53 protein-coding genes and 1 pseudogene (2 of these 54 only partly in view) are annotated in these 57,671 nt (G+C 37.7%); 31 read left to right on the top strand and 23 right to left on the bottom strand.

Going from position 1 to position 57,671, the window contains the following annotated elements; genetic code table 11:
* On the top strand, window positions 1-211 hold the final stretch of the coding sequence (gene aroC / locus B806_RS0115510; protein ID WP_002113712.1) for a chorismate synthase. Its footprint begins 881 nt before the window's first position; the window shows 211 of its 1,092 coding nt (coding positions 882-1,092); its start codon lies off the left edge, out of view; it ends in the stop codon at window positions 209-211.
* Between the two features lie 330 nt (window positions 212-541).
* Complete coding sequence (locus B806_RS0115515) at window positions 542-1,258, top strand: hypothetical protein (RefSeq protein WP_017401713.1); 717 nt, start codon at window positions 542-544, stop codon at window positions 1,256-1,258.
* Between the two features lie 242 nt (window positions 1,259-1,500).
* Here B806_RS0115515 and B806_RS0115520 read toward each other — a convergent pair whose 3' ends face one another.
* Window positions 1,501-2,730 (bottom strand): GGDEF domain-containing protein, encoded by a 1,230-nt coding sequence (locus tag B806_RS0115520; protein ID WP_017386898.1) that lies wholly within the window; start codon window positions 2,728-2,730, stop codon window positions 1,501-1,503.
* A gap of 320 nt (window positions 2,731-3,050) precedes the next feature.
* Between B806_RS0115520 and B806_RS0115525 the strand changes: the two genes are divergently transcribed.
* Entirely contained in the window at window positions 3,051-3,803 is a 753-nt protein-coding gene (locus B806_RS0115525; RefSeq protein ID WP_017403208.1) for an iron-containing redox enzyme family protein, read from the top strand.
* A gap of 48 nt (window positions 3,804-3,851) precedes the next feature.
* On the opposite strand, the gene B806_RS0115530 is transcribed toward B806_RS0115525, so the two are convergent.
* Both B806_RS0115530 and lipA read right to left on the bottom strand, forming a co-directional pair.
* Complete coding sequence (locus B806_RS0115530; protein WP_017386900.1) at window positions 3,852-4,991, bottom strand: hypothetical protein; 1,140 nt, start codon at window positions 4,989-4,991, stop codon at window positions 3,852-3,854.
* A gap of 156 nt (window positions 4,992-5,147) precedes the next feature.
* On the bottom strand, window positions 5,148-6,134 hold the full coding sequence (gene lipA, locus B806_RS0115535) for a lipoyl synthase (RefSeq protein ID WP_017386901.1): 987 nt from the start codon (window positions 6,132-6,134) through the stop codon (window positions 5,148-5,150).
* A 362-nt stretch (window positions 6,135-6,496) separates the two neighbouring features.
* On the opposite strand from lipA, the gene B806_RS0115540 reads away from it, so the two are divergent.
* From B806_RS0115540 to B806_RS0115565, 6 genes are read left to right on the top strand one after another with little or no spacing between them, the layout of a single operon-like run.
* Entirely contained in the window at window positions 6,497-7,459 is a 963-nt protein-coding gene (locus B806_RS0115540; protein WP_001177517.1) for a thiamine pyrophosphate-dependent dehydrogenase E1 component subunit alpha, read from the top strand.
* Between the two features lie 13 nt (window positions 7,460-7,472).
* Window positions 7,473-8,492, top strand: a complete 1,020-nt coding sequence (locus B806_RS0115545; protein WP_001133053.1) for an alpha-ketoacid dehydrogenase subunit beta — start codon at window positions 7,473-7,475, stop codon at window positions 8,490-8,492.
* A 1-nt stretch (window position 8,493) separates the two neighbouring features.
* On the top strand, window positions 8,494-10,032 hold the full coding sequence (locus B806_RS0115550; protein ID WP_025466032.1) for a 2-oxo acid dehydrogenase subunit E2: 1,539 nt from the start codon (window positions 8,494-8,496) through the stop codon (window positions 10,030-10,032).
* A gap of 10 nt (window positions 10,033-10,042) precedes the next feature.
* Window positions 10,043-11,446, top strand: a complete 1,404-nt coding sequence (lpdA, locus tag B806_RS0115555; protein ID WP_017386903.1) for a dihydrolipoyl dehydrogenase — start codon at window positions 10,043-10,045, stop codon at window positions 11,444-11,446.
* 26 nt (window positions 11,447-11,472) lie between these two features.
* Window positions 11,473-12,258, top strand: coding sequence for an acetoin reductase (locus B806_RS0115560; protein WP_017386904.1), 786 nt, complete (start codon window positions 11,473-11,475; stop codon window positions 12,256-12,258).
* 29 nt (window positions 12,259-12,287) lie between these two features.
* Window positions 12,288-13,346, top strand: a complete 1,059-nt coding sequence (locus tag B806_RS0115565; RefSeq protein ID WP_017403209.1) for a 2,3-butanediol dehydrogenase — start codon at window positions 12,288-12,290, stop codon at window positions 13,344-13,346.
* Window positions 13,347-13,393: 47 nt separating this feature from the next.
* On the opposite strand, the gene B806_RS0115570 is transcribed toward B806_RS0115565, so the two are convergent.
* Together B806_RS0115570 and B806_RS0115575 are read right to left on the bottom strand one after the other, a co-directional pair.
* On the bottom strand, window positions 13,394-14,305 hold the full coding sequence (locus tag B806_RS0115570; RefSeq protein ID WP_017386906.1) for a bestrophin family protein: 912 nt from the start codon (window positions 14,303-14,305) through the stop codon (window positions 13,394-13,396).
* Window positions 14,306-14,374: 69 nt separating this feature from the next.
* Window positions 14,375-15,646, bottom strand: coding sequence for a sigma-54 dependent transcriptional regulator (locus B806_RS0115575; protein WP_017386907.1), 1,272 nt, complete (start codon window positions 15,644-15,646; stop codon window positions 14,375-14,377).
* Between the two features lie 191 nt (window positions 15,647-15,837).
* Between B806_RS0115575 and B806_RS0115580 the strand changes: the two genes are divergently transcribed.
* The 4 genes from B806_RS0115580 to B806_RS0115595 all read left to right on the top strand — a co-directional run bounded on the left by B806_RS0115580 (window position 15,838) and on the right by B806_RS0115595 (window position 20,282).
* Window positions 15,838-16,533, top strand: a complete 696-nt coding sequence (locus tag B806_RS0115580) for an MBL fold metallo-hydrolase (protein ID WP_017386908.1) — start codon at window positions 15,838-15,840, stop codon at window positions 16,531-16,533.
* 9 nt (window positions 16,534-16,542) lie between these two features.
* Complete coding sequence (locus B806_RS0115585) at window positions 16,543-18,198, top strand: bifunctional protein tyrosine phosphatase family protein/NAD(P)/FAD-dependent oxidoreductase (RefSeq protein WP_017403210.1); 1,656 nt, start codon at window positions 16,543-16,545, stop codon at window positions 18,196-18,198.
* 178 nt (window positions 18,199-18,376) lie between these two features.
* Window positions 18,377-19,168, top strand: a complete 792-nt coding sequence (locus B806_RS0115590) for a sulfite exporter TauE/SafE family protein (protein ID WP_017386910.1) — start codon at window positions 18,377-18,379, stop codon at window positions 19,166-19,168.
* Between the two features lie 109 nt (window positions 19,169-19,277).
* Window positions 19,278-20,282, top strand: a complete 1,005-nt coding sequence (locus tag B806_RS0115595) for a homoserine dehydrogenase (protein WP_017386911.1) — start codon at window positions 19,278-19,280, stop codon at window positions 20,280-20,282.
* A 32-nt stretch (window positions 20,283-20,314) separates the two neighbouring features.
* Here the strand turns inward: B806_RS0115595 and B806_RS0115600 are convergent, their stop codons facing one another.
* On the bottom strand, window positions 20,315-21,232 hold the full coding sequence (locus B806_RS0115600; RefSeq protein WP_017386912.1) for an EamA family transporter: 918 nt from the start codon (window positions 21,230-21,232) through the stop codon (window positions 20,315-20,317).
* 166 nt (window positions 21,233-21,398) lie between these two features.
* Here B806_RS0115600 and B806_RS0115605 point away from each other — a divergent pair, with 166 nt between their 5' ends.
* Window positions 21,399-22,253: a helix-turn-helix domain-containing protein gene (locus B806_RS0115605; protein WP_017386913.1), complete on the top strand. Its 855-nt coding sequence runs from the start codon at window positions 21,399-21,401 to the stop codon at window positions 22,251-22,253.
* Here the strand turns inward: B806_RS0115605 and B806_RS19590 are convergent.
* Window positions 22,250-22,645, bottom strand: coding sequence for a helix-turn-helix domain-containing protein (locus B806_RS19590; protein WP_079380996.1), 396 nt, complete (start codon window positions 22,643-22,645; stop codon window positions 22,250-22,252). The genes B806_RS0115605 and B806_RS19590 overlap by 4 nt on opposite strands.
* A gap of 95 nt (window positions 22,646-22,740) precedes the next feature.
* Here B806_RS19590 and B806_RS0115615 point away from each other — a divergent pair, with 95 nt between their 5' ends.
* Window positions 22,741-23,349 (top strand): NAD(P)H-dependent oxidoreductase, encoded by a 609-nt coding sequence (locus B806_RS0115615; protein ID WP_017386915.1) that lies wholly within the window; start codon window positions 22,741-22,743, stop codon window positions 23,347-23,349.
* A gap of 83 nt (window positions 23,350-23,432) precedes the next feature.
* Here the strand turns inward: B806_RS0115615 and chrA are convergent, their stop codons facing one another.
* Both chrA and B806_RS0115625 read right to left on the bottom strand, forming a co-directional pair.
* Window positions 23,433-24,782 carry a chromate efflux transporter gene (gene chrA / locus B806_RS0115620; RefSeq protein ID WP_017386916.1) on the bottom strand — a complete coding sequence of 450 codons (1,350 nt, stop codon included), beginning with the start codon at window positions 24,780-24,782 and terminating at the stop codon, window positions 23,433-23,435.
* 183 nt (window positions 24,783-24,965) lie between these two features.
* A complete protein-coding gene (locus B806_RS0115625; RefSeq protein ID WP_017386917.1) occupies window positions 24,966-26,252 on the bottom strand; it encodes an MFS transporter in 1,287 nt (428 codons plus the stop codon).
* 516 nt (window positions 26,253-26,768) lie between these two features.
* Between B806_RS0115625 and B806_RS0115630 the strand changes: the two genes are divergently transcribed.
* Complete coding sequence (locus tag B806_RS0115630) at window positions 26,769-28,973, top strand: TonB-dependent siderophore receptor (RefSeq protein ID WP_025466034.1); 2,205 nt, start codon at window positions 26,769-26,771, stop codon at window positions 28,971-28,973.
* Window positions 28,974-29,031: 58 nt separating this feature from the next.
* Here B806_RS0115630 and B806_RS0115635 read toward each other — a convergent pair whose 3' ends face one another.
* Entirely contained in the window at window positions 29,032-30,450 is a 1,419-nt protein-coding gene (locus B806_RS0115635; RefSeq protein ID WP_017386919.1) for an aspartate ammonia-lyase, read from the bottom strand.
* 404 nt (window positions 30,451-30,854) lie between these two features.
* Here B806_RS0115635 and B806_RS0115640 point away from each other — a divergent pair, with 404 nt between their 5' ends.
* From B806_RS0115640 to B806_RS0115655, 4 genes are all read left to right on the top strand, one after another.
* On the top strand, window positions 30,855-31,037 hold the full coding sequence (locus tag B806_RS0115640; protein WP_002113649.1) for a hypothetical protein: 183 nt from the start codon (window positions 30,855-30,857) through the stop codon (window positions 31,035-31,037).
* Window positions 31,038-31,145: 108 nt separating this feature from the next.
* The gene (locus tag B806_RS0115645) at window positions 31,146-31,367 is read left to right on the top strand and encodes a hypothetical protein (protein WP_014206692.1); all 222 of its coding nucleotides are present in this window, start codon (window positions 31,146-31,148) and stop codon (window positions 31,365-31,367) included.
* 554 nt (window positions 31,368-31,921) lie between these two features.
* Window positions 31,922-32,815 (top strand): LysR substrate-binding domain-containing protein, encoded by an 894-nt coding sequence (locus B806_RS0115650; RefSeq protein WP_017386920.1) that lies wholly within the window; start codon window positions 31,922-31,924, stop codon window positions 32,813-32,815.
* 233 nt (window positions 32,816-33,048) lie between these two features.
* Entirely contained in the window at window positions 33,049-33,942 is an 894-nt protein-coding gene (locus B806_RS0115655; protein WP_003651675.1) for a LysR family transcriptional regulator, read from the top strand.
* Between the two features lie 49 nt (window positions 33,943-33,991).
* On the opposite strand, the gene B806_RS0115660 is transcribed toward B806_RS0115655, so the two are convergent.
* The 6 genes from B806_RS0115660 to B806_RS19960 form a co-directional block, all read right to left on the bottom strand.
* Window positions 33,992-35,164, bottom strand: a complete 1,173-nt coding sequence (locus B806_RS0115660) for a thiolase family protein (protein WP_017386921.1) — start codon at window positions 35,162-35,164, stop codon at window positions 33,992-33,994.
* A 65-nt stretch (window positions 35,165-35,229) separates the two neighbouring features.
* The gene (locus B806_RS0115665) at window positions 35,230-36,639 is read right to left on the bottom strand and encodes a TIGR00366 family protein (protein WP_017403211.1); all 1,410 of its coding nucleotides are present in this window, start codon (window positions 36,637-36,639) and stop codon (window positions 35,230-35,232) included.
* Window positions 36,640-36,755: 116 nt separating this feature from the next.
* Window positions 36,756-37,397: a 3-oxoacid CoA-transferase subunit B gene (locus B806_RS0115670; protein WP_014206696.1), complete on the bottom strand. Its 642-nt coding sequence runs from the start codon at window positions 37,395-37,397 to the stop codon at window positions 36,756-36,758.
* Between the two features lies 1 nt (window position 37,398).
* Window positions 37,399-38,103 carry a CoA transferase subunit A gene (locus B806_RS0115675; RefSeq protein ID WP_002113873.1) on the bottom strand — a complete coding sequence of 235 codons (705 nt, stop codon included), beginning with the start codon at window positions 38,101-38,103 and terminating at the stop codon, window positions 37,399-37,401.
* 245 nt (window positions 38,104-38,348) lie between these two features.
* The gene (locus B806_RS0115680; RefSeq protein ID WP_017386923.1) at window positions 38,349-39,230 is read right to left on the bottom strand and encodes a LysR family transcriptional regulator; all 882 of its coding nucleotides are present in this window, start codon (window positions 39,228-39,230) and stop codon (window positions 38,349-38,351) included.
* 113 nt (window positions 39,231-39,343) lie between these two features.
* The gene (locus B806_RS19960; protein ID WP_031944606.1) at window positions 39,344-39,733 is read right to left on the bottom strand and encodes a hypothetical protein; all 390 of its coding nucleotides are present in this window, start codon (window positions 39,731-39,733) and stop codon (window positions 39,344-39,346) included.
* Window positions 39,734-40,221: 488 nt separating this feature from the next.
* On the opposite strand from B806_RS19960, the gene B806_RS0115690 reads away from it, so the two are divergent.
* The 3 genes from B806_RS0115690 (at window position 40,222) to B806_RS20230 (ending at window position 41,244) form a co-directional block, all read left to right on the top strand.
* Window positions 40,222-40,575 carry a hypothetical protein gene (locus B806_RS0115690; protein WP_078225433.1) on the top strand — a complete coding sequence of 118 codons (354 nt, stop codon included), beginning with the start codon at window positions 40,222-40,224 and terminating at the stop codon, window positions 40,573-40,575.
* A 97-nt stretch (window positions 40,576-40,672) separates the two neighbouring features.
* Complete coding sequence (locus tag B806_RS19785) at window positions 40,673-40,786, top strand: hypothetical protein (RefSeq protein ID WP_014206701.1); 114 nt, start codon at window positions 40,673-40,675, stop codon at window positions 40,784-40,786.
* Window positions 40,787-40,842: 56 nt separating this feature from the next.
* On the top strand, window positions 40,843-41,244 hold the full coding sequence (locus tag B806_RS20230; RefSeq protein ID WP_017403212.1) for a J517_1871 family lipoprotein: 402 nt from the start codon (window positions 40,843-40,845) through the stop codon (window positions 41,242-41,244).
* 268 nt (window positions 41,245-41,512) lie between these two features.
* Here B806_RS20230 and B806_RS0115705 read toward each other — a convergent pair.
* A pseudogene (locus B806_RS0115705) lies at window positions 41,513-41,939 on the bottom strand (hypothetical protein).
* Between the two features lie 610 nt (window positions 41,940-42,549).
* On the opposite strand from B806_RS0115705, the gene B806_RS0115710 reads away from it, so the two are divergent.
* The 3 genes from B806_RS0115710 to B806_RS0115720 all read left to right on the top strand — a co-directional run bounded on the left by B806_RS0115710 (window position 42,550) and on the right by B806_RS0115720 (window position 46,104).
* On the top strand, window positions 42,550-43,974 hold the full coding sequence (locus tag B806_RS0115710; protein ID WP_017386928.1) for a GntP family permease: 1,425 nt from the start codon (window positions 42,550-42,552) through the stop codon (window positions 43,972-43,974).
* A gap of 33 nt (window positions 43,975-44,007) precedes the next feature.
* Complete coding sequence (locus B806_RS0115715) at window positions 44,008-44,793, top strand: 3-hydroxybutyrate dehydrogenase (RefSeq protein WP_017386929.1); 786 nt, start codon at window positions 44,008-44,010, stop codon at window positions 44,791-44,793.
* A gap of 324 nt (window positions 44,794-45,117) precedes the next feature.
* Entirely contained in the window at window positions 45,118-46,104 is a 987-nt protein-coding gene (locus tag B806_RS0115720) for an AraC family transcriptional regulator (protein ID WP_005076090.1), read from the top strand.
* 69 nt (window positions 46,105-46,173) lie between these two features.
* Here the strand turns inward: B806_RS0115720 and B806_RS0115725 are convergent, their stop codons facing one another.
* Together B806_RS0115725 and B806_RS0115730 are read right to left on the bottom strand one after the other, a co-directional pair.
* Entirely contained in the window at window positions 46,174-47,517 is a 1,344-nt protein-coding gene (locus tag B806_RS0115725; RefSeq protein WP_017386930.1) for an MFS transporter, read from the bottom strand.
* A gap of 16 nt (window positions 47,518-47,533) precedes the next feature.
* On the bottom strand, window positions 47,534-48,745 hold the full coding sequence (locus B806_RS0115730) for an OprD family outer membrane porin (RefSeq protein ID WP_227504976.1): 1,212 nt from the start codon (window positions 48,743-48,745) through the stop codon (window positions 47,534-47,536).
* A gap of 369 nt (window positions 48,746-49,114) precedes the next feature.
* On the opposite strand from B806_RS0115730, the gene B806_RS0115735 reads away from it, so the two are divergent.
* Genes B806_RS0115735 through B806_RS0115755 form a run of 5 tightly spaced genes read left to right on the top strand, consistent with a single transcriptional unit; the run spans window position 49,115 to window position 54,003 of the window.
* Window positions 49,115-50,365, top strand: coding sequence for a dienelactone hydrolase family protein (locus B806_RS0115735; RefSeq protein WP_017403213.1), 1,251 nt, complete (start codon window positions 49,115-49,117; stop codon window positions 50,363-50,365).
* 11 nt (window positions 50,366-50,376) lie between these two features.
* On the top strand, window positions 50,377-51,162 hold the full coding sequence (locus B806_RS0115740) for an SDR family oxidoreductase (protein WP_017386933.1): 786 nt from the start codon (window positions 50,377-50,379) through the stop codon (window positions 51,160-51,162).
* A gap of 43 nt (window positions 51,163-51,205) precedes the next feature.
* The gene (locus B806_RS0115745) at window positions 51,206-52,444 is read left to right on the top strand and encodes a styrene monooxygenase/indole monooxygenase family protein (protein ID WP_005069273.1); all 1,239 of its coding nucleotides are present in this window, start codon (window positions 51,206-51,208) and stop codon (window positions 52,442-52,444) included.
* A gap of 28 nt (window positions 52,445-52,472) precedes the next feature.
* Window positions 52,473-53,003, top strand: coding sequence for a flavin reductase family protein (locus B806_RS0115750; RefSeq protein WP_017386934.1), 531 nt, complete (start codon window positions 52,473-52,475; stop codon window positions 53,001-53,003).
* Window positions 53,004-53,055: 52 nt separating this feature from the next.
* The gene (locus tag B806_RS0115755) at window positions 53,056-54,003 is read left to right on the top strand and encodes a transporter (RefSeq protein ID WP_017386935.1); all 948 of its coding nucleotides are present in this window, start codon (window positions 53,056-53,058) and stop codon (window positions 54,001-54,003) included.
* A 54-nt stretch (window positions 54,004-54,057) separates the two neighbouring features.
* Here the strand turns inward: B806_RS0115755 and B806_RS0115760 are convergent, their stop codons facing one another.
* The 4 genes from B806_RS0115760 to antA form a co-directional block, all read right to left on the bottom strand.
* A complete protein-coding gene (locus B806_RS0115760) occupies window positions 54,058-55,116 on the bottom strand; it encodes an AraC family transcriptional regulator (RefSeq protein WP_017386936.1) in 1,059 nt (352 codons plus the stop codon).
* A 448-nt stretch (window positions 55,117-55,564) separates the two neighbouring features.
* On the bottom strand, window positions 55,565-56,599 hold the full coding sequence (gene antC, locus B806_RS0115765; RefSeq protein ID WP_080752674.1) for an anthranilate 1,2-dioxygenase electron transfer component AntC: 1,035 nt from the start codon (window positions 56,597-56,599) through the stop codon (window positions 55,565-55,567).
* Window positions 56,600-56,604: 5 nt separating this feature from the next.
* Window positions 56,605-57,096 carry an anthranilate 1,2-dioxygenase small subunit gene (antB, locus tag B806_RS0115770; protein WP_002113729.1) on the bottom strand — a complete coding sequence of 164 codons (492 nt, stop codon included), beginning with the start codon at window positions 57,094-57,096 and terminating at the stop codon, window positions 56,605-56,607.
* Window positions 57,097-57,098: 2 nt separating this feature from the next.
* A protein-coding gene (antA, locus tag B806_RS0115775) for an anthranilate 1,2-dioxygenase large subunit (RefSeq protein ID WP_017403214.1) crosses the window boundary here: on the bottom strand, window positions 57,099-57,671 show its 3' portion. Its footprint extends 843 nt past the window's final position; only the last 573 of its 1,416 coding nucleotides appear in the window; the start codon falls outside the window, past its right edge — the gene reads right to left on this strand; the stop codon is at window positions 57,099-57,101.

The following is a 57,671-nucleotide window of genomic DNA, read 5'->3' on the forward strand; positions in this document are numbered from 1 at the left end:
TACTGCAAGTATTACAACACCAGGTAAAACGATTAATTTAAGCCGTGAAGATACTGATGTGTTAACTAAAGGTCGTCATGACCCATGTGTAGGTGTACGAGCAACTCCAATTGCAGAAGCAATGTTGGCTATTGTCCTAATGGATCACTTCCTACGCCATCGTGCACAAAATGCAGATGTTGTTCCACCGTTTGCACCAATTGAACCATAGTCATAATTTTGACTATAGTAAATTAAGCCCCCATATTTAACTTAAACTTGGGGGCTTTAATTTTTTTATCATATTCGGCTCTATTAAATTTTAAATTATTTCCTTGTCTTATAATCTCTATATAAATATAATACCCGCGATTTATTTCTGAATATATTTATCTGCTTAAGTAAGAAATTAAAGTCTTATTAATTTTATACTTACTCAAGATATTTATATCTTAAAACTAATTTTATTCAAATTAGTTTTATATAAGTTTATTAAATATTTAAATTTTATTACTTTAAACAAATAATTTTCAAAGTCATCATTGAAATTGGGGAAATATCAATGAATCAATGTACATATAGAATTGGCTGTATGTCAAAGGATAAACTATTGCCTAAAAACTTAGAGGCAATGATAAAAGTTATTCATGACTTATCTTTATCCTCTCAGCTATCTGAAAACTGGATATATAGTGATGATAATCCAGATATATATATTATTGATTTAGACAGTGGCTATACAAATATTCTTATTCCTAAAAAAATTAAAATTGTATTAAGTAATAACCCTGAGCTTTTAAAAGGTTATCAATATGGATTAAAGAGGCCCTTAAGGTATCAGGAGCTTTTAAAAATTTTATTAGAAATTGAAAATAATGAATATTTTAAAAAATCTTATCGAGAACGAATAGAAAATATAACTGCTACAGATCCGTTTGAGACAAAAATTCTATACAAACTTGTTTGTTATCCAAACTTTAAAAATATTCATGCAGAGCAGATTGTTAATGTCACTAGAGTTTGTGCTTTATTATCTATTGAATCAAAGACAGTCCAAGAAATTAAAAAATTCTTGAACTTATCTGTAGATGAAATACAAAAAATTATAGAGATTATTAAAAAAGAGGCTTATCCGAACTATGAAACGATACATGAGAATATTGTCTCGATATTGCCGTTTTCAAATGAAGTTGTTCAGACAACACCTCCAAGGATGGAGCAAAACTTATTGCTCTATTTTATAAATAAACTTTGGAAGAAGTTAAAAGGAGAATTCTGATGAACTGGAATTTTTTAGCTTAGAGTAGGTATGTTTTAATCTTAACTAAACCATTCTTAATTTAATATTAAGAACTAAACAACAATATCTAGTACATATTAAATCTAGATTACATTTTAGCTTTACCACGGATGGAAAAGCTAAATAGAGAATTCTTTCATTATTTTAATTCAAAAGATTAATATCAAAAGCAAATAATGTAATCACTAGCCAAAAGTTATCCTCAATAGTTATTTTCCATTTTAAGTCAAATCTACAATTTGTTCTTCATTTACAGCAATCTTATATTGATTACGTCCATTGGTTTTTGCTTTATATAATGCATGATCAGCTCGTGCCACAAAAGCAGAAATAGAATCGTTTAGACGTGGAATTGTGGTTGCGACTCCTACACTAATAGTGACATGTGGTGAAACATCACTACATGGGTGTTTAATCGCAATTTTATTAATCGCATTCATTAAACGTTCTACTTGTATCAAAGCTTGCTGAGAATTTGTCATTGGAAATAGTAGTAAAAACTCTTCACCACCATAACGAGCAACTAAATCTCCACTACGAGCAGCAATAGAAGAAATAGCAATAGCGATTTCCTTTAAACATTCATCACCTTTGAGATGTCCTAGCGTATCATTGTAGGCTTTAAAATAATCGATGTCGACCATCATAATAGTGAGTGGGGTTTCGTGTCGTAATGCACGGCGCCACTCATTATCCAAGGTTTCATCTAGATAACGTCGATTGGCTAAACCAGTAAGTGCATCTTGCTGCGAAAGTAAGGATAACTGCTGCGCTTGTTGCATGAGCTCAATGCGGTTCAGCTCAATCATACAGTTCTGTAAATAGTTTTCTCGATGTTGACGGTCCGTTGCATAGGCGAGGGTCATTCCCAAAAAACTACTAAAAGTGTAAGTTCGGTTTAAGAACGTCCAGTCGATCACACCATTTAAGTAGTTACTTACTAAAATTCCAACTAGTCCTCCCATCCATCCAGCAAATATGGCGGTATAAAAGCGCATACCAACAGCACCATAAATAATAACGATTGCATACATCATGGCAGCATGAAAAAGAACATTATCTTGTCCATTCTCAATAACGTTAATTAAAATAAAAGTAATTGCTACCGCTAAAGCCGAGCCAACTCCTACATAATAATCAAAATATTGATTTAATTTTTTAATAAATGATAAAATCCAAGCGATAAGAACAATTACACCAACCCAAGAATAATAGCTAAACCAGGATAAAACTTGTTCACTTGGTAAAACTTGATATATACCAAAGCTTAAAAATATATATAATATTAAAATAATAGGCGCTCTATAGCGGAACTCATAGGCAGCACCGTTTTGGTATTGAAAACGGTAAATCGTTTCAAGCTGCTTTGGAAACCATACAAAGTTTAATCCTCGTGTGGTTAATAAATCTATTTGTTCCTGTCCCAATATATTGGAACCCTGCAACTTCATAATTAATGCTCTCTATATTGGAAGTTGTCATAAAATGAGACTTATTTTAAGTAAAGTTCCATCTAAAAATATTGATTATATAATGTGTGGTTTATTCAAAATAATAATACAGATTTTTTAAAAAAGTAATGATTTTTATCTATGTTAAATGTGATAAAAATCACGACATTTCAATGATTAGCCTAATAATTATCTAAAGTTCCCCAATCCATCGAAAAAAGTTACAAATGGTCGATTAACGATTGTATCTTTATCATTTTCGGATAGACTTATAGCGTGAAATACAGATGATTGCTGTCATATAAATAGGAAAATTAGCAATGACTGCTCTAAATCAATATGGAATGAATTTAGAAATTACGCCGCATAATGGATGGTCACAACGGTTCTGGGACGACCTGTTACCAGCTAAAGAACGGGTGAGTAAACATCCGTTTTTTACGGAAATGGCCAATGGGGGATTGAGCCTAGATAGTTTCCGTTATGCTCTACTTAATTTCTATCCATTAGTCGCCCATTTCCCGTCATATATGGCTGGAGCATTGGGGAAAGCGACTGGATTTTCTGAACCGGGAGTTACTGAAGCGCGAGATTGGTTAATTCAAAATATTAAGGTAGAAGAGCGACACTTAAAATGGTATCGCGATTGGGCTGGAGGTTTTGGCTTAACAGTTGAAGAACTTGATTGCGTACGACCACCCGCTGCTATGAATGCTGTAAACCATTTTCTATGGAATATGAGTCATCGAGGCAATTTGGCAGAATGTCTGGCTGCAACAAATTTGGCGATTGAATGGGCAACTGGAGATTGGTCTATTCAGGTGTATAAAGGGATTCATACTTATACTAATCATCCTGAAGTCACGATTGATAAACGTTCTTTAGCTTGGTTACGCGCGCATGCACATTATGATGATCTTCATCCTTATGAAGCTATGGAGCTGATTAAGCGCTTATGTAATGACCGTCCTGACTGGCAGCAAAAAGCATTTCATGCTGCTGAAGAAGGGCTGCGATATTATGAATTAGCTTTGGACGACTGTTATAGGGTACAGCTTCAAGTCTCTGCTTGATCTAGCCTTAAAAAGGGAGAATATTGTATGGATATTCTCCCTTTTATTTTATTCGAGCAACTTTAAGAGTTTAGTTCGATAAGGTGTTTCTTCGGGTAATAATTCAAGTAAACGTTCAACAGCATCTACACGGTCTGGTACACGACTGACTACTCGCAATAATTGATCAATATCTTCAATTTGATAAATCACATGACTCAAACGAGCATCAAAACAATCTCTCCATGCGCATAAAAAAGGACTTTCTGATTTAGCTAAGAAACTCCCTCTATAGAGTGTAAGCGTAGTTGATGTAAAACCAAGGTTTAAGGCTTGTTCGGCCATTAAAAAATCACATTGAATTTCGCAGTTAAGTCTATATGGTCGCGACTCGATAACGTCAGGTATTAAGTTTCTGAGTTGAGAAAGTTCTGCTTTTAAAGTGGTAGTACTTACAGGCCGATCACCATATAAAGCATAGTGAAGTTCTTCAAGATTAATCCCTTCGGGACAAAGAGTTAAAATACACAGAATCTCAATTTGACGTTGAGTCAATGTAAGGCTGTGTTGGTTATATTGAACTTTAGGAGTGCCGAAAGCTTTAATATATAAGATATTTTTCTGATGAAGTTGAATTGCTTGTTTAACAATGTCAGCACAACGCTCTACTGCTAAAACTCCAAGTGAATTATGTTTTTGATATTTGGTCGATAAATTCATAATTCCATAAAACTGACCTGTATTTGTATCTGTAATCGGTGCTGCATAACAGACCCAGTCTCTGACACTATTCATCTGGTTTTCGTGTGAGTAAACACAGCTTGCAGAATGTGTATTTAATGCTAGACCAATCGCATTTTGACCTACAGCCTGAGTAGACCATTGTCCACCTTCAACAAAGTGTACTTGCTCAGCCGATGAGCGCATAGGGTGACTACTCCATGTCCAAAGTAGAGTACCATGAGAATCAGTCACACCAATGGCCATATCGGCATCTTCGGCAATATGCATTAAGTTGCGATGGCACTCGTGAATCGAACGACCAAATAATGAGTGTTCCCATTCCTCACCCAGATCAAACAAAGGTGCTGCTTCAAGGTCAAGTGATGGTTTTTTTCCTAATTGTTTAGAATGAGATGAGGATTCCGACCGAAATAAGGACGGACTAGTGTCTATTAAAGGCGATGATAATTGTTCTGACATATCCATATCGAAATTCCTTTATCATTGAAATGGCGTATCCGTAGCCGCTCAACAGTTATAACTTTCTTATTGTGACTATTTCCTAGTTATCTCCTTACCTTAAATAATTTTATAAGTCTTGACCATTATCCTATTGGATAAGTTTTGTTAATTGCCTAATCATTAAGATAAGACATCTTGTCGGCTGAAAGTCTTTGGCACTTCTTCTCCGAAATATTGTCGATCAGCAAAATAGCTAGAACGAACCATAGGTGCACTCCAAATATTTTTAAAACCTAATCGCTTACCGTGTCGGGTATATCGTTCAAATTCTTGTAAATTTACAAACCGATGAATAGGCGCATGTGATTTTGAAGGTTGAAGATATTGACCAATCGTGACAAGATCGACTTGATAGTCTTTTAAATCGTTGAGTAGGGCAAGCACTTCAGCCTCTATTTCTCCTAATCCAACCATCAGGCCAGACTTGGTTTTGATATCGGGACAATATGCTTTAAAGCGTTTAAGTAACTCAAGCGAATGTTGATAATCTGAACCGGGGCGCATCGCTTTATATAAACGAGGAACCGTCTCAATATTATGATTAAACACATCTGGAGGAGATAAGCTCAAAGTTGAAAGCGCTGTCTCTAAACGACCGCGAAAATCTGGTACTAAAATCTCAATCAATGTTTCTGGACAACGTTTTCTAATTTCTTCAATACACTTTACAAAATGTGCAGCACCGCCATCATGTAGATCGTCGCGGTCTACAGAGGTAATCACGACATACTTTAAGTTTAGATTTGCGACTGTTTCTGCCAAATGCTTAGGTTCATCTTCATCTAGCGGTTTTGGACGACCATGAGCGACATCACAAAATGGGCAGCGACGAGTGCAGATATCACCCATAATCATAAATGTTGCCGTACCTCCACCAAAACATTCCGGTAAATTGGGACACGCCGCTTCTTCGCAAACACTGTGTAACTTCTGTTGGCGCAGTAAATTTTTTATGCGTTTAATTTCTTCAAAATCGGTTATTTTGGCTCTAATCCAATCCGGTTTAGTGGGTAACTCTTCTGTAGGTAAAATTTTAATCGGAATGCGAGCAACTTTATCCGCTCCTCTTAATTTAATACCAGTTTCTATTTGCCTTTTTAAGTCCATATATAAAATTCCATTTTATATTAAATAATTTTCAACTAGACTCTATATAATAAAAATCCTTATAATTTAAATAAAGAATATGGAGTTTATTAATGAGCGTAGTACACAGCTAATATTATAAATTAATAAAGGTTGGCTAAAGGTTTGTTTTACAAGCCAATGAAATGTATTAAAATTTTTTAATTTTATTTTTGTTGTGCAAGTTTTTGAAAAATAAAAAATAATAACCATAAAAGCCATTTAAAACTTTTTAGTCTAATAGCATATTAAATTAAATTGAGCTTTATTATTTATAGCGAAATATATAACTCTCGCTGAAACTTGGTTGATTTTTAATAATCAAGATAATAAAGGAAAAGGATATGCAATTAACGGAAGAGCAATTACTCGCAGCATATAAACGCATGCGTGATATTCGTGAATTTGAGGATCGACTTCACGAAGAAAATACCAATGGTGATATTCCTGGCTTTATTCACTTATACAGTGGTGAAGAAGCTGTAGCAGTCGGGATTTGCGAAAATTTAACCGACAAAGACTATATCACTTCAACACACCGTGGACATGGACACTGTATTGCAAAAGGCTGTGACATTCACGCCATGATGCTGGAAATTTTCGGTAAAGATGACGGGCTATGCCGTGGAAAAGGCGGTTCTATGCATATTGCCGATTTAGACAAAGGTATGCTCGGTGCCAACGGGATTGTGGGTGGTGGACCTCCTTTGGCCATTGGTGCGGCGTTGACAGCGAAAACCTTAAAGACTGGTGGTGTCGGACTGTCTTTTACAGGTGACGGTGGCTCAAACCAAGGCCTTACTTTTGAAGCGATGAATATGGCTGTTGTGCTTAAACTTCCAGTAATTTTCGTTTTCGAAAATAACGGTTTTGGTGAAGGTACTGGTCATGATTACGCTGTAGGAAGTAAGGACATTGCTGGTCGTGCAGCAGGTTTTGGTTTACCTGCAGTTAAAGTTGATGGTACAGACTTCTTTGCCGTCTATGAAGCCGCTCAAACTGCCATTGAACGCGCACGTCGTGGTGAAGGTCCAAGTGTGATTGAAACCATTACAAACCGTTTTTATGGCCACTTCGAAGGTGACCCTGGCTTGATTCGTTCTAAAGAAGAAGTCGAGTTCATCAAAGAAAATAAAGATCCTTTGAAAATTTTCCGCGAAAAAGTTAAAGGCAAAATTGATGAAGCCAAACTAGACGAGATTGATGCAGCTTCAAAGGCAAATGTTGATGACGCCGTTGCTAAAGCTCGTGCTGCGGCATACCCAAAACCAGAACAACTCCTTACTGACGTCTATGTCTCTTACTAAAGGAATAGTAAAGATGCCAAATAAAAGTTTTCGTAATGCAATTAAAGAAGCCATTGAATCAGAAATGCGCCGTGATCCAACCGTATTTGTTGTTGGTGAAGATGTTCGTGGTGGGCACGGCGGTAAAAACACTGAAGAAAACCAGTTAGAAGGTTTCGGTGGTGTATTGGGCGTAACCAAAGGTTTATGGACAGAGTTTGGTTCGGAACGTGTTATTGATACCCCAATTACTGAGTCTGCAATTATCGGTATGGCCGCTGGTGCTGCTGCAACAGGTTTACGTCCTGTTGCTGATTTAATGTTTATGGATTTCTATGGCGTGTGTCATGACATGCTCTATAACCAAGCCGCTAAATTCCGTTATATGTTTGGCGGAAAAGCAAAAGCGCCAATGGTTGTACGTGGCATGATTGGCGCAGGTTTTTCTGCGGCAGCCCAGCATTCTCAGTCACCATATAACGTATTTGCCGCGGTTCCGGGCTTAAAAGTTGTGGTTCCATCTAGCCCATATGATGTGAAAGGGCTATTAATTCAGGCCATTCGTGATGACGACCCTGTGGTGTTCTGTGAGCATAAAATGCTTTATGACATTAAAGGTGAAGTTCCAGATGATGCCTATACTATTCCTTTTGGTGTAGCAAATTACACCCGTGAAGGGACAGACGTGACCATTATTGCTTTAGGCCTGATGGTACACCGTGCCAATGAAGTAGCAGACAAACTAGCAAAAGATGGCATTTCGGTTGAAGTGGTCGACCCTCGCACAATTTCACCTCTGGATGAAGAAGGAATTTTAGAGTCTGTTGCGTCGACTGGACGTGTGGTTATTGTCGATGAATCAGCTGCACGTTGTGGCTTTGGTCATGATGTGGCTGCACTGATCGCGCAAAAAGGTTTCCACTATTTAAAAGCACCTGTTGAACTCGTAACGCCACCACATACGCCTGTTCCATTCTCTCCGGTTTTAGAAAAAGAATGGATTCCAAGTGTAGAGCGTATTGAGCAAGCTGTGCGAAAAACATTGGAGGCTTAGGATGAGCGAAATTAAAACGCTGGAGATCCCGAAATGGGGATTATCCATGGAAGAAGGCACGATCGCCCAATGGTTGATTAAAGAGGGTGATAGCTTTAATAAGGGCGATGAAATTTGTGAAATTGAAACCACAAAAATCGTCAATGTATTAGAAGCGCCTTTTGCTGGAACGCTCCGTAAAATTTTAGCGAAAGATGGTGATACTTTACCCGTCGGTGGTCTTATTGCCGTATGTGCTGATAGTGAAGTTTCTAATGCAGAAATTGAGCAGTTTATTGCCTCACTAGGTGGTTCAGCAGCTAAAGCCTCGGAAGCATCTTCGGAGCAAAGTAAGGCGGAAACATCTGCACCTGTTGCTGAAAAAGCAGAACAGCCACAGACTTCAACAGCTAGCGCTCCAGTTCCTGTAAAGGTAGCTAAAGGTGATTACGCTGTACCAGAGTCATTACAAGGCTATCAAACATCTGATGATTTTTTTGCAACACCACATGCGTTAAAGCTTGCAGAAAAGCACAATGTAAACTTGGCAAAAATCACGGGTTCTGGTCGTGAAGGACGTATTAGTGTTCAAGACATCCAGAAAGCTGTACAGGCTGCTGGTGGTCAATGGCCTGATATTAAACAGCAAACTCAAGCTAAAGTGTTTAAATCTACAGCCGATGATAGCCAAGTTTTAGCGACACCTGTAGCACGTCGTTTAGCAAAGCAGTGGGACATTAACCTAAATGACTGCCGTGTTTCAGGTACTCGTGGCCGTGTTTGTAAAGAAGATGTTGAAGCAGTTTACTATCGTAATAACCCAACGTTGGTAAATGAACAATCGACTCAATGTACTGTTGCTCAACCACAATCGACAATTACGACTGTGGCGATGAGTGGGATGCGTAAAGCGATTGCTTCACGCTTACAAGCTGCAAAACGTAATGCACCGCATTTCCGCTTAGTGGTCGATCTCAACGTAGAGGCTTTGCAAAAATTACGTAAGCAGATTAATGAAACGGTTCCACAAGTGAAACTTTCAATTAATGACATGCTAATTAAAGCTGCTGCTGCGGCACTAATTAAAGTACCTGAGGTGAATGTTCAATTTGATGAAGCGACTCAATCAATTTTACAGTTCTCTCAAGCGGATATTTCGGTGGCCGTAGCGATTCCAAACGGTTTAATTACACCCATTGTGAAAGCTGCAAATCAGAAGTCTTTAGCACAAATTTCTGATGACATGCGTGATTTGGCAACCCGTGCTAAGACTGGCAAGTTACAACCTGAAGAGTTTCAGGGCGGCAGCTTTAGCATTTCAAATTTAGGAATGTTAGGCATTAAGCAGTTCGACGCCATTATTAATCCACCGCAAGGTGCAATTATGGCATTAGGTGCTTCTGAATCACGTGCTGTTGTTGAAAATGGCAATGTAGTGGTTCGTGAGATTGTCACAGCGACGTTGTCATGTGATCACCGTGTCATTGATGGCGCAGTTGGGGCGAAATTCTTGGCCAGCTTTAAGCAGTTTGTTGAAAACCCTGCTTTAATTTTGGTGTAGGAGAACCCGCATGTCAGAAGCTCAATTTGATTTAATTGTGATTGGCGCGGGACCGGGTGGGTATGTGGCTGCAATTCGTGCAGCCCAGCTCGGGTTAAAAACCGCAATTGTAGAAGAGCAACATTTAGGTGGAATTTGTCTAAATTGGGGCTGTATTCCAACTAAAGCTTTGCTTGCAGGTGCAGAGCTCGCAACCCAGTTTAAACATGCAGGACAGTTTGGTTTTCAGGTATCGCAACTCGATTTTGATATTCAAAAGCTTGTGCAACATAGCCGCCAAGTGTCAGCTCAGTTAGTACAAGGCATCGATTATTTACTTAAAAAGAATCAGGTGACGGTTTTTAATGGTCGTGCTCAGCTTACCGCGAAAGAAAAAATTGAAGTGACAGATGCTCAAGGTAACAGTCAGGCTTTGAGCGCACCCCATATTATTTTGGCAACTGGAGCTAAAGCTCGACATGTTCCTCAGCTTCCTGTCGATGGAATATATGTCTGGAGCTATAAAGAAGCACTGGTTCCCGAGCAGTTACCAAAAAGCTTATTGGTTGTAGGCTCGGGAGCGATTGGCAGTGAGTTTGCTAGTCTTTATCAAGACTTGGGTTGTCAGGTGACATTAATTGATTTAGCCAAGCAGATTTTACCTACTGAAGATGCAGAGGTTGCCCAATTTGTCAGAAAACAATTTGAACAAAAAGGTATGAAAGTCTTAACCGATGCTGTCGTTCAAAGTATTCAGATTGAAAATGAGCAAGTCCACTGTGTGGTTGAAACGGCAAATGATATTCAAATGCTTGTTTTTGATCGCGTGCTTTCGGCAATTGGTGTACAGCCTAATACCACGGGGCTAGGACTAGAACGTTTAGGTGTAGAACTCAACCCACAAGGTTTTGTGGCAATTGATGACTATTGTAAAACCAATGTAGCAGGGCTTTATGCCATCGGTGATGTGGCTGGTGCACCGTGTCTTGCCCATAAAGCAAGCCATGAAGCCATGATATGTGTCGAGAAAATCGCTGGTGTAGCAAACGTCCATTCACTCGACCGTAGCCAGATACCTGGTTGTATTTTTACGCATCCACAAGTGGCGAGTATTGGTTTAACGGAAAATGCAGCAAAAGCTAAGAATCTACCTATACGAATCGGCAAGTTTTCTTTAACTGCAAATGGTAAAGCTTTAGCAATTGGAGATGCGTCAGGTTTTGTGAAAACTATTATTCATGCAGAAACGGGTGAATTACTTGGTGCACATATGGTAGGCCATGAAGTGACTGAACATATCCAAGGCTTTGCGATTGCCAAATATCTAGAAGCAACTGATGAAAGTTTAGCTCAAGTGATTTTCCCACATCCAACCTTATCAGAAGCCATGCATGAGTCCATTTTGGCCTCAATGCAACGAGCGATTCATATGTAGAAATTCTACATTTACAGGAGTTGAACATGGTTAAGGGATTAAAAAATAAAGTCGTTTTAGTGACTGGGGCAGCTCAAGGCATTGGCCGTGGGATTGCCCTGCGCTTGGCGCAAGAAGGGGCACATATTGCATTAGTTGATATGAAACAAGATCGACTGAATGATGTGCAGCAGGAAATTAAGGCTTTAGGTGTAAATGCGAGCACATTTATTGCTGATGTAAGTGACCGCGAGCAAGTGTATGCTGCTATAAATCATGCTGAGCAGACACTTGGTGGGTTTGATGTCATGATTAATAACGCTGGAATTGCACAAGTTCAAGCGATTGCGGATATCACACCTGATGAATTCCAAAAAATTGTTGATATTAATATTGGTGGCGTGCTGTGGGGAATACAGGCTGCTGCTGCAAAATTTAAGCAACGTCAACATAAAGGAAAAATCATTAATGCTTGCTCAATTGCAGGCCACGATGGGTTTGCTTTACTCGGTATTTACTCGGCAACCAAATTTGCGGTACGAGCACTTACCCAAGCTGCGGCAAAAGAATATGCTAGTCACGGTATTACAGTAAATGGATATTGCCCCGGAATTGTCGGAACTGATATGTGGGTGGAAATAGATAAACGTTTTGCTGAAATTACCGGTGCCGCAATTGGTGAAACTTATAAAAAGTATGTGGAAGGTATTGCTTTAGGTAGAGCCCAAACACCAGACGATGTAGCCGCATTAGTTGCTTTTCTGGCAAGTGAAGATTCGGACTATATTACGGGTCAATCTATTTTAACAGACGGCGGAATCGTCTATCGCTAAAACAACATCCTGATTTGAGGGAGATAATAATGAAAGCAGCACGTTTTTATGACAGAGGCGATATTCGTATTGAAGATATCCCTGAACCAGAAGTCACTCCCGGCACTGTAGGTATCAAGGTGGCTTGGTGTGGAATCTGTGGTACAGATTTACACGAGTTTATGGAAGGGCCAATTTTTATTCCACCGTGTTGGCATCCGCATCCTATTTCAGGTGAATCTGCACCGATTACCATGGGACATGAGTTTTCAGGTGTTGTCTATGCAGTTGGTGAAGGGGTTGATGATATTGAAATTGGTCAACATGTCGTCGTAGAGCCTTATATTGTGGCCGATGATGTGCCGACTGGACCGGGCTATAATTATCATCTTTCCAAAAATATGAACTTTATTGGTTTAGGCGGTCGTGGCGGTGGCTTATCGGAGAAAATTGCGGTTAAACGCCGTTGGGTGCATCCAATTTCCAATAAAATTCCACTGGATCAGGCGGCCTTAATTGAACCGTTATCGGTAGGTCATCATGCCTATGTGCGCAGTGGTGCAAAGGCTGGTGACATTGCACTGGTTGGTGGTGCAGGTCCAATTGGTTTGTTGCTTTCGGCAATTTTAAAAGCGAAAGGGCTTAAGGTCATCATTACTGAGCTAAGTGCAAAACGTAAAGAAAAAGCCAAAGAGTCGGGAGTTGCAGATTATATTTTAGACCCGTCAGAAGTTGATGTTGTTTCTGAGGTTATGAAAATTACTAATGGCGATGGTGTTGATGTTGCGTTTGAATGTAGTAGCGTTAACAAGGTGTTAGATACTTTGGTCGCGGCAGTCAAACCAACAGGTGTGATTGTTATAGTTTCGATTTGGAGCCATCCAGCATCAATTAATGTGCATAGTGTAGTGATGAAAGAGCTTGATGTACGAGGCACAATTGCCTATGTAAATGACCATCAAGAAACCATTAAACTGGTCGAAGAAGGTAAAATAAATCTTGAACCTTTTATTACGCAGCGCATTCAACTTGATGATTTGATTTCACAAGGTTTTGAAACCTTAATTCATAACAATGAGTCAGCCGTTAAGATTATCGTACATCCATAAATAGATACTTAATCCTATAAAAAAGAGCGATGATTCGCTCTTTTTTATTAAAGTAAGTTGTTGTTTTGAGCTTCAATAATAGGCGGCAATGGCTGTCCTAAAGAGCTTAGAGACTCACGTTCAATCAAACGTACAATTGAATCGAGCGGTAAATCATTTTCTTGCAAACCAAAAGGTTCTTCAATTTGAGCACTTAGGGCATCTAAACCTAAAAACATATAAGCAATTAAGCCGACAATAAGCGGTGTCCAAATACCTAGAGCTGCTTCAAGGCTAAACGGTAATATGAAACAGAAACAATAAACGGCACGGTGTAAAAGTACTGAATATGAGTAGGGTAAAGGTGTCCCAGCAATACGGTCACAACCTGCTTGAATATTGCCTAGCTCAACAATATGTCGATTTAAGGTGCTATAGATAATGTCACTAATTTCGCCGTCTTTTAGTATTTTAACTAAATCTTTTTGAATATTTTCGAGTACAAACTGAGGGGCATTAATATGCTCATTTAAATAATTAAGTGAAGAATTATTTAAATAGGCATGTTCAAGAAATTTTGTGGGTTCGACTGTTTGTTGACGTAAACGATCACGCAGTAAATTACTAAAAATTAAGACCTGATGAATTAAATGTTCACGTTGTTCATTGGTTAGAACATGGCTATCTCTAACAATATGTCTAGCATTGGCAATTAGTGCACCCCAAAGTTTGCGACCTTCCCACCATCGGTCATAACACGCATTATTTCGAAAACCCGTACAAATCGAAAGAATCACACCAAATATTGTAAATCCAATCGCAGGTACGGTAGGGATTTGAATCCAATGATAATAAGAGAGCCAGACTACACATGCTGAAATAAGTACAACAAAACTCAGTGCAGGTAAAACCTTCGGCAAAATTGTTCCTTTCCAAGCAAATAATAATTTAAATACATTGCTTTTATCGCGGACAATCATATAAAGCCTTTGAACTAACGAACCTAACCTAGTGCAATATGATACGCCTTAGACGAGCCAAATACCTAGCTAAAGCTTATGCTTTTGTCTGTATCGCCAAAGAGTAGTGCGGCTAATTCCAAAAATATTCGCGACCATATTCAGGTTATGGTTATATTTTTCTAAAGCTGCTTGTACATTTTCAGGACTAAGCTCTGTATTTGTCTCGGGTAATTTAACGTAATCTTCAGCATTTAAGAGTTCATTTGGTAAGTCTTCGACCTCAATTTCATCTTTACCATTTGCCATGGTTAACGCATAAAGGAGGGTGTTTTTTAACTCACGAACATTTCCTGGCCAGTCATAGTTTAATAAAATTTGCATGGCTTTTTGATTAACATGGCGAGGCATTGTGTCGAGTTGAGTGGAGCTTTCTTTTAAAATCTGATCGACAATGAGAGGAATATCGACTTTACGCTCTCTGAGTGGTGGTATAAAAATTGGAATCACACGCAAACGGTAGAGTAAATCATGGCGGAAACGCCCAGCCTTAGCCTCTTCGCGTAAAGCTTTATGTGTTGCGGTAATAATTCGGACATTGGCTTGAATCGGTTTTTCACCACCTACAGGAGTAAATTCACTTGTTTCTAACACCCGTAATAATTTAGCTTGAAGCTCTAAAGGAATCTCGGCAATTTCATCCAGAAACAGTGTTCCGCCTGCGGCACGTTCAAAAACGCCTTTATGGTCACGAATTGCTCCCGTAAAAGCACCTTTCACATGTCCAAAAAGTTCACTCTCTAGAATATTGGCATTAAGAGCTGCACAGTTAATCGCTACAAAAATCTTATTTTTACGTTGGCTATAATCATGAATTGCTTTTGCCACAAGTTCTTTACCGCTACCAGATTCACCGCGTACGAGCACTGGAAACTCAGTAATTGCCACTCTTTGAATAATTGAAAACATACGAGCCATTTCTGGTGAGCAACTATTAAAAACTTTGGCTAAGTCTTGTAAGTGTTCTGTTAGCTCTACTTGATCAACAATATAATTCTCTATGCCAACAGGCTGTAGAATATGCAATTTCCCGATAATGCGATTCTCTGCGATGTAAATATCATTTTCCTGATAGATAAATCGCTTTCTCATTTTAGGAGTATTAACTTCGAGATACTGATTATGATGATCTTGAGTAAGCGCTGCCATGCTCTCAACAGAAATGTCATCTGTATTAAATTTATAGTGAATTGCTTGAGTAGATGTATCTGCTAAAAATAGACTCGCATTTGGGAATAAAGCTTTTAATTGCTCAAATAAAGTAAAAAAATCTTGTTCTGACTGAAAATTTAACTTTGCCATTTCATGTGTTTCACAATCGTTTCATTGAAACATACTTGAGTTTCAAAGGAACATCAAGTTGAGTTTGTTTTCTAAATTTAATTCAAATTATTGTTTTAAATATTTGATTTTTATATTTATTATTTATTTTTAAATAATTGGCATCTTATTTGCAAAATATAGGAAAGAAATAAATTATTGGGGTATAAATCATGTTCTTTAAGCAGTTTTTTGAAAAAGAAAGTTCGACTTATACATATATGCTTGGGTGTGAACAAACACGAGAGGCTGTTTTAATTGACCCAGTCGCATCAGATATAGAGATTTATACAAAAGAATTAGAGCAGCATCAATTTACGCTCATCTATACCTTAGATACCCATGTTCATGCAGACCATATTACCGCTGCGAATTTGCTTCGGGAACGTCTCGATTGCAAATCGGTTTTACACCGTAATTCAGATGTAAGTTGCGGAGATATTTTAATTACAGATGGTTGCATGCTTAAAGTTGGCAACCTCAGTATTGAAGCGCGCTATACACCAGGTCATACCAATGCTTGTACGAGTTACTTGGTTGAAAACATGGTTTTCACTGGTGATGCATTATTAATTGACGGCTGCGGTCGAACCGATTTCCAGCAAGGTAGTGCGGGCACACTTTATGACAGTATTCATAAACAACTTTTTAGCCTACCTGACGACACTATTGTGTATCCGGGACACGATTACAAAGGTCGCCTGTCTTCAACAATTGGTAATGAACGTTTAAATAACTCACGTTTAGGTCAGAATCGTTCGCGTGAAGATTTTATTGAATTAATGAATAACTTAAATCTGCCATATCCAAAACAAATCGATAAAGCACTTCCTGCCAATCAGGCTTGCGGCTCAATTTCACAATTATAAGGTGGCAATATGGAACTTAAACGAGTTAATCAAGATTTTTATGTTGCTGGCCAGATTACTGCCAACGATATTGCAAAAATTGCAGACCAAGGAATAAAAACTCTGATATGTAACCGACCAGATGGAGAAGGTGCAGATCAACCCAATGTGATTGAAATTGAAGAAGCAGCTCAGCGACATAGCCTAAACGTAATTTATCAGCCTGTTACCAGTGGCAAAATTACCGACCAACAAGTTGTCGAGTTTAAGCAGCTTTATCAGAATGCTCAGAAGCCCGTTTTAGCGTATTGCCGTTCTGGTATGCGTGCAGTCAGTTTATGGGCTTTGGCTGAAGTTGCTCCACAAGATACAGCACTGTTAGTAGAAGCAGGTAACAAACTTGGTTTTAACTTAAAAGGCTTAGTGCCACGTATTTTAAAACGTGATCATGAACCAGTCACAATTCCTTGTTATAGCGTTGTTATTGTTGGCGCTGGGGCAGCAGGAATTTCTGTAGCGTCTAGTCTTTTATGTCGTGAACCTCATTTAGATATTGTCATTATTGATCCGGCAGACACTCATTATTATCAACCAGGTTGGACCATGGTTGGGGGCGGCATTTTTAAACCGCAAGTTACTGCACGCTCCATGGCAAGTGTGATTCCTGCAAAAGTGAAATGGATGAAAGCAGCGGTTGCTGGATTTGACCCTGAGCATAATCAGGTTATTTTGGAAGGATGCCAACCCATTCAATATAAAGCCTTAGTCGTCTGTCCTGGTTTAAAACTGAATTGGCATGGCATTGAAGGTTTAGTTGAAACCTTAGGTAAAAATGGGGTGACGTCTAACTATCGTTATGATTTAGCGCCGTATACATGGGAACTGGTGCAACAATTAAACGGTGGAAAGGCAATCTTTACCCAACCGCCTATGCCGATTAAATGTGCAGGTGCTCCTCAAAAAGCTATGTACCTTTCAGCCGATTACTGGTTAAAGCAAGGCAAACTTAAAGATATCTCTATCCATTTTTATAACACTGGCGCTGTTTTATTTGGTGTGAAGGAATATGTACCTGCACTAATGCAATATGTCGAAAAATATGGCTCTGAACTGCACTTTAACCATCAACTTGTCAAAGTAGATGGTCCTGCAAAAAAAGCATGGTTCAAAGTGGTGAACGATGAAAATGCAGCATTGATCGAAACTAATTTCGATATGTTGCATGTTGTTCCTCCGCAACAAGCCCCAGACTTTATTCGTGCCAGTACGCTCACTGATGAAGCAGGCTGGGTGAGTGTTAACCCTCAAACCTTACAACATACACAACATGCCAATATTTTTGCTTTAGGCGATGTGATGAATGCACCTAATGCCAAAACGGCTGCTGCTGCACGCGCACAAGCTCCGATCGTTGCTGTAAATGTGATAGTACAACTGAACGGTGAACAGAACTTCTGTGAATACAATGGCTATGGCTCATGTCCACTCACCGTAGAGCGTGGAAAAATCGTTCTGGCTGAGTTCGGTTACGGCGGCAAATTACTCCCAAGCTTTCCGAAATGGATGATTGATGGGCAAAAGCCATCTCGTTTGGCATGGTTACTTAAAGAGCAGATTTTACCACCGATTTATTGGCAAGGCATGCTTAAAGGCCGCGAGTGGATGGTCAAACCTGAGCGAGGATAAGTAAAGCTTAATAAGTTTTACCCGAGCGCAAGACGAGAACTATGTTCGAGTTAAGAGGATAAACAAAGCAACGCTTTATCCTGAGAAGCGGTTAAAGCTTCGCAAGAAGACGAGATCTACTCACTCATTAACCAGCAGTCTACTGCAAATAATGTATATGCAATTTTAGGCTTTTGATATGTTATTACTTGTCGTTGAAGGCATCGTGATTGGCTTTTTACTTGGTCTTACTGGTGCTGGTGGGGGTATTCTTGCTGTACCCGCGCTCATGACCAGTCAAGGCTGGAGTGTGGTGCAAGCTGCACCGATTGGGTTGTTGGCGGTTGCGCTATCTACACTCATTGGAACCATTGAAGGCTTATTTAAAAAGATAGTTCGTTATCGTGCTGCTATTTGGATTGCCTTAATTGGTGCCCCTATGGCACACATCGGCATTTTAATAGCCAACGCGATTTCACCTGTTTGGCTCATGTTAATGTTCAGCTTAGTCATGTTTACAGTAGGTTATCGACTTATTAGTAACCGAGTATCAGACTTTCATAACCCGCCGTGCCAGGTCAACCCAAGTACGGGACGCTTTATCTGGAATTTTAAAACGGGAAGCGTTCTTGCCAGCATCGGGATTATTGCGGGGCTTTTAACTGGCATGTTAGGGGTTGGTGGCGGCTTTGTAATTGTGCCAGCGCTTAGAAAAGTCACAAATTTGGATATGCATAGCATTGTTGCAACGTCACTTATGATTATTTTTCTCATCAGTGGAATGAGTATTGTGATGCATATTGCAGAGGGTTTTCACTATCCAGTAGGCATTACTAGTGCGTTTGCGCTCGCATGTGCAGTTGGTATGTTATTAGGGCGCAGAGCTATTCGTTTTATTCCCTCTGCAATTGTGCAAAAAGTCTTTGCTTTAATGGTTTTTGCTGTCGCAATTTATATGGTCATTAAGATAGTTAATCTAACAAATATCTAAGTAATATAGTATTTTAACTATCTCTGTAGTTAGCAATTTTCCAAAGACGAGATGTTAAAATTCTCTTGGGAAATTTGATTTAAACGATATAAATTTTTGAGAAAGCGATATGAAGCGAGTTAACGTAGCAATTTGCGGTTTTGGACGGATTGGACAACAAATTGCAGAGCTCCTTTTAAATCGAACGACCTACTATAAACAAAAATATCAAATTGATGCCCGTTTAGTGGGTGTCTGTAACTCATCGTCAGGCTTAATTGATCAAGAAGGTTTACAAGCTTCAAAGTGGCTAGATAAAACACAATATCAAGCAGGCCTAACTGAGCAAAAGTTTTTAGAACAGGTTCAAGCAGATGTCATTATTGAGACAGGGCCAAGTGACTATGTAACAGGTGGAAAAGGCCTATTTTATTTAGATTATGCTTTAACACATAGCATGAATGCGATTGCGGTATCTAAAGGTGCTTTAGTCGTAGATGGTAAAAAATTAGTTAACTTGGCACCTCAGCACAATAAAAAACTATTTTTTAGCGGTGCAACAGCTGCTGCCTTACCAACTGTTGATTTGTTTGAATATAACTTAGCTGGCTGCCAAATTTTAGAAATAGAAGGTGTGTTTACAGGCACCACGAATTTTATTTTGAATGATATGTTGCAACATGAATGTGCGTTTGCAGAATCTCTTGAAAAAGCTCAAGCAAAAGGTATTGCAGAACCTGACAGCTCTTTCGATGTAGATGGATGGGATACTGCTGCCAAAATTACGATACTAGCCAATACTGTTTTGGGGGCTGATGTAAAAATTCAAGATATTCCAAGACAAGGAATTAGTCATGTGACTGCCGATCATATTCGTGATTGGAAAAAAGAAAATGTAATTCCTCGTCTGGTCGGTTTTATTCATATTAAGAATCAGCAAATTCAAACCGGTGTTGAATTAAGATTAGTTCCAGCAAATCATCCTTTTGCTCATCTGCAAGGTTCCAATAAATGCATTCGGGCGTTAACGCAAGAAATGGGGGAATTTGTTGTCAGTGGAGGGGCATCTGCGCCTTTAGCCACAGCAGCCGCGGCTTTAAAAGATTTTGAGTTGATGCTTAAAACGGGCTGCTAGAGATGAATTATTACTTATAAAAAAGCAGGCTTTTAGGCCTGCTTCTCACAATTTTTTTGACTATTAAATAACTTTTTTCCAATTTCTAACTTACTAAACATTAAGTAGTTACCAAGTAAGATTAATAAAATTCCAAATACCGCATTTAAAGTCCATACATATCCTTCAAAGAAAGTAGAAACTGTTAGAGCAACTAAAGGAAAGAGCAACGTGCTATAGGCTGCTTTGGCTGCGCCAATTCGTCCAACAAGAGAAAAGTAAGCAGAGAACCCAATAACCGTACCAAATACTGCTAGGTAAAGTACCGAGCTTAAAAATGGGAAATTCATTGGAGGCATTAAATCTTGGCCAGTAAATAAAGCTAGACTTAACATCACCAATGCGCCATAAGTCATTGCATAACAGTTGGTTGAAAAGATATTTAGACCACGTTTTTGGTGTCTAACACTAATCATGTTCCCTAAAGAAAAACCGTAAGTGCCTACTGCACACAGACCGATACCCATTAATAATTGTGCATTAAACTGACTATTAACAAGGTCATGCCAAAACAGTAAAACAATACCTATGAGTCCTAGAATTGCAGCTGGGGCAAAATTTGGTGATGGTTTTTGCTTAAAAAAGATTAGCGCATTAATAGCATTAAAGAAAACGGCCATCGAAAAAATAACGGACTCTAAACCGCTGTTTACATATTTAACTGCGGTATAAAAACAAATAAAGTTTAGGCCGAAAACACAAAGGCCTTGCAGCATACAGAACAAATGATCTTTTAAAGCAATTCGCTGTAATTTTCCTGAAAATAGTAAAACAACCCACAGTAATAAGGCTGAAATGGCAAAACGCCATAAAATTGCGACAACTGGTGTTGCATAATGGCTTTGAACGGCAATTCCAATCCATGTTGTTCCCCAAATCAACACCACCGCAACATAGAGTAAAATATTCATAACTTCATCCTCGATTACCAAACTTAAGTATCTAGGATTGCTTCATTTTTCACGTATATATTCTTGTGTTGTACATGCAAGATCTTGCGTTTTTTATAGATCTAAACTAGCTGAATTTTGCGGAATATGGTTAACTTAAGCTCAATGATATTCGTTTTAATTTTGCATGGCCTATCAAACTTTAGAACAGCTACAGCAATCTAAAGCCAAGCTTCACGAGACTGTGGTGCTTGATGAGAATATGCAACTTGCATTTTGGTCTAATAAGCAAGATCGCGTAAGTGTCTGTAGCGATCACCATACTTTAAGTCTCTATATTCAAGATGGCTATGAAAGCTATCAAAAAACCCCTGCAGGCTGGAAAAACGGCGGTGGGCCGGGGCGTTTTTGCTTATTGCCTGAGCATCAGGAGTCGACTTGGGATATACGTGGTGGGCTTAAATTCGTTCACTTATATTATACCGACCAACATTTGCGTGATGTTGCCGAAAAAATATGGGACAAAGAACCTAATCAAATTGAACTAAACGAAGTTGTTTTTAACGATGACGAAAAGATTCGAGCGCTTTATCAGTTTTTCTTACTAGATTGTGATTGGAAAGATTCAGCAAACCATTTACAAATGAGTACAACTGCCAGTTTATTACTGAACCATTTAATTCGAAGATATAGCAATGTTCAATGGCAGCAACCTATCATTAAAGGTGGGCTCGCTCCTCATAAACTCAAATATATTCAAGACTGGATTGAAGGGCATCTAGATCAAGCACTTACCTTGTCTGATTTGGCAAATGTTGTAAATTTAAGCGAATACCATTTTGCTCACATGTTTAAACAGTCCATGAATATGGCGCCTCACCAATATGTCATGCAAAGACGCTTAACCAAGGCCAAGGGGCTAATTCAGTCATCTCAGCTTTCTTTGCAAGATATTGCCCTAGTATGTGGGTTTAGTTCAGCAAGTCATTTAAGTCATCGCTTTAAACAGTTTTATGGTATGAGTCCTTCACAGTTACGTTAAACGTCTAATGTAATTGGTCTATCTTGAGCTGCATCAAACGCAGCTCTTGCCGCATCAATATCAGCAATGTGCTGCTGAGCCCATTGGCCTAAAGCAATTACAGGTTCTGTAAGTGAATGACCGAGTGGGGTTAATTCATATTCAACATGAGGTGGAACTACAGGATAAACCGTACGTTTAACTAATCCATCTCTCTCTAAACCACGCAAACATAAGGTAAGCATACGCTGCGATATTCCATTGATACTTCTTTTAATTTCAGAAAAGCGATGAGAACGTGATGCAAGTGTCATTACAATGAGTATACTCCATTTCTCGCCAACTCTAGCCAATACTTGGCTGACTCTTTGGCAATTTGAACTTTGGATATCGTGAGGTATGGTTACAGTCATATTACTTGGTTCCCTAAATGTGCCTTCTTGTGCATCAGAATAATAGTAGTAACATAATTAGTTCAAGTAACAATTTTATACTGTAGGTATAAGCAATGAAACTACTTCAAATTGACACAAGTATTTTAGGTGAGCAGGCTGTTAGCCGCCAACTCACCTCATCTGTTATTCGTCAGCTCATCACAGCTTATCCAGATGCAGAAATTATTCATCACGATTTTGCTTTAGAGCCAATTCCTCATTTGTCTGATGCTGAGTTCTTAGCATGGCAAGGTGTTGAACCTAATAATGAAATAGCGCAGCAACGTGTTGCACGAAACACCCAATATTTGGATGAGTTCTTATCGTCAGATATCGTTGTAATTGGCGCGCCAATGTACAATTTTAGCTTCCCATCACAGTTAAAAGCGTGGCTTGACCGACTATCTGTTGCTGGAAAAACATTCCGTTATATGGAAAACGGTCCTCAAGGTTTAGTAGAAGGTAAACGTGTGATTATTGCTTCTTCGCGTGGCGGTGTGTATTCAGAAGGTTCACCAGCCGAAGCTTTAGACTATCAAGAAACTTATATCAAAGCGTTTTTCAATTTTATTGGTGTGACTGATATTACTTTTGTGCGCGCGGAAGGGATCGCTTTCGGCCCAGAAGCACGTCAAGCTGCCTTAGATAATGCAGCAGCACAAATCGCACAATTAGCGGGTTAAAAATATAAACAGCCGAACAGAAAAGAAACTGTTCGGCCTTATTGATAAGATTTTCTGAATTTAAAAAATATTTAAATCAATAGTTAACTAAAAAAAGTGACAGCGAGTCCAACCAGCGCTGATGCAAAAATCACATATAACACGTTCAGGTTAAAGCGGAATAAAGCAATAAATGCACCAACAGTAATGAAGGCTGCAACAATGTCAAAATGCCCTGAAAAGCCTTGTGGCCATAACACGTGATAACTAAAAAATAGTGCGAGATTTAGAATTACACCGACCACAGCCGCGGTAATTGCAGTGAGTGGCGCAGTAAATTTAATTTCATTATGTGTAGATTCAATAATGGGCGCACCCGCAAAAATAAATACAAATGAAAAGAGAAAGGTAAACCAAGTCACAATGACTGCACCAAGTGCTCCAGCAAAAAATAGATGCTCAGAGCCAAGTAGTGAATGATTGACGCCTCCTAAAAAGCCAACAAAGGCCACTACCATAATCAGTGGACCCGGTGTAGTTTCACCTAAAGCTAAACCATCAATCATTTGTGTAGGTGAAAGCCATCCAAAATGATTTACAGCCCCTTGATACACATAAGGTAAAACCGCATAAGCCCCCCCAAACGTAAGTAAAGCAGCCTTGGTGAAGAACCATGCCATTTGAGTATAAGAATGATGCCATCCAAAATATGCGCCTAAAGCTAAAATTGGCAATAGCCATAAAGCGATTGCTACAAGAATAAGTTTAGCTAACCGCAACCAATGGAATTTAGCGTGCTCTGGTGTTGGAGTCTCATCATCAATAAATGCCGGACCATAATCTTTTTGACTGGCTTTATGTCCAACCGCGGAGGAAAATAGTTCTGGGTACTTTTTACTCGCTAAATAGCCAGCAATACCAGCTGATAAAACGATAAACGGGAAAGGAAGCTTTAAGACAAAGATTGCAAAGAACGCCGCAATCGCGACGATCCATAAAAACTTATTTTTAAGCGAACGACTACCTATACGGTACGTTGCATGGAAAACAATTGCGGTAACGGCAGGCTTAATTCCATAGAAAATACCTGCAATAACGGGAACATCTCCAAATTTTATGTAAACCCAAGACAGTCCAATTAAAATAAATAACGAGGGTAATACAAATAGAATACCGGCAACTAAACCTCCAGCAGTTCTGTGCATGAGCCAACCAATGTAGGTTGCTAATTGCTGCGCTTCAGGGCCGGGTAACAGCATGCAGTAGTTCAGTGCATGTAAAAATCTTTTTTCAGATATCCAGCGCTTTTGCTCAACGAGTTCCTGATGCATCACAGCGATTTGTCCAGCTGGCCCTCCAAAACTAATAAAGCCAAGCTTGAGCCAAAATAAGAAGGCTTGCCAGAAGGTGACTTGAATAATACTTTCAGGTAAAGGGGATTTTTCGTTTTCCATTTTTTATCCCATCAAAAAATTGATTCATACGGATCAAGAACATCAAAAACTAGTAACTTTTAGTTAATTGAATAAGTTAGATGTGCTAGGCAGCTATAGCATACAGAACAAAAATGACTTTCTTATTATTTTAAAAAGATATTCTTCTAAAAAATCTCTAGAAGAATATCTATCTTTTACTTTTTAATGATCATGTTCTAAATAATCTGGTTTTTTCGGAAGCGCAAGGCTACATAAGAAACAGATAATCAGCATGACAATGACATATATAAAGAAGGTATTTTCAATTCCGGCAGCTTTGAACTGTAGGGCAACTGAAGGAGCAGAACCGCCAAACAGCGCATTACCTACTGCATAAGAGAAACCTACACCTAAAGCTCGCACATGAGGTGGGAACATTTCAGCTTTTACCAAGCCACTGATAGATGTATAGAAACTGAGTAACATCATCATAAAAATAAGTAGCAAGGTAATGATGATCGGAGAATCTATATAGGCACGCATCCCGATCACCATGACTGGGTATATAAAAATCGCAGACAATAAGCTAAAGGCCAGCATTGAAGAGCGTCGCCCAATACGGTCGGAAATAGCACCAAATACAGGTTGAGCACACATATAGACAAATAGTGCGAAGGTCATGATATAACCAACGATTTTTCCATCCATCCCTAAATTGGTTAAATAGGTTTTTGAATAAACAGTCTCTACATAAAACGTTAATGAACCAGCAGAAGTGTATCCAACCACCAATAAAAAGGTTTTCCAGTGCTTTTTAAAGAGTTCTCTTAAGCTACCAGACTCTTTTCGTTCGCTGTCTTGATGAGAAAGCGTTTCTTCTAAACGACTACGTGCAAGCAAAGATAAGATTGCTGCAATACCACCAATAACAAACGGAATACGCCATCCACCATCATGTAATTGTTGTTCACTTAAGAACGTTAATAAAATTACACCAAGTAAGCTTGCGAGTAACTGACCACCAGAGAGGGTGACATATTGGAAAGATGAGTAAAAACCACGTTGGCCTTTTAAACCCAATTCACTCATATATGTTGCTACTGCACCATATTCACCACCAACTGATAAGCCTTGAAGTAAGCGCACTACCAGTAAAAGAAAAGGGGCAAATAAGCCAACTTGGTCATAAGTAGGTAGGGCTGCAAATAGAAAAGAACTCAAAGCCATCAGACAAATTGAGATGACCATAGACTTTTTTCGACCATGCCGGTCTGCAATTCGTCCAAATACCCAACTACCAATAGGACGCATAAAAAAGCTTGCAGCGAATACACCCCAAACATAGATAGATTTAGTCGTACTATCCATATCAGGTGCTGTTAATGCTTGAGTAAAGTAGGCAGCAAATACTGCATAGATATAAAAGTCGAACCATTCAACTAAATTACCAGAGGCTGCGCCTACAATCCCACGTATTCTGCTACGTTTTTCTTCCTGAGTGTATGTCATATTTCTTCCATCATTTTGCAGACAAAAATGAGGAATTTTTAGATATGCTGGATAGAAAATAAAATGAAACTTTAAATATCACTCAATCCTGAGCACTTCCTTAAATTCCTAACTATTCATTTTTTCTAATTTTAAAATTCGTTTCTAGTAAGATTACGTCCTTTTGTTCGATTTAAAGATAATTTTACCAATGATCGAACACTTCCTTTCATTTAACTTAATAATTAATTCTATTTAAAATCAGTGAGCTAATTTACAACGGTACTTTTCTATTTTATTTCTCCTTTTAAGTTTCATTTCGAGCTTAAGTTTATTTCGAATATTTGGTAATACTTAAAAAGTTATAGCGTCAATTCCTAATAAAATAAATGAAATTTATATAATGATAAGTTCATAAAATTTGAATCAAATACACTTAATCGAAAAAGTACAGAATGTATTGTTTCTCAATATATGTAGCTGTATTCTTGCGTGGCTAAAAATAGACTCCGCACTCATTTCTAGCGCTTTAGAATTATGCACGGTATGGCAGGTAGTTATTCAATGGAAAGACGTTCGATAAATCTTCACTTCATGACATGCTCTAAAACAGCATTGGTTTCATCTATTGCACTCATAACATCTGCCGTCTATGCAAATGAAGCGGAGGTTTCGCAGCTCCCAACCATTACTGTGAACGCTACACAAAATAATGAGGCACTATATACGTCTAAAAAAGTTAATTTATCTGGTTTTCAAACTGGTGATGTAAAGAAAGTCCCTGCATCTATTACAATCATTACCTCTGAGCGTATAGCAGACCAACACGCAAAAACTTTAACTGATGTTATTAAAAATGATTCATCGTTAGGGGATGGCTACGCTGCAATTGGCTACTATCCAAACTTTGTAGCACGTGGTTTTGCGCTTGATTTAGGCTCAAGTTATCTCATTAATGGTCACACTATACGTGGCGAGCAAAATGTTGCTTTAGAAAATAAAGAACAAGTTGAAATCTTAAAAGGCATTTCTGCAATTCAAAGTGGAATGTCGACACCAGGTGGTGTGGTTAACTATGTAACCAAAAGACCAGCCGATGTTAAAAACATTGCTGTAGATGCAAATTCAGAAGGCGGCTATACACTGGCAACAGATGTCGGCGGCTTTGTTAATGATAGTTTTGGTTATCGAATCAATTTAGCCCATGAAAGCATCCATCCAAATGTTGATCACGCAAATGGTAAACGAGAGTTTGGTTCAGTTGCTTTAGACTGGAAAATTAATGATCGTTCTAAATTATTGTTTGATATTGAAGCTCAGCATCTAAGTCAACGTTCAGTACCGGGTTATCAACTGCTTGATGGGCAAGAAGTACCAACAAATGTAGATCAAGACCGTTTATTGGGTTACCAGTCTTGGAGTAAACCTGTTGTTAATAACAGTGTAAATGCAAGTTTGAAATATCAATATGCATTTAATGATCAATGGAATGCTAGCTTAAGTGCATCGCAAAGCCGTGTTGTGATTGATGATTACAGCGCTTTTCCATGGGCTTGTTATAGCGACGGAGTTTGCCAAAATAATACTTTTGATAAAGATGGTAATTACGGTATTTACGATTTTCGTAGTCCAGACGATACACGTATTACCAACCAGTTTTCTGCTGGGTTAAATGGACAATTCCATACTGGCAATATTCAGCATCAAATCGCTTTTGAAATACAACATACTTATAAAACATTGAAGCGCTACAACTCTAACTCAATGGAGCTTGCCCCTATAGGATTAGGTAATATCTATGAAGAAACAAAGGATTATGAGCCAGCTCAGATTGAATTAAGAAATTACTATAAAGCTCTAGAAAGTGATCAGACTGCATTTACTATATCTGACCGAGTTCAATTTAATGATCAGTGGTCAACTCTACTCGGTGGAAAACTTATTTACCTTGATGAACAAGCTTATAATTCAGATGGGCAACAAAGCCGAGATACCGATTTAAACAAGTTCTTGCCACAATTAGCGCTTATGTATAGTCCAACTTCCAAGACCAATCTTTATGCTTCATATGCCAAAGGATTATCAGATGGTGGTGAAGCTCCGTGGTTCGCTAATAATGCTTTAGAAGTTCTATCTCCTAAAAACTCTGAACAATATGAAGTTGGTGTTAAGCAACAAATTCAGAACTTCTTAGTAACAGTAGCTATTTTTGACTTAAAACAAGACAATCAATATACGACTATAAATTCTGAAGGAAAATTAGAATTTGTTGAGCAAGGTGAACAACACAATCAAGGTATTGAGTTAGGTTTAACTGGTACCCTAACCGATACACTTGATGTCAGTTCAGGTATTACCTATACCAAATCTCGTCTTGTTGATATTGATAATGACAGCTACAAGGGTCATCAAACTCAAAATGTACCGAAAGTCCGCGCAACTGCGCAGTTATCTTATAAAGTACCTTCAGTTGAAGGGTTAAGATTATTGAGTGGTATGCAATACAGTAGCAGTAAATATGCAAATAAAGAGGGAACGGCAAAAGTAGGTGGCTATAGCGTCTTTAATATAGGGGCTGCCTATAAAACAAATTTTGCTGGGCATGACACAACTTTTAGATTTAATATTGATAACTTATTTAATAAGAAGTATTGGCGTGATGTAGGTGCATTTATGGGGGATGACTATCTATTTTTAGGTAATCCACGTACAGCTCAGTTCTCTACAACTTTTAGTTTTTAAAAGTTATAGAACAAATAAAAAAAGGAGCTTCGAAAAGCTCCTTTTTTTATTTCAGGAATTAAGCCGACATTTTTGGTTTAACCATATTATTAATCGACAAGATATCATCAAGCACTTGTGCCGATAATAAACCTTCATTTTGAACTAAAGCCAATACGCTTTGTCCAGTTTCGTTTGCAGTTTTAGCAATACGAGTTGTAGTTTCATAACCTAGATATGGGTTAAGTGCAGTCACGATACCAATTGAGTTTTCAACCAAAGCTTTACAATGCTCAGGGTTCGCCGTAATTGTATCAATACACTTACTTTGGAACATTGCCATTGCCTTACCAAGCAAATCCATAGATTCAAACAGTTTGAATGCAATAAGTGGTTCCATTGCATTTAACTGTAATTGGCCCGCTTCAGCAGCTAAAGTTACAGCCAAGTCATTTGCAATGATCTGGAAACAAGCAAGGTTCATTGCTTCAGGTATAACTGGGTTTACTTTACCCGGCATGATCGAGCTACCCGGTTGACGAGCTTCTAAATTAATTTCATTAATGCCTGTACGTGGACCACTTGAAAGTAAACGTAAGTCATTGGCAATTTTTGAAAGTTTAGTTGCGGTACGCTTTAATAAACCAGATAAAAGAACAAAGTCACCCATATCTGAAGTTGCTTCGATTAGATCAGGAGCAGATTTAATTTTCTTACCAGAAATTTTTGCAAGTGCTTGAATCGCAAGTTCACGGTAACTATATTCAGTAGTAATTCCCGTACCAATTGCCGTGCCACCAAGGTTCATATACGCTAAAACATTTGGAATAAGCGTGTTAATTTGTTCAAGGTCTTTTTGTAAAGTTACTGCAAAAGCACTAAACTCTTGACCTAATGTCATTGGCACAGCGTCTTGTAACTGTGTACGGCCCATTTTTAGGATATGAGCAAATTCTTGAGATTTATTGCGGAAACTTAAGATTAAATTGTTAAAAGGAAGATTTAGTTCATCTAAGCTTAATAACAAACCTAAGCGAATCGCAGTAGGGTACACGTCATTTGTTGACTGTGACATGTTAATGTCGTTATTAGGATGCAAATATTGATATTGGCCTTTTGCGTGTCCCATATATTCTAAAGCGACGTTTGCTAATACTTCATTTGCATTCATATTGGTTGAAGTACCAGCACCGCCTTGCATCATATCAATAGGGAACTGATCGTGAAAATTACCACGAATAAGTTGATTACAGCTGTATTCAATCGCTTCAAATTTAGTCTGATCTAAACTTTTTAAATTATAGTTCGCTTCAGCACAAGCAAGCTTTACCATTGCTAAGGCTTTAATAAGGTGAGGGAAATTTCCGACCTTGCTTTGAGTTAAATTAAAGTTTTCTAGAGCACGTAATGTTTGAACTCCGTAATAGTCGTTATTATTGATCTCTCTATAACCAATAAGATCCTTCTCAATACGGGTGGTAATTTCAGCGTTCATCATTAAACTTCGAATTAGTAAAGAAGATAATTCATATTAGATTTCGAAATGCTTCACTTCTAATGCATTTATCAAGTTGATTATGCATTTTTTGCATATCAGTTTTTTAATTTTATAGTCAACTAACTAGGAGATTTCACTTACAACGATTAATTAAACTATATAAATTAATAATTTAATATTGAGATGAAGTTAATTTCAAAATTTGCTTGATACAATGAATGGTCATCTAATTTTTGAAAGAAACCCATTGCAAAAATTAAGACTAGTTAATTTAAGTGAAATATCAACTTAATTATCTTTATTATTAGCTTTTAAAGTGAAGCCTATCTAACAAATTAATATAAAAATGTGATGCATTTCACATAAAAAACACTATAATACGAAAAAATCTTAGTTTTAAGTTTATGTTAAAAGTCACAGCCGCATTAATTATTTTGGGAAGTTTTACATACTATGTGCTTTTCCATGGTGAAGAGAAAAGTGAGTCTAAAACTTCTCGTCTGCTTAAAGAAGCAGAGCAATCAATCGCTTCTGCTGAAACCTCGGTAAACAAAGCTAATAGTATTGTGCCCATATCTTACAAGTAGCCTCAGTTCTTATTAACTATTTCATATTATCCATCAAAATATTGTTTTATCTAGATTTTCTTAAAATTTGGGTAAAAGACTGTATGTATAGAGACAAAATTCATGAGAATGAAGTTTATCGCCTATGATCCCAATTCTGGGGAAAAATTAAGCTTAAAAGAGCATATCCACCATATGGATAAATACACCACTTATATCTTTTTTAGTGATGAAAACGACAATATGGTGTTCAACCCCCAGAAAAAGCAAGTTTTTGAAATTACTCAATATACTTCTAATATGATGGTTGAAATTTCAAGAAAGTTATATTACCTCATTGGTGAATATTAGAAATTCGGTTTTTATTCAATCTTAAGTCTTAAGTTAAATACTTTAGTAGAATAGTCAGGTTTTATGGACTGAGCTATAATACAAGTATATCTTCTGATTTAAATGAATTTATTGAGTCAGAGAGTTTAATTCCTGAAATAAGCAAGATAGTCATTTTCAGTTTTACAGTCCGTATTCTTCCCCAAGGTGCGGACTTTTTTTATAAAAAATAAAACATGAGTAAAGCATAGGATTATTTCTTTTTTTTATTAACTTAAAACTTGTTATTTACTTGCGTTATATACTCCTTACTTTTTGATTTAAAATAATTTTTAGATTAATAATTTTATATTTGTATGAGTTCTTGAGTTAAATCAAAGTCTTTTATTCTCTTACGCTCTTTTCTATGTCAGAATTATTTAAATACTTACTTTTATTGTTTGGCTTTGCCAATCCTCCATCGCATTTTTGCAGGTACTCCCATGTTTTATAGTTTTTATTCATCTATTCAGCTATTTATTCAGCTTCCCAACCAGACAGATTAAGGACATAACTATAAAAAGGGAATGCATAAAATGAACTTAGAAGTACGTTGGGTAGAAGACCTTTTGACACTTGAGCGTGAGCGTTCTATTTCAAAAGCAGCCGAAAAACGATTTATTAGTCAATCTGCGTTTACGCGTAGAATTCAGCAAATAGAAGAGATGATCGGAGCTGAAGTTATTATTCGAAATAATAAAAATAATATTGAATTTACAGACATTGGACGGATTATGCTGGTGATGTCTAAAAATATTGAGAAGCAGGTAGAAGAAACAGCAAAGCTGATTAAAAACATCAAAAATGAAACCGAATCTACGATTCGTTTCTGTGTTGTCCACTCATTAGCATCAGGTTTTTTAACCACTTTTTTAAAAAAATTCCCAACATTTATGCGTGATTTAAAAATTGAAATTGTCGCGACGAATAGTGGTGAAGGCTTATCTCTTTTAAAAGAAGGTGCCTGCGATTTTATGATTTGCTATGCAGATCGATCTAATATTAATCGGGTTGGTGATGATATTTTAAGTGGTATCAAGATTGCTGAAACAGAGATTGTTCCAGTGTCAGCTACCGAAGCAGATCATACGCCTAAGCATACAATTCAGAGTAATTTTTCATTACTTGCTTATAGTAAACATGCTTATTTGCGCAAATTGGTCGATCAATTAATTGAAGGTAAACTGATCTACAAAACCTTATATGAAACTGACAATGCCACCAACTTGAAAGAGCTTGTATTACAAGGTTTAGGTGTAGCATGGATTCCAAAAATTAATGTAGAAGAAGATCTCGCTACCGGAAAATTGGTCATGTTGGACGATAACGAATATTGTCTGCCACAAGATATTTATATTTTTAAAAATAACTTGAGTGATAACAAATCAGTTCAGCAAATCTGGAAGGGCTTCCAAACTCAACATGATTAAAATTTATAATGATATGTGATGTCCTCAAGATATTTACATACAAAGTAATCAATCAAAGAGCTCATACCTTTGTCTTTATGATGAAAGGCTTTATAAAGCATTGCTCATGGTCTAGGTTCTTTGTTAATTTAGACCATATATCAATAATTCAGAAATCTAGTGAGCATTTTTATATATGCTGTGTCTGATTTTATTCCTTTTGAATGGATTATTTGATCCAGACGGAGACAATTTTGTTTGATCTAGATAGTAGATTACTAAATATTTTTTATCATATTTATCGGTTTAAAAGTGTTTCAATGGCTGCTGATGCTATTGGGCTTACACAACCGAGCGTTAGTAATGGACTGAACAAAATCCGTCAGCATTTTAATGATCCACTTTTTATTCGTGTTGGGAATGAAATGATTCCAACCGAATTAGCTAAAGAAATCTTTCCACTCATTAGTGAAGTGATTGATAAAGTGGAAAGCATTAATAATTTTAGTGTGAATTTTGATCCGCTAACTTCAGATCAGCTTTTTACAATTGCGATGACAGATGTATCTCATCTGGTTTTATTACCGCAATTAACAAACTATTTAAAAGAGAAAGCCCCTTTAATTCGCTTGAATATTAGGCCGATTACGCCAGAAACCAGCTATCAAATGGCAAATGGTGAGATTGATCTTGCAATTGGCTTTTTACCCCAATTAGAAGAAGGCTTTTATCAACAAAAGTTTTTTAAACAACATTATGTGGTGATTAGCTCTAAGAGCCATCCTCGTTTAGATCCAAATAATTTTACTTTAGATGATTATATGCGCGAGTATCATATCGACATTGATGCGGGAATCGGGCACTACCATATTAAAAATGAATTGCAGAACAAAGGATTGGATCGAAATATCTTAATTCGATTACCAAGCTATCTTGGAGTGGGATTAGTCGTTCAAGAAACAGATGCGATCGCAACGGTACCGTATTATTTAAGCCAAGTCTTATTGGTGAGAGAAAATTTACAGATTTTACCAGCACCTCTAGACTTCCCAACTTATGATGTTAAACAACATTGGCATATGTCTTGCCATCATAAAAGTAGCCATAAATGGTTCCGTCAAACCTGTTATGAACTTTTTAAAGTCTAAAAAAAGAAGATGTAAGAAAAATTCTTACATCTTCCGTGCACTTTAATTTTTAGATTTCAATTGCAACAGCTGTAGCTTCACCACCACCAATACATAAAGCAGCAACACCTTTCTTCTTACCAAGGCGTTTTAAAGCATAGATAAGAGAAAGAATAATTCTTGAGCCAGTTGCGCCAATTGGATGGCCTAAAGCACAAGCACCGCCATGGACGTTTACTTTTGCTTCATCAATGCCGAGTTCATGAATTGGCGCCATTGCTACCATTGCAAAAGCTTCATTAATTTCCCAAGCATCTACCTCATCAACAGACCAGCCAGCACGCTTAAGTACTTTTTGAATTGCACTAATCGGAGCAATGGTAAATTCGCTTGGATGTTGTGAGTGAGTAGATGTTGCAACAATTTTTGCCAAAGTATTTAAACCATGACTTTGAGCATATTCTTCAGTGGTGAGTACTAAAGCAGCAGCGCCATCAGAAATTGAGCTTGAGTTAGCAGCTGTAATTGTCCCATCTTTACTAAAAGCGGGGCGTAATGTTGGGATCTTGTCAAGATTCGCTTTTAATGGCTGTTCATCTTGATCGATAACTTCAACACCTTTACGTGTTTTTATTTCAACAGGAACAATTTCTTCTTTGAAATAACCTTCAGTAATCGCAGTTTGCGCTTTTTTAAGTGAAGAAATTGCAAAGTTATCCATTTGCTCACGTGTAAAGCCTTTGGTATTTGCCATGTCTTGAGCAAAAGAACCCATTAAGCGGCCTGTTTCTGCATCTTCAAGACCATCTAAAAACATATGGTCCTTAATTTCACCATGACCCATACGGTAACCACCGCGAGCTTTCGGTAAAATATAAGGTGCATTGGTCATAGATTCCATACCGCCAGCTACAATAATATTGGCACTGCCTGCTTTTAGAGTATCAGATGCCATTAACACCGCTTTCATGGCAGAGCCACATAGTTTATTAATGGTAACTGCGCCGACATGATCAGGTACACCAGCTTTACGCATCGCCTGACGAGCAGGACCTTGACCTATGCCTGCACTCAATACACAACCAAAAATAACTTCATCTACTTGTTCAGGTGCAACACCTGCACGTTGGATCGATTCACGGATAACAGCAGCGCCAAGTTCTGGTGCAGTTAAAGCCGATAGACTGCCTTGAAAACCGCCCATTGCAGTACGGCTACCTGAAACTATAACAATTGAACTCATCTTAATATCTCTTATTGATGTATTTGCTAAATTTGCCTTTAGCCGAAACTAAAGGCGCCAGTAAATTAAAAAGTAGGTGGGGTGTAGCTAAGTGTTCTTCCAAAGAACCATAATAAAAATAAAACTAACGGAAAATGCACAACGAGCTGAGTGACTGTAAAACCAATCACATCTTTTGCTTTTAGTTTTAAAATGCCTAACATTGGAAGCATAAAGAACGGATTGATTAAGTTCGGTAAAGCTTCGGCTGCATTATAAATTTGTACAGACCAGCCTAAATGAACTTTCAAATCATTTGCTGCTTGCATGACATATGGGGCTTCAATAATCCATTTTCCACCGCCAGATGGCACAAAGAACCCAAGAATCGCAGAGTAAATTCCCATCACAATTGCAAAGGTTTCTTTTGAAGCAATTGAAACGAAAAATTCGGCTATATAATGCGACAGCGATAAATCTTGACTGTTTAAAGCTTGCGTCATAATAAAAGCGATGCTTCCGTAAAGTGGAAACTGAATTAAGATTCCTGATACAGCTGGAACTGCCTTTGAAACAGCATTTAAGAAGTTTCGTGGTGTGCCATGCAAGGCTAACCCAAGCATTAAAAACACAAAGTTGTAGGTGTTTAAACTTGAAATAGCAATAATTGGATTACTTTTTGAAAACTCAAAAAACATCCAGATTAACCCTAATGCGACCACAATAATCGTTAAGATAGGCGAGTTTTCTAACCAGTCACCTGGACGATTAGATTTCTCATCATGTGGTTTATCTTCTTCAAATTGAACATCAAAACTATCAATCGTTTTAACATTATTACCTTTGGGAGCTGACCAGTAAGCGATTGCGATTGAAACAATCACCAAAATAATGGTCATCGCAATTGATTGCCAAAGGAAAATCGTTTCAGTAAATGGGATAACGCCAGTTAAGTTGTAAATTGACTCAGGTAAACTGGTTTTATTCGCTTGAAGCTGTGCTGCCGAAGAGCTAATTCCCAGTGCCCAAGTTGCCCCCATACCAATAATTGCAGCCGCTGCCGCTGCACGGTAATCCATATTCAGCTCTTTACGTTTCGCTAATGCAATCACTAAAAGTGCAGTAAGAATCGTGCTTACTGCCCAATTGACCAGTGAAATTAATAAACTAACGGTTGCAACTAAAACAATAGCACCACGTCCCGAATTTGGAATACGTGCCATTTTTTGGATTAGGAACTTTACGGGCTTAGATACAGAAACGACATAACCTACAATAATGAGCATCGTCATTTGCAGGGTAAAGGGAATAAGACTCCAGAAACCGTTACCGAAGGAAGTCGCAACATCGTGAATAGGCGCACCAATACCTAAAGCGGCAACTGACACGATAATGACGCCAAGTAATGCAAAAATATATGAATCAGGAAACCATTTTTCAGACCACTCACTAATCCGAAGAGCAAATCTTTCAAAAATTCCTTGCTGTTTTTCCATAGCTGAAAAAATCCTTCTCATTCTTATTTATAGACAGCACATCCGGTGCTTTAAAGGGCTAAGACTCAAGCTCACTTTCTAACTTAAGTCTTATCTGGCTTACTAAAAATTAAAATTTACGCGACTAAGGTTTTATAAAACTCAACGCCAGTAGCAGCTTGAATCTGTTCAAGCGTGACATCTTTAGCAAGTTCAATCAGCTCTACGCCTTGTGGTGTAATGTCCATTACACCTAAGTCAGTAATGACACGATGAACCACACCTTTACCTGTTAAAGGTAGGCTACAGTTTTTAACGATCTTTGGCGTACCATCTTTTGCACAGTGTTCCATAAGCACTACAACTTTTTGGACACCAACAACCAAATCCATGGCACCGCCCATACCTTTGACTTTCTTGCCAGGAATCATCCAGTTCGCTAAGTCACCATTTTCGGAAACTTCCATTGCACCTAAAATTGCAATGTTGACATGGCCACCGCGGATCATGGCAAAAGATTCTGAGCTTGAGAAAAATGCTGCACCAGGGCGAGCAGTAACTGTTTGTTTACCGGCGTTAATTAAATCAGCATCAACAGTTTCTTCAGTTGGAAACTCACCAATGCCTAATAGACCATTTTCAGATTGAAGCCAAACATTAATATTTTCTGGAATATAGTTAGCAACTAGAGTAGGTAAGCCAATACCTAAATTGACATAAAAACCGTCTTCAAGTTCTTTTGCAGCACGTTGTGCCATTTCATTACGTGACCAAGCCATTTTATACTGCCTCCGTGCTTAAAGTTTTATGCTCAATACGTTTTTCAGGTGACGCATTAAGTACAATGCGGTTTACATAGATACCCGCTAAATGGATCTCATCCGGATCTAATTCACCAATTTCAACAACCTGTTCAACTTCGGCAATTGTAATTTTTCCAGCCATCGCACATTCAGGGTTAAAATTCTGAGCAGTTTTACGGAACACTAAGTTACCAGCCTTGTCTGCCTTATAGGCCTTAACAAGAGCTACATCTGCTGTTAAAGATTCTTCTAAAATGTAGTTTTTGCCATTAAAGGTACGTTCTTCTTTACCTTCGGCAATGAGTGTACCAACGCCGGTTTGTGTATAAAACGCCGGAATACCAGCACCACCAGCACGTAACTTTTCAGCTAAAGTACCTTGCGGAGTAAGTTCTACATCAAGTTCACCATTTAAATATTGGCGCTCAAATTCTTTGTTTTCACCAACATAAGAAGAGATCATTTTTTTGATCTGTTTGGTTTGAAGCAAAATACCTAAACCAAAATCATCTACACCAGCGTTATTTGAAATACATGTGAGACCAGTCACACCACTTTGCTTAACTGCAACAATCAGTTTTTCCGGAATTCCACATAAACCAAAACCGCCTACGGCAAGTGTTTGATTATCTGCAATAACGTCTTTTAGTGCTGCCTCTGCATTGGCATAAACTTTATTCATTCTATTGTTATCCTATATCCCTTAGTAATCTTAGTTTTAGCATCACATTTTGCGTTATAGAAGTTAATTTTTTTAAATGATTAATAAGTATAATCAATGAATGGTTTCAAATCGTCTACAAAAGATCAGACGAACATAAAGCAAAATATTTTAAAAAATCACCTCACATCATTGAAAATTATAATAATTAATAATTTTAGCTTAAGCGTATGCTTAGCTCATCCTAAAAAGCAGTCTTTAATTTTTTAAAATTTATATTGAATCAAAGCCTCAATAAATTGAGTTGAAATATTTGAAATTTCAAAGTTCTTTTTATAAACAATTCCTACAGTCTTATGAATAGATTCATCCTTTAACTCAATGAGTACGTTATGTTCTTTATCAATGTGTTTAGCAAAATGTCTTGGAATTGCACTTACTCCAATTCCATAAGCAACGAAACTTGAGAGTGATGAAATTTGGTGACATTCAACTTTCAAATCGAGCGTTATATTATTTCGCAAACAATTTTGCTCAACTAAATATCGAACAATTGAAGGTTTTTGCAATGTCACGAATGGATTTGAACAAAGCTCTTGCCATGTAATAGAAGATGATTGAGCAAGTGGGTGAGTCTTTGGTAATAGAGCTAAGAAATCTTCTTCAAATAGTGGTTTGAACTCTAGGCCTTCGGTGAGATCAGGTTCAAAGCAGATACCAAGCTCGAAAATACCATCTTGTACTTTTTCTATAATGGTTTCATTGGGAATATCGTGAATTGAAAAGTTAAGATTGGGATGAAGTTCTAAAAAGTGGTGAATTACTTCAGGCAGAATTGCATGAGTCACGAAGGGCATTGAAGCGATACTCAAGGTTCCACGATTGAGCTTAAAACGTTGTTTAACATCGTTTTCCATTTCATCCCAATTGGCGAGTAATTTTTTTGCATATGGAATGAGGGATTTACCTTCTTGGGTAAGCTCAACACGGCGAGTATTACGGTTAAATAGTTTTCCGCCTAATTCTTCTTCTAAGCTTTTGATGGTGAGACTTAAGGCAGATTGGCTTAGATGTAGCTCTAATGATGCATTAGCATAGTTGAGTGTACGCGCAAGAGCTAAAAAAGCTTTTAGTTGTTTAAGCGTCATTTCATTCCTTTAGATTACCCAGCTCATTTAGAAGGGTAATTTATACGAAAATTTGTCTAATATGATGTTTTTTGAAAAAATTATAAAAATAAAGCAGGGGACAATAGGCTGAGCTACTTCAGTAAATTTTCCCAACAAAACTCATCTGTGTTATTAGCAAAGTATAGAGCCATTCCAACTACATGGAAAAACAAATAACCTAGCCAAATTGCTTGAGGAGCAACTTTTAAGCCTTCTAATAAAATAGTTGTTGAATAGATTGCTAACAAAAAGGTGAAGAGAATAATGTATGTAGCACTCGCTACAAATTTATATTTTGGTGCTAATTGAGGGATTTTATAACCAATCAAAATTTGCATACCGCAATTTATGATCAATGAAAGTATAGCTACAAGGACTTGTGGCGTATTTAGGTATGTTAAAGAGAGTTGCGTAATTATGAAAATAATTTGCCACAGTACAAACATCCCCAAAGGATATATTATAAATTTAATCCATATCATATTTTGTTTTCTTATCAAGATTTTACATTGTTATTCTATTGAATAATTTAAATTAAATAAATGCTATTTTTAAAAATAAAGAGTATAAATTTATCGAAACTCATAAAGATAAAAAGGTGAATAAATCTAAAAATTAGAAGCCAAAAAATTAAATGCACATCCTTAATAAGTGAACGGCACTTTTATAATTTAGTTAGTAAGTATCCAAAAGAATATATTAATTTTTACTATTTTGAGATAAGGCTTTATAAAAATCATATGAAAGGTTTGAAATGTCATTACCATTGGTTTTTGATTCATTTGAGTAAGGCCTAAATTGAATATTTTTTACTATCAATTAAACTATCATTTTGTATGTAAATTACTGTAATTAGATGGCTACAACTACACATAGTTCAATATATATTTCACGTCCAAGTAATTACGAGGGAGATGGAACTGACGATAAAGAAGAATTTATTGAGACATGCAATATCCATTTTAAAGATATGTTTAAAGATCAAAAATCAATCTCCACACTGTCTGAAATTGAAAAAAAATACTTTGAAAAGTGTGTTTCAGCTTCAAATGATAAATATGCTGCTGAGGAAGTTATTTATGATATTGGAGTTGGTTTTGCGGTACTAATTGTTTTGCTGGGTATAGGCTGGGGATTCTATGAGGCAAAAAAATCTTTAAATACCCCAATGATAATTAATCCCAAGGAAAACACTGAGAATGGTACCAATGGAGACCATATCACTAACGGAGTCATCATAGTCCTTTTTTCCATAATTATTGCTGCATTTATTTATCTAATTTTTAGTTTTGTTTCCGGAATATGGATATCAATTAAATATTAAAGTTTGCAGAGATGTATATGGGCTTGAAAAGGATAAGCCGATTAGTTCTAGTCTTGGTGTGGCAAAATAAGTAGAAGATAAGGTAAAGAAAATCACTATGGAGGTCGTGCAATCTTTTGTGGTCTCTATTGTAGGTATTGATGCATATCAAACATCTCATATTGGTTCAATCAGGTCTAGTGTGTATGGGGTAGGGCGCTATATGAACTGATAGTTTTTTATTTTCTGAACTGTTAAGTTTTAGTCATAATTAAAAGGAGTAATTTCATGAAAAAGATAATTTCATTAAGCTTAATTTTTTCATTAAGTGGATGTGTAAGCCCAACTACCCAAATGACTAATAATAAATTTAGCGAAATACAGCCTTCTATACCTTTAGTGTCAGGGGTATGGACGATTTCAATCGGCCCAAGCATATCAACCATAAAACTTGACGCAGATGGTAATGGAATACTTTGCGACGATACTAGTGGACATGTAGTATTCAATAAAGTTAAGTATTTCAATAATATAATTTATCTTCAAAATGGTATGGTTTTAGAAGTTAAGTTTCTTAACAAAGATATACTCGAAGCTAGAACAATTTTAAGTGCCTCTAATTCGAATATGATTTATAAAGCTGATAACGACTTAAAGGCAGCTTCACTAAAATGTGTTAAAGAAATATAGATACCACTTTATAAATTTGCTGCCATAAGGCCAAATAATCAACGGACCTTTTTCATCGCCCAGTCTGATACATCCATTTTTATCTGCTATAAGCTTTCCATGTGCTGAAGCCATCATTGAAATATTACTTTTCATATTGCTTGTAATAAGTATCGGTTGAATAGAAACCTCTTCATGGTTAGTTATAGTAGGTTTTACCATGCAAGATGTTAGGCTAAAAGCAGTTAAAGAAGCTAAGAGTTGAATTTTCATATAGGGCTTTTTTTATTTACTTTTTAGTAAGAGGTTCTATAAATTGATTGATAATAACGCCTTTACTTAGATCACATGTAGTATCAGGTTTAATTATCCATTTGTAGTTGTTCAAATTAATGGGATAAGCTTCTCCGCTGCCGTAAGCAATCGTGTCTCCATCTTTATATTCTTTTGAGTCAACAATTAAAAGATACTTATTGCTATCCCAATGAGCATCTTTAGTTGCAAAAATAGGAATTACTCGATCATTTGTATTCATTAAATAAACACAAGAGCCTTCAATCTTGATTTGTGCCTCACTATAGCTTGCATTATCAGCATTTAGAGTAACCAATTTGTGGAACAATAACCTTATTTTGAGCCAGAGAAGTATCGGTACATCCATTAAGTAGGATGATCAATCCAGTTTGAAGAGTGAACAAAATATTTCTTTTATTCATAACTCATATACTAGTGAAAAGTCTAAATTATAAAGTCTATCAATAGACATGTAATAGTATTCATTACATTGTCTAGCTTTAGTGACATAAGTAGAAGTTATCTTTAATAAACAAGGCCGTTCTCGAGTAAAGATGAGACTATTAAAAAACACAACTCTATATTCCTGCTCTAATCTTTTGACGATTAAGCTTCAAATTGATTTATTCAGATAAAGATAGAAAATTATCTGCGTAATATTTCAAAAGAATAAGATGAATTATATTTATCAAATTATTTTAAAAAATATATTATTTAATTGTCTTTATTAAATAATATAGAGGCATTAATTTAATTTACTCAATAATTAATAAGTTTTATTAAAAAATAATGACTTTTAAATGATGGTGTTTTACCACCTAAATAAAATAAGTTATTGTATTTTATTGGCATTTTAAAATTTAAATAAATTGCATTGTTTTTAAATATTTTAGTGATATTTTATTTTTAAGCTCATTTACCTATTACCACTCATAGATACTGTGATTTTTATCATTTTAGGTTTGGGATAACCTAAATATCTTTTGGTAATTTTATTGAACCTAATATCTATTCTTTAGGGAGAAGGAATATATGTGGGAATTATTTGTAATTCTACTTTCACTTGGGCTGTTAATGTATACAGCTTACAAGGGCTTTTCTGTCATTCTAATGGCACCAATTTGTGCCTTACTTGCTGTTCTACTCATTAACCCTGCCAATGTCTTACCGTTTTATTCGGGTGTATTTATGCCCAAAATGGTGAACTTTATTAAAGATTACTTTCTTGTATTTTTACTCGGGGCAATTTTCGGTAAAGTCGTTGAAATGTCAGGAATTGCTGAGTCTATTGCACGAACCATTGTGAGATGGATTGGAGCAAAAAAAGCTATTTTAACCGTTGTATTGTTAGGTGCAATTTTAACATATAGCGGTGTAAGTTTATTTGTTGCTGTATTTGCAATTTATCCTTTTGCAAACCAGCTTTTTAGACAAGCTAATATTCCAAAACGTTTAATTCCGGGAACTATTGCGCTTGGTGCATTTACATTTACTATGGATGCATTGCCGGGTACGCCACAAATTCAAAACGTAATTCCAACTACATTCTTTGGCACCAATATTTATGCTGCACCATTTCTAGGAATTATCGGTGCTATCTTTGTTCTATGCATGGGTTTGGCTTACTTAGAATGGCGTCGTCGAGCTGCTGCAAAAGCAGGCGAAGGGTACTCTGGTTTTGGTGTAGACAATACGCAGCCTCAACAAGAAATTGAAGCCGATATGAACTTGCAAAAGAATGGAAGTACCGCTCGTCAGTTCTTAGCATTTGTACCCCTTATTCTTGTTGCAGTAATGAATAAATATTTGTCTAAAGCAATCAAAGAGTGGTATCCAAATGGCTTTGATTTTGCCTCAGTTGGTCTAGCGGATTACACCGTAGATGTTGCAAAAACCGGTGCGATCTGGGCGGTTGGTCTTGCACTCATTGTCGGGATTATTTCTGCAATTTTATTTGATTATCAACGTGTAGTGACGAACTTCAAAGAGGGCATTAATGCCAGTATTGGCGGCTCACTTTTAGCAGTGATGAATACGGCTTCTGAGTATGGTTTCGGTGCAATTATTGCGTCATTACCGGGCTTTGCTCTGATTAGCCATGCAATGAGCAGTACCTTCACAAATCCATTAGTCAATGGGGCTGTGACCACAACCGTTTTAGCAGGTATTACCGGTTCGGCTTCTGGTGGTATGAGTATCGCTTTAAGTGCGATGGCTGAACAATATAACGCCGCGATTTTAGCTGCGGGTATTCCACCAGAAGTCATGCACCGTGTGGTTGCGATGGCATCGGGGGGAATGGATACACTCCCGCATAATGGTGCTGTTATTACTTTACTCGCTGTTACGGGGTTAACCCATAAACAATCGTATAAAGATATTTTTGCAGTCACGGTAATCAAAACGTTAGCGGTATTTGTGGTAATTACAGTCTTTACCGTAACGGGTATTGTTTAAATCAGTGCGTTATAAGTATTAAGGAGTAAATAAATGACAAAACTTTTAGACGGTAAGGTCGCTTTTATTACAGGTTCTGCAAGTGGTATAGGTCTAGAAATTGCTAAGAAATTTGCTCAAGAAGGTGCCAAAGTTGTCATTTCTGATATGAATGCAGAAAAGTGCCAAGAAACAGCGAACTCACTTAAAGAGCAAGGTTTTGATGCATTATCTGCACCATGCGATGTGACTGATGAAGATGCTTATAAACAAACCATTGAGCTTACTCAAAAGACTTTTGGTACGGTTGATATCTTAATTAATAATGCTGGTTTCCAACACGTTTCATCTATTGAAGAGTTCCCAACAGCAGTTTTTCAAAAGTTGGTTCAGGTCATGTTAACTGGGGCATTTATTGGTATTAAACATGTTTTTCCAATTATGAGAGCTCAAAAATATGGTCGTATTATTAATATGGCCTCAATTAATGGACTAATTGGTTTCGCTGGAAAAGCAGGTTATAACAGTGCTAAACACGGCGTAATTGGCCTAACAAAAGTTGCGGCATTAGAATGTGCACGCGATGGTATTACGGTAAATGCTCTATGCCCGGGTTATGTAGATACACCTTTGGTTCGTGGGCAAATTGCAGATTTGGCTAAAACCCGTAATGTAAGTTTAGACAGCGCACTTGAAGATGTGATTTTGGCAATGGTTCCTCAAAAGCGTTTGCTCTCTGTTGAAGAAATTGCTGACTATGCGATTTTCCTTGCGAGTAGCAAAGCAGGTGGGGTAACAGGCCAAGCTGTTGTTATGGATGGTGGTTACACTGCTCAATAATTTAACTGTTTAAAAAGCCGCTTATTTTAAATAGGCGGTTTTTTATTTTAAATAACTTACGATAGTCTATTGTTCAAAATAATGATTTATATCTACTCTATTTGCTTATAAAAAATCTAATAAAATAAGTTTGTTAAGGTATAAAATTATACTTTAAAGGTATTTAACTTATTTCTATTTTTAAAATTTAATAGAGTATGAGAAAGTAATCTTTACTCTCTTTCTTGATTCGATATTTTTCAGGAAAACTCGTCAATTAAAGGATATTAATTGGCATACAAGTTGCTTTTTAAGCAATAAGTTATTTAGCTAGGTGAAAAGGATATGATATCACTCAGCCAACAGATGGAACTCAATCATTATTCACGTAAAGCTGAATTTGCGCAGAATTTGATGTCCACGATTTGTGGTGAACACCGTCTAGACACAATTTACAAAGACACTCTCGATTTTCACTATGACGGAATGCGTTTGCCTAATAAAAAAATGGCAATCGGTACAATCAGTTATGGTGCAAACGTTGCCATCAACATCTCAAATTTAAAAGCGTATAGCATTAGTTTACCTATACAAGGTCGACAAGCTCTCAACATTCGTGGCGCTCATTATCAGTCTGATGAAAACAGAGGCCTTATTGTTTCAAATAACGATCAACAAGATTTGATTATTGATAAAGATTGCAGAAAATTTCAGGTGGTTATTCCTGAGCGAAGTATGCAGATTGTCCTTGCAGATCTACTGAATAAACCTATAGAAACGCCTATCATTTTTAACCCTGAAATGCATCTGGACTCGGAGCAACTGATTGGTGCATGGTGGAAGAATATTCAGAATTTTTTACAGCTAAAATCGCAATATAGTAATTTTTATGGTTTGCAGATGTTATCTGAAGACTATGAAAATTTTGTAATTAAAGCCTTACTATTATCTCAAGAAAATAACTACTCTGAAGCCTTAAAGTCACTCTCACATCAAGATGAACCAGCTTATATCCGTAAGGTTCGTAATTTTATTATTGAACATGCGCATGAAGAAATCTGTGCAGAAGACTTGCAGCGTCTTGCAGGGGTTTCAAAATCAAAATTGTATGATGAATTTCAACAATACTATGGCACCAGTCCAATGTCGTATTTGAAAAAATATCGTCTCCAACAAATTTATAAGATTTTGAGCACTACAGGAGCAGATAGAAAGGTTTCTATTTCAAAGCTTGCCTATGACTGGGGCTTTAACCATTTAAGTCGTTTTTCTCAAGAGTATCGTGAAGAATTTGGAGAAAATCCAAGTGAGACTAAAGGGAAAATTTTCTAATGTTTAATTTTTCCAAATAAAAAAACTGATTTAGGCAACTAAATCAGTTTTTTATTTATTGCCTAATATTTATAAACTTTCTTCGAGCTTTAACACTTGTTTGTTTTTAGATTTCTCATAAATCACTTTGAGACTAAGTGCAATAAATGAGATGAAAGTTGGTATTGCTAGAATAAAGAAAATACCGCTTAAGCTTAGGTTAAAAGTAAAAATGAGCGAGCCAAAGAAAGCACCTAAAATTGCACCGATACGACCAATACCATGCATCCATGAAACACCAACCGCGCGGCAAACTGCTGGATAGAACATAGCTGCAAGTGGCAGTAATGAGGACTGAGCACCAGCGAGTAAGGCACCAATTAAGAAAATAGTAAGACCTAACAAGAAAATATTTGAGCTCACCAGACCAGCAACAATGAATAGGCCGAAAGCGATGAGATATGAATATTTAATGACTGTAGTTGGGTTTAGTTTATCCATGTACCATCCCATAATGGTTGCACCAATCACACCACCAAAAGGGAAAATCGCGGCAATTAAACTAAACTGTTGCGTACTAAAACCAGCTGTTTTTAAAATTGTTGGCATCCAGCTTGTTAAAAGATAAAACACTAAAAGACTCGTAAAGCAGCAGAGCCAAAGCATACTTGAACCCCACAGATATTTTCCTAAAACCACTTTAACTGGATTTTCATCTGAAGCATTTTCTGCTTGAGTTAAAACAAGTTTTACTGGCTCTTGGAAGGAATGACCTTGAATATCTTCTAAAATACGCTGAGCTTTGTCTTGTTGATGACGTGTAATTAAGTATTGAGTTGATTCAGGTAATTTAAGCAATAAAGCAACCACTAAAATTAGGGGAATGCTTCCGCCAATAATAATAACCTTAGCCCAGCCATAGCTTTCTAATAGATAAGCTGACAACACACCGCCACAAGAAATACCCAGCATAAAACCACAGCCAGCAAGACCTGTAAGGAATGCTTTACGTTTTACGGGCATATATTCAGAGACAATCGTACTGATGTTTGGCATGGCTGCGCCTAAACCAACACCTGTAATAAAGCGATAAATCATTAAGTCTTGGGTTGAATTGGCAAAGCCACACAAAATCGTAAATATGGAAAACAAAAGGCTGGTAAAAACAATCACACCTTTACGGCCAAATTTATCGGACAAAGGCCCAGAAATGATTGCACCGATCGACATACCGACTAAGGCAGCACTTAAAACCGGAGCAAGTTGAGGCTTGGTAATCCCCCAATCATCTAATAACGCAGGAGCAATAAAACCAATAATTCCGGTGTCTAAACCATCACAGAAGAAGACAAAAAAGCCCAGGATAAAAACCATCCACTGTAATGGAGACAGTTTTTCGCGGTTGATAATCGTGTTTGCATCTATCGTTTTCATACGTATTCCTTATTCATTAAAATTTTTTGCTGTAATTGACGAAGAAACGGTTTTCTGAGAAATCATTTCCATGCTTAACGTCGTAATTGATGAAGATGTATTGAAGAGCTAAACCTTTGAGGAGTGGCTGTTGAAGGGCATAATTGACAATAATGTTTGCTTCACTTTCTTTATTTTTTAAGCCATCTGCTGTCTTAAAGTGATCGCCATATACATATTTGAAAGTGGTATTTAAACCAGGCACATAATCTTTAAAGTCATAGCCATAGATGAAGTGATAAGATTTTTCATCTTGTTTGAAGAAACCAGTCGTGTTCCAGTTAATGAAATAAGTTTCAGGCAAGAAACCATCTGGTAACGGGTAAGCAGACTCACCAATAATTTGCTGATAACCCACACCAAAGCTGTGATTTTTTACTTTAAGCGTTTCTAATAACCCTACGTTTTGTGCGTCAATGTCAAATAGATTTCCATTATCTTTAGCATTGAAATATTTGAATTTTGAATTAACTGAAAAATTAGCGTTTTTCCATATGTGGTCCATTCCCACATAATGTTTGTTATATAAATCCTCCATATTTCCAAAGTAATATTCACCCTTCAGCGTAGGCGTAAATTGATAGCGAAGATCTATATAGTTAAGGCCGTCGGAGTAACCAGTCACACCTTTTGAAGTAAAAGAAAATCGATGAAAGTCTTCTTCATTTCGCGGTGATACTTTTTCAATACGGCCAATTTCTGCAAAAAGCTTATCGTTTAGCTGGCTCTTAAGATTAGTTCCCCAATAAGACGTTAGAAGTTGTCGACTTGCATCTACAGTGGTTACGGGTAAATCCAGCCATAATTCACCAATGCTGAGTAGCGTTTTGTTATAGCCTAACTTTAAGGTCGCACCATATTTTAGATAATCGGGTGCTTGGGACTGCGTCGCTTTATCGAAAGGTAATACCGTATCTGCAACATGTTTATCTTGGCTTAAACGAACCGCATATTGTGCTGAAGCATTTGCGCCAATTTGAATTGGGGTTCCACCAATTTCTAACGGCGTATCATGCATATTTGAGTTGTAAAATAGAGAAACTGATTGCGACCAGCTACCTGTATCTTTTACATCCGGATTGTCATAGTTTCTGTCTATATATGCATTTTTTAATGTAAATTTCCATTCTTCATCCGCTGAATAAGCCTGAGTAGAAAATGCACTACAACATAAAATATTGATGAGCATTAACGTTTTTTGTTGTCCGTAAATTGGCCATGGTCGCTGCATAAATAAACGCCTTAATTTAGAAAATGACTGGGCTTTTTTTATGTAATCAAACGGATTACATGACTTGATTGAACTATTTTTAGCCAATCGTCACTATCCAATAAGTCCTAATCTTCATCCATTTTTTCCAAATTAGATAAAAAGCATTAATTTAATTTTTTAATTTAAACTTTTGAAATATAGGTGTTTCTTATTTTTTTTAATTTTTATCCAGTTTGATTGATTTTGATAATTACGCAGAGATTGGATAGTGCTTGCAGCTTTTGGACAGTCTAAAAAAAAATTCGGATAGAAGATAAAGCCATAACAATGTCAGGAGTTGACACTATGGCTGGTCAAACCATTCAAATTAAAACTGCATCTGGAAAGCAGTTCAGTGCGTATTTAGCGACACCAGAAACAGGAAAAGGACCTGGAGTGGTGCTTTGTCAGGAAATTTTTGGGGTGAATGCCGCCATGCGAGAAAAAGCAGAATTTCTTGCAGAAGAAGGCTATACCGTTTTAGTTCCTGATCTATTTTGGCGTGTAGCACCTAATATCGAACTGGGTTATACACCAGATGACTTTCAAAAAGCTTTTGAACTTTATCAGCAATATGATGAAAACCTCGGTGTTGAAGATATTCAAGACAGCTTAGCTTTTTTAAAGACACGACCAGAATGTGATACCTCTACAGGTCTCGGAGTGGTTGGCTATTGTTTAGGTGGAAAGCTTGCGTATCTAGCAGGTTGTCGACTTTCGGAAGTGGCATGTGCTGTAGGTTATTACGGTGTAGGCATTGAAAAAGCGTTAGATGAGTTAGCTAACGTAAAGGGTCATTTGGTTTTGCATATTGCAGAACTGGACCAATTTACACCGCCAGACGCTAGACAAGCGATTGTCAATGCAGCCAACCAATATTCAAATGTACAAGCTTATGTTTACGAAGGTGTTGATCATGCCTTTGCACGACCAAAAAGCAACCATTACCACAAACCTTCAGCACGCTTTGCTCACGAGCGTACAGTAACAGCACTACATGAAACGATTGGGCCGAAATATGACCTAGTGGCGCTATGGGAAGAGCATATTCGTCATGAGTTCGATACGCGTGACGTGCCAGCTACCATGGCAACGATGGTTGCTGAACCTTATGTCAACCATATTCCAACCTTAACTGGTGGTGTAGGTCAAAGCCAGCTTGCCCGTTTTTATCAATATCACTTTGTTCATCAAAACCCGAAAGATATGAAGATCACTTCGATCTCTCGTACGGTTGGCTCAACGCAAGTGGTAGACGAGTTCATTATGAGCTTTACCCACGACGCTGAAATTGACTGGTTATTACCGGGTGTAAAACCGACTGGTAAATATGTCGAAATTCCAATGTTAGGTGTGATCCAGTTTAGAGGGTCAAAGTTGTGCCATGAGCATATTTACTGGGACCAAGCATCGGTGCTCGTTCAAATTGGTTTATTAGACCCAACAGGCTTGCCAGTTGCAGGTGTCGAGACAGCACGAAAACTTCTTGATGAAGATCTTCCTTCCAATACTTTGATGCCATCTTGGTCAAGTAGTGAAGGCAAGCCAGTCAATTAAGGAGTATTGCAATGAATATAGATTTAAAAGGAAAAGTCGCTGTGGTGAGTGGTGGCGCAACACTCATTGGTAAAGCTGTTGTGCAAGCTTTGGTGAGTGCGGGTGCTCATGTCGCAATTTTAGATATTGATGCTAAAGGCAAAGCAATTGCAGAAAGCTTTAACCATGATGTGATGTTTATTCAAACCGATTTAACCAGTGATGCGGCTATTCAACAAGCTGTGGCAGATATTCACCAACATTTAGGTGACGTGAGTTACTTGGTGAATTTAGCATGTACCTATTTAGATGACGGTTTTAAATCTTCACGTCAGGACTGGTTACAAGCACTCGATATTAATTTGGTCTCTATCGTTGAGCTGAGCCGTGCTTTATACACTGATCTAAAAAAGCAGCAAGGTTCAATCGTTAATTTTACTTCAATCTCGGCCAAAGTGGCACAAACAGGGCGCTGGTTATATCCAGTGTCTAAAGCCGCGATACGTCAACTCACACAAAGCATGGCAATGGATTTTGCTGCCGATGGTATTCGCGTCAATTCAGTTTCTCCGGGTTGGACATGGTCTCGTGTCATTGCAGAAGTCAGTGGTAATAACCGTGAAAAGGCCGATAGCGTGGCAGCCGATTACCACTTGCTAGGCCGATTGGGCCATCCCGAAGAAGTCGCCAATGTTGTTTTGTTTTTATTGTCACCTGCTGCAAGCTTTGTCACCGGAGCAGATTACGCAGTCGACGGTGGCTATTCAGTGATGGGCCCTGAAGGATCACAGCCTGCTATTCCACGCTTAGCCGAATAGCACAGCGTTTTAAAAGTACATTTAGAAAATTATGGAGAATATTATGCGCCGTATTGCAATTGTTGGAGCAGGACAGTCTGGTTTACAGCTTGGTTTGGGGTTATTAGATACAGGTTATGACGTGACCATGATCACCAATCGAACTGCCGACGAAATCCGTCAAGGTAAAGTCATGTCAAGCCAGTGTATGTTTCATACCGCTTTACAAACTGAACGTGACTTGGGACTAAATTTCTGGGAAGAACAATGTCCAGCAGTAGAAGGCATTGGGCTAGCTTTAGTTAACCCTGAAAATGGCGGTAAAGCATTTGAATGGAGTGCTCGTCTTGAGCGCTACGCTCAATCAGTCGATCAACGCGTCAAAATGCCATATTGGATGGAAGAATTTGAACGCCGTGGCGGTCGATTGGTGATTCAGGATGTTGGTATAGAAGAGTTAGAACAACTCGCAAACGACTACGAACTTGTCTTACTCGCGGCTGGTAAAGGTGAAGTTGTTAAACAGTTTGAGCGTGATGATGCACGCAGTGTTTTTGATAAACCTCAGCGCGCTTTGGCTTTGACCTATGTCAAAAATATGAAGCCAATTTCACCATACTCTCGTGTGACTTTTAACATTATTCCCGAAGTCGGTGAGTACTTTTCATTTCCAGCACTTACCGTGAATGGGCCTTGCGACATTATGGTCTTTGAAGGTATTCCAAATGGGCCAATGGACTGTTGGCAAGATGTCAAAACACCTGAACAGCATCTGCAATGTAGTTTGGATTTGCTCAAAAAATTTGTGCCTTGGGAATATGAACGTTGCACAAATGTTGAGCTAACCGATGCAGGCGGATATTTGGCAGGGCGTTTCCCGCCGACAGTACGCAAACCAATTTTGACATTACCGTCTGGCAAGCAAATTTTTGGTATGGCAGATGCCTTGGTGGTCAATGATCCAATTACTGGTCAAGGCTCAAACAACGCTGCTAAGTGTAGCAAAATCTATTTCGATGCCATTTTAGCCAATGATAATCAAAGATTTAGCGAACAATGGATGGCTCAAACTTTTGAACGTTATTGGGCTTATGCAGAAAAAGTCGTGGCTTGGACTAATAGTTTGTTAGTACCACCGCAGCCACATGTTGTTGAACTACTAGCAGCTGCAAGCCAAAACCAGAGCATTGCTTCGATTATGGCCAATAACTTTGATGACCCGCGCGCTTTTGCTCCTTGGTGGTTTGATGCAAATCAGGCTCAAGCATTCTTGGCCTCAAAAACCACAGCAAAAGTTGCTTAAGGCCAAAACAGCAAAGGGAGAATTAAAAATGGACACAATTGAAACTTTAGCTTTACAAGCGATTAATGCTGAGAACCCAAGAGAAATCCGTAACTTGCTTGGTCAGTTTGCAACAGGCGTTACCGTGATTACAACTCGTGGTAAAGATGGTCGAAAAATAGGCATGACCGCCAATTCATTTTCCTCACTGTCTTTAGACCCACCATTAATTTTGTGGAGTCTTTCAAAAACAGCGCCAAGTTTATCTGATTTTGTAGAGGCTGAATATTTTGCCATTCACATGTTGGCACAGGAGCATCACCAGCTTTCGGGACATTTTGCTCGAGGTGCTGAAGATAAATTTGCAGGTATTGCCCATCAACAATGCAATGCAGGCGTTCCAATTTTGACTGATGCACTCGCAACCTTGGTTTGCCGTAATGTAAATCAGTATGAGGGCGGAGATCACCTGATTTTTATTGGTCAAATTGAACAATACCAACAACGCCAAGGTGAACCATTGGTATTCCACGCAGGAAAGTATCGGATTGCCGCTGAGCATCCAGAATTAGCAGGTTAATTCACCACAATCACGATCAATCCGGTCGTGATTTTTTATAGGAAATAAGAAGATGAAAAGCACTTTAATTAAACATGGATTTTTAGCAGGGACATTGTTGGGTTTGCCATTGGTTACACATGCCTATGATTTACCGACCGTAAATTTAGGCATGACTAGCTTTCTCGATGGCGGATTACCCGCTGGGCCTGGCTGGTATGCTCAAACCTATTTTCAAAATTACGATAGCAATAAATTAGTCGATGCCAATGGACAAAAACTCGGTTTACCTAAAACAGATTTAAATTATCAAGTACTGGTTGAACAGATTAGTTATTTATCAAATGTCCGAGTAAAAGATAAAGCCAGCCTAGGTATGAATTTTTTAATTCCTTTTGTCAGTAAAATGGACATGGATGATGGCTTGAATAATGTTGCTATTAAGGCCCAAAGTGGCTTTGGGGACATTATGATCGGACCTTTTATTCAGTTCGATCCAGTCATGGGGGCACAAGGGCCGAAGTTTGTACATCGTTTTGAGTTTCAGGTGAATTTACCTACTGGGGAATACGACCAGCAAAAAGATATTAATCCAGGTAATAACGCTGTTTCATTTGACCCGTATTGGGCTGCCACATATTGGTTTAATCCCAAATGGACCGCTTCGACACGCATCCATTATCTCTATAACTTTAAAAATCATGACCCAAGCTCTGCTTTTGCGGGAGCAAATGATATGCAAGCTGGGCAAGCAATTCATGCAAACTTTGCAACAGACTATGCCATTACCGAACAGTTCCGCTTAGGACTAAATGGCTATTGGCTAAAACAAGTGACAGATACTGAAGTGGATGGTGAAAAAGTCAAAGGCCGACGTGAACAAGTGTGGGCTATTGGCCCCGGTGCGATGTATAGTTTTTCTAAAAATGACCATTTAGTTGCAAATGCTTATTTTGAGCAAGATGCTGAAAACCGCCCAGAGGGAACACGACTGCAAGTTCGTTATGTCCATCATTTCTAAGTCATAAAAAAGCCTTTTATATTCATCGATATAAAAGGCTTTTCTCTATTTGTTTTAAGAAAAAATTGAAGTAATTAAGCCTGCGCCTTCACTGTGACCAGATCGGCGGGTAGAAGAAGGTAATTCGCCATAACGGCGTTTATACTCTTGAGAAAAACGGCCTAAATGAGTAAATCCCCATTTAAATGCAACGTCTGTGACCGATAGATTTTCATTATGCATGAGTTCTAAATGAGCTTGTTCAAAGCGTAATTCCTTTAGATAAGACATTGGGGTTGTCCCCAAGTAATTTTTAAAACCAGTAAATAGTGTTCTCACGCTCACGCCTGCATGTTCAGCTAAAATCTCGACATTAAGCGGCTCATGTAAATGTTCTTTTATGTAGGCTTCTGTGCGCTTCACGAAATAAGGAGAGACTGTTTTTTCTTTATGCTGGTCTATTTTATGCAACGCATTATTGGGTTGACCATAAATAAGTGCATTAAACAAATTTGACTCAAATTGTTTAAAGGCTAAAGGATGATGGAGTGGATGTTGTTCACAGGCTAAAGCATCCATCAATGTTCTAACAAGCTGTAAAAAATAGGCTCCACTTTGTGTAGAAAAGTCTAATTTTGGGTCAAAAACGAGTAAGTTGTTCTCTGAATCGGCAATGTGCTGATGGCAATGGTAAGTAAAATCATTCTTTGACACTTTTAGAATGAGCTGCGGTGAGTTCGCATGCCAGCGCATACGTAAAGATTGCTGAGGTGAAATAAGAGATGCAACTTGAGAATAAGAAATAAACTTTTGTGAACCAAACTCGATTTCTGCGTAGCCTTGAGTTGGAATTTGAATTAAGTAAAAGTTATCCAGATGATCTGGTTCAATAATGACATCTGCGCCATATTCCAAGCGGCTAATAGACAATGCGCCTGTTTTAACATGGTGCATAGTTGCACTGAAATCTCGCTTCTGATGAGAGATTTTAAGATCATGCGGTTTAAAAATTTGGCCTACATTTCGGCAGGTTTCGCTTAAATCGTGGTGATCGAACACCAGATTATGATTGGTAAAGATAGACTCATTTTGAAAATGACGCCCACTGAGTTCTGGGGAGTTGGCTTGGTTCATATTTATCCCTTTTGGCTCACTCCTGTATTTACTTGTGTTGTAAAAGTTTTAAAACTTCGCTGCACAGCAAGTAAATACGGCACTTAAAAAATTAAGTTACTCGCAAATTACAATGAGATATAAGCAAAATACAGACCAATTTAACCGCTAATTAATGTGATTTTCTCAAACTTTTCATCGGATTTTGTCCATCAATTTAATACATTCGAGAAATAGAATAGGGGGATATAAAAGGTGCTATAAGTTAATCTCATCATGATCTTATTCCTTAAGATCTACCAAAATTTATAGCAAATCCGAGTGAGCTGGTCAATTTATTTTGTCGGAATTAATTGTTTTATATTATTGATATATAAAAACTTTTAATTTAAATGCAAAAAATCAATATACCCCTTGCAGAGTATATTGAATCATTTCAGGTCTAGTAGTTTTTAAGCTATTTATACTTTTAACGTGAGGTATTACTTTGTAAAAACTTCTCGCTGTAAATACGATAGTTTTGCAAAGCTTGCTCATCTAACCAATTTTTCACCGCTTCAATCATCGGTGGTGGGCCACATAAATACATATCAAAAGCCTGCTCGGCCAGTTGATCTTTATTTAAATGCTCATGAATATAACCTGCTTTACCTTGCCAAGCTTCAGTTGCTTTAGTCACAATCGGGTGATAACTAAAGTTTGGAAGCTGTTCTGCATAGGCCTGTAAACGCTGTTGTTCACACAAGTCAGTCTCATTATTTACGCCGTAATATAACTGAACAGCAGGTGAGTTAGGTTGCTCAACCAAGTTATCAAGCATTCCCAAGAAAGCTGACAAGCCTGTTCCACCCGCCACAAAAACCAGTGGTCGCTGTACTTCACGTAAATAGAAACTACCAAGCGGTGCTTCAATAAGTAGGGTTTGTCCAACCTGACAACGGTCACGCAGGTAATTACTCATCACACCGTCTGGCAAGAGACGAATTAAAAACTGTAGTTGATTGGTTGCATTTGGTCTATTTGCAAAAGAATAAGAACGCCAATCTTCAGTATTCGGTATTTGCAAACGAGCATATTGACCCGGTAAAAACTGAAGCTGTTCAGCATGACTGCTCGCATCAAGATGTAAGATTGCTGTTGTTTCAGAAACCAGCTCAACCGCAGTCACTTTGGTTTCAATTTTTAAGGTATCACCAGCATTGCAAATTGCTGAATCGTGATCGAAATAAAAAGCTGCATCTGATTTCACACGTGTCTGGCAGGCTAACATTTTACGCTCAGCCAAATCACGCTCACTTAATGCATCTTCATCAACATATTCTTGTTCATAAATACCAGTTTCACACTGACCCTGACAGGTACCACAAACACCTTCACGACAGTCTAGCGGTAGGTTAATTCCTTGGCGAACTGCTGCATCAAGCAACAATTCGTCGTTATTTACCGAAATGAAAAAGGTTTTGCCATCGGCAAAGTTAAGTGCAACTGAATGTCCCATTTTCATTCCCCTTAAACGTGATAGAAGTCTAAAACGGAATCAATTTTGTCATTCAGCAAAATGCTGTGCTGACGACGAATGCGGAAACCATCTGCTGTTTGGCGTAAAAGATAAGTAGCGTGTCCGTAAAAACAGCCTTCTAAGCCTTGACGGTTATAAAGCGTTTGCCATGCAACTTTTGCTTCAATTAATCCATCATCCAATGTTTTAACTCGAATGTTATTCATGCTGTGTAACGTACGTGGTAACGGTGTTGCAGAAGCAGCTTTTCCTGTACGAATACGGAATACACGGTCTTCAAGTCCAGTACGGTCTGCATAATAGATATAAGACAAACCCTGATTTGGATCTTGAACATAGTTATGGTCATCAATCCACTGTGGAATATGATATTCACTATCTTCATCGTAAAGCTCTAGGTAGGCATCCCAGTCATAAGCGTCACAAAGTTCTGCTTTTTTGTACAAAAACTGAGATACAGCAAAATGTAGTTCTTGTGACATGGTTACACCTCATCCATTAGGGCATTGTTTTCAAAAGTAATATCTTGCATTTTCAGCGCTTTTTTATTTAAGCCGTCGAGCATTAGGCGTTGCCAGTGTCCATGTTGATTTACATAGAGTCCTTCGTGGGTAAACTCTCGGCCAGTAATGACGGGTTGAATGCCTAAATCTTGTGAGTTTTTAGTTGCGCCATATTCCCAAGACTGACAACCACGCGAAATATCACTCCAACGTTCAAGTCGTGCTTGGAAACCCTTTTGCTGTTCACGGAATTCAACTAAATCGTCTGGTGTACCAAGGCCCGACACATTAAAGAAATCTTCGAACTGGCGAATACGGTTACGGCGCGCTTCAGCAGATTCACCTTTAACACCAATACATTGACTGATGACTTCGGTTTTATTCCAAGCGACAGGACGAACAATACGAAGCTGTGAACTAATTTGGTCCATAAAAAATAGGCTAGGGTACAAGTTCAAGTTTCTTAAACGATGCATTGCCCATTCGGCATATTTGTCACCATATTTTTCGACCATATACGGCATAACTGTGCTGTAGCCCGGACGAACAGTTGG

The sequence above is a fragment of the Acinetobacter sp. TG2027 genome, from assembly GCF_000302435.1.
GTDB classification, from domain to species: Bacteria; Pseudomonadota; Gammaproteobacteria; order Pseudomonadales; family Moraxellaceae; genus Acinetobacter; species Acinetobacter pittii.

Bases quoted from the DNA above. Each gene is read 5' to 3' on its own strand.
- B806_RS0115730 (WP_227504976.1), bottom strand. From the start codon at position 48,745: ATGCTCATCAATATTTTATGTTGTAGTGCATTTTCTACTCAGGCTTAT.
- B806_RS0115720 (WP_005076090.1), top strand. From the start codon at position 45,118: ATGATATCACTCAGCCAACAGATGGAACTCAATCATTATTCACGTAAA.
- B806_RS0115735 (WP_017403213.1), top strand. From the start codon at position 49,115: ATGGCTGGTCAAACCATTCAAATTAAAACTGCATCTGGAAAGCAGTTC.
- B806_RS0115615 (WP_017386915.1), top strand. From the start codon at position 22,741: ATGAAACTACTTCAAATTGACACAAGTATTTTAGGTGAGCAGGCTGTT.
- B806_RS0115640 (WP_002113649.1), top strand. From the start codon at position 30,855: ATGTTAAAAGTCACAGCCGCATTAATTATTTTGGGAAGTTTTACATAC.
- B806_RS0115550 (WP_025466032.1), top strand. From the start codon at position 8,494: ATGAGCGAAATTAAAACGCTGGAGATCCCGAAATGGGGATTATCCATG.
- B806_RS19590 (WP_079380996.1), bottom strand. From the start codon at position 22,645: ATGACTGTAACCATACCTCACGATATCCAAAGTTCAAATTGCCAAAGA.
- B806_RS0115630 (WP_025466034.1), top strand. From the start codon at position 26,769: ATGCACGGTATGGCAGGTAGTTATTCAATGGAAAGACGTTCGATAAAT.
- B806_RS0115755 (WP_017386935.1), top strand. From the start codon at position 53,056: ATGAAAAGCACTTTAATTAAACATGGATTTTTAGCAGGGACATTGTTG.
- B806_RS0115545 (WP_001133053.1), top strand. From the start codon at position 7,473: ATGCCAAATAAAAGTTTTCGTAATGCAATTAAAGAAGCCATTGAATCA.
- B806_RS0115605 (WP_017386913.1), top strand. From the start codon at position 21,399: ATGGCCTATCAAACTTTAGAACAGCTACAGCAATCTAAAGCCAAGCTT.
- B806_RS0115600 (WP_017386912.1), bottom strand. From the start codon at position 21,232: ATGAATATTTTACTCTATGTTGCGGTGGTGTTGATTTGGGGAACAACA.
- B806_RS0115540 (WP_001177517.1), top strand. From the start codon at position 6,497: ATGCAATTAACGGAAGAGCAATTACTCGCAGCATATAAACGCATGCGT.
- B806_RS0115690 (WP_078225433.1), top strand. From the start codon at position 40,222: ATGTTTAAAGATCAAAAATCAATCTCCACACTGTCTGAAATTGAAAAA.
- B806_RS0115595 (WP_017386911.1), top strand. From the start codon at position 19,278: ATGAAGCGAGTTAACGTAGCAATTTGCGGTTTTGGACGGATTGGACAA.
- B806_RS0115750 (WP_017386934.1), top strand. From the start codon at position 52,473: ATGGACACAATTGAAACTTTAGCTTTACAAGCGATTAATGCTGAGAAC.
- B806_RS0115625 (WP_017386917.1), bottom strand. From the start codon at position 26,252: ATGACATACACTCAGGAAGAAAAACGTAGCAGAATACGTGGGATTGTA.
- antC (WP_080752674.1), bottom strand. From the start codon at position 56,599: ATGAAAATGGGACATTCAGTTGCACTTAACTTTGCCGATGGCAAAACC.
- B806_RS0115670 (WP_014206696.1), bottom strand. From the start codon at position 37,397: ATGGCTTGGTCACGTAATGAAATGGCACAACGTGCTGCAAAAGAACTT.
- B806_RS0115530 (WP_017386900.1), bottom strand. From the start codon at position 4,991: ATGGATATGTCAGAACAATTATCATCGCCTTTAATAGACACTAGTCCG.
- B806_RS0115715 (WP_017386929.1), top strand. From the start codon at position 44,008: ATGACAAAACTTTTAGACGGTAAGGTCGCTTTTATTACAGGTTCTGCA.
- B806_RS0115525 (WP_017403208.1), top strand. From the start codon at position 3,051: ATGACTGCTCTAAATCAATATGGAATGAATTTAGAAATTACGCCGCAT.
- B806_RS0115590 (WP_017386910.1), top strand. From the start codon at position 18,377: ATGTTATTACTTGTCGTTGAAGGCATCGTGATTGGCTTTTTACTTGGT.
- B806_RS0115635 (WP_017386919.1), bottom strand. From the start codon at position 30,450: ATGATGAACGCTGAAATTACCACCCGTATTGAGAAGGATCTTATTGGT.
- B806_RS0115515 (WP_017401713.1), top strand. From the start codon at position 542: ATGAATCAATGTACATATAGAATTGGCTGTATGTCAAAGGATAAACTA.
- B806_RS0115570 (WP_017386906.1), bottom strand. From the start codon at position 14,305: ATGATTGTCCGCGATAAAAGCAATGTATTTAAATTATTATTTGCTTGG.
- B806_RS0115560 (WP_017386904.1), top strand. From the start codon at position 11,473: ATGGTTAAGGGATTAAAAAATAAAGTCGTTTTAGTGACTGGGGCAGCT.
- lpdA (WP_017386903.1), top strand. From the start codon at position 10,043: ATGTCAGAAGCTCAATTTGATTTAATTGTGATTGGCGCGGGACCGGGT.
- B806_RS0115565 (WP_017403209.1), top strand. From the start codon at position 12,288: ATGAAAGCAGCACGTTTTTATGACAGAGGCGATATTCGTATTGAAGAT.
- B806_RS0115760 (WP_017386936.1), bottom strand. From the start codon at position 55,116: ATGAACCAAGCCAACTCCCCAGAACTCAGTGGGCGTCATTTTCAAAAT.
- B806_RS0115660 (WP_017386921.1), bottom strand. From the start codon at position 35,164: ATGAGTTCAATTGTTATAGTTTCAGGTAGCCGTACTGCAATGGGCGGT.
- B806_RS0115585 (WP_017403210.1), top strand. From the start codon at position 16,543: ATGGAACTTAAACGAGTTAATCAAGATTTTTATGTTGCTGGCCAGATT.
- B806_RS19960 (WP_031944606.1), bottom strand. From the start codon at position 39,733: ATGATATGGATTAAATTTATAATATATCCTTTGGGGATGTTTGTACTG.
- B806_RS0115710 (WP_017386928.1), top strand. From the start codon at position 42,550: ATGTGGGAATTATTTGTAATTCTACTTTCACTTGGGCTGTTAATGTAT.
- B806_RS0115580 (WP_017386908.1), top strand. From the start codon at position 15,838: ATGTTCTTTAAGCAGTTTTTTGAAAAAGAAAGTTCGACTTATACATAT.
- lipA (WP_017386901.1), bottom strand. From the start codon at position 6,134: ATGGACTTAAAAAGGCAAATAGAAACTGGTATTAAATTAAGAGGAGCG.
- B806_RS0115645 (WP_014206692.1), top strand. From the start codon at position 31,146: ATGAAGTTTATCGCCTATGATCCCAATTCTGGGGAAAAATTAAGCTTA.
- B806_RS0115575 (WP_017386907.1), bottom strand. From the start codon at position 15,646: ATGGCAAAGTTAAATTTTCAGTCAGAACAAGATTTTTTTACTTTATTT.
- B806_RS0115725 (WP_017386930.1), bottom strand. From the start codon at position 47,517: ATGAAAACGATAGATGCAAACACGATTATCAACCGCGAAAAACTGTCT.
- B806_RS0115675 (WP_002113873.1), bottom strand. From the start codon at position 38,103: ATGAATAAAGTTTATGCCAATGCAGAGGCAGCACTAAAAGACGTTATT.
- B806_RS0115665 (WP_017403211.1), bottom strand. From the start codon at position 36,639: ATGGAAAAACAGCAAGGAATTTTTGAAAGATTTGCTCTTCGGATTAGT.
- B806_RS19785 (WP_014206701.1), top strand. From the start codon at position 40,673: ATGGAGGTCGTGCAATCTTTTGTGGTCTCTATTGTAGGTATTGATGCA.
- B806_RS0115520 (WP_017386898.1), bottom strand. From the start codon at position 2,730: ATGAAGTTGCAGGGTTCCAATATATTGGGACAGGAACAAATAGATTTA.
- antB (WP_002113729.1), bottom strand. From the start codon at position 57,096: ATGTCACAAGAACTACATTTTGCTGTATCTCAGTTTTTGTACAAAAAA.
- chrA (WP_017386916.1), bottom strand. From the start codon at position 24,782: ATGGAAAACGAAAAATCCCCTTTACCTGAAAGTATTATTCAAGTCACC.
- B806_RS0115650 (WP_017386920.1), top strand. From the start codon at position 31,922: ATGAACTTAGAAGTACGTTGGGTAGAAGACCTTTTGACACTTGAGCGT.
- B806_RS0115740 (WP_017386933.1), top strand. From the start codon at position 50,377: ATGAATATAGATTTAAAAGGAAAAGTCGCTGTGGTGAGTGGTGGCGCA.
- B806_RS0115745 (WP_005069273.1), top strand. From the start codon at position 51,206: ATGCGCCGTATTGCAATTGTTGGAGCAGGACAGTCTGGTTTACAGCTT.
- B806_RS20230 (WP_017403212.1), top strand. From the start codon at position 40,843: ATGAAAAAGATAATTTCATTAAGCTTAATTTTTTCATTAAGTGGATGT.
- B806_RS0115680 (WP_017386923.1), bottom strand. From the start codon at position 39,230: ATGACGCTTAAACAACTAAAAGCTTTTTTAGCTCTTGCGCGTACACTC.